We start from the raw sequence: 56,114 nt of genomic DNA, 5'->3' as shown, positions 1-56,114 counted from the left end.
CTGACGGACGTGCCGCAGGCCGGGCTCGGTTCCACCGTGGAACTGTGGGGTAAAAACATCCTTGCCAGCGATGTCGCGGTCGCCGCCGAGACCATTCCCTACCAACTGTTCTGCAACCTGCGCCGCGTGCCAAGGCTCTATTGCGGCGCTTGATCGCCCGGTACGAACACAACCGCCCGGGATTTAGGCCCAAGTGTTGTAAATACTGAACGCTGTCGCCATGATAACGCTCAATTACAACAAAGCCTGAATCCTAGGAGGCTCCTGCATTGGACGTCGGCGAACGACTGCAATCCATCCGTAAACTGAAGGGTCTTTCCCAGCGCGAGCTCGCCAAGCGCGCGGGTGTCACCAACAGCACCATTTCGATGATCGAAAAAAACAGCGTCAGCCCCTCGATCAGCTCCTTGCGCAAGGTGCTGGGCGGCATCCCCATGTCCATGGTCGAGTTCTTTTCCGAGGAGATCCTCCAGGAAATACCGACGCAGATCGTCTATAAAGCCAATGAGCTGATCGACATCTCTGACGGCGCCGTCACCATGAAACTGGTAGGCCGGGCTCACCCCAGCCGGGCGATCGCATTTCTCAACGAAATCTACCCACCGGGTGCCGACACGGGCGAGGAAATGCTCACCCACGAAGGCGAAGAAACCGGGATTCTGGTGGAAGGTCGCCTGGAGTTGGTGGTCGGTCTTGAAACTTTTGTGCTCGAAGCCGGCGATAGCTACTACTTTGAAAGCACCAAGCCTCATCGTTTTCGCAATCCGTTCGACGTGCCGGCGCGACTAATCAGCGCAGCCACACCCGCGAACTTTTAAGAAAAGAGGCGTCCTGCCAGCGTTGCAGAGACTCCCGTAGCTGTATCCGTGAAGCCGAATCTCCCTTTATTTAATAGGGTTGTTTCGGCAAGGCGGGCTAACCGTTATACTTTCGCCGCCTGCGAAACCGTGGCCGCAGGCGTGAATAGCCACCATTGAGGGTGAACGCGTGAACCTAATTATGAAAATGCTGGCTGCACCAGCAACCGTACTGGCCCTATGGGCTGTCAGCGCTCAAGCTGCGACCAATGATGACATTGCCAAGCGCCTGGAGCCGGTCGGCCAGGTGTGCGTCCAGGGCCAGGAATGCAAAGGCATGGAAGTGGCGGTGGCCGCAGGCGGCGGCGCTGCAAAGACGCCGAATGAGATCATCGCCAAGCACTGCAACGCTTGCCACGGCACCGGCCTGTTGGGCGCGCCGAAAATCGGCGACACCGCGGCCTGGAAAGAACGCGCCGATCATCAAGGCGGCCTGGATGGCATCCTGGCCAAGGCGATCACTGGCATCAACGCCATGCCACCTAAAGGCACCTGCTCCGATTGCTCGGATGATGACCTCAAAGGTGCGATCGAGAAGATGTCCGGCTTGAAATAAACCGATCTTCGCCAAAAAGCCGCTTACGAGCGGCTTTTTTGTACCCGCGATTTGTGTTTCAGCCCTGTTATTTGCAGCAAAGACCCGGCAAGCTCGGTCCAACCCCTAATCATGGAATGTTCAGGAGGGTCGGATGGTGCAGTTGTGTTCAATCGAGCAAGCAGTTGACGACGTATTGGCGCGCTTGCCGGCGCATATCCACATGGGCATGCCGCTTGGCCTGGGCAAGCCGAATCTGTTCGTCAACGCGCTGTACCGGCGTGTCGCCAAATTGCCCGAGCGCTCACTGACGATCTACACCGCGCTGGCCCTGGGGCGACCGCCCTTCGGTGATGGGTTGCAAAAGCGCTTTCTGGAACCCTTTATCGAGCGGGTGTTTGGCGATTATCCCGAGCTGGATTTTTTGGCCGATCTGCACAAAGACGGCCTTCCGAAAAATATCCACGTGCAGCAGTTCTTCATGCAGCCCGGCAGCTTGCTGCACAGTGAGTCGGCGCAGCAGGACTACGTGAGCAGCAACTACAGCCACGCGGCCCGCGACATCAACGCCGCGGGCCTGAACCTGGTCGCGCAACTGGTTGCCAGCAGCAGCGAACACCCGGATCGCCTGAGCCTGAGCTGCAACCCGGATATCACCCTCGACCTGTTGCCGATGATCGCCAAGCGCCGCGATGCCGGTGAAACCGTGCTGATCGTCGGGCAGGTCCACAGCGATTTGCCCTATATGCCCGGCGATGCCGAGTTGGGCATGGACGCCTTCGATTACCTGATCGATGAAAAAGACAGCACCACGCTGTTCTCCACGCCGAACATGCCGGTGGGTTTCCAGGACCACTTTATCGGCCTGCATGCCAGTACCTTGGTGCGCGACGGCGGCACCTTGCAGATCGGCATCGGCTCCATGGGCGATGCGCTGACCGCCGCGCTGCTGGCGCGCCAGGCGGATAACGAAGCCTACCGGTTGTTGCTGACGGACCTGGACGTTTATCAATGGGCGCCGTTGATCAGCCATGAAGGCGGCGTCGATCCGTTCGCCCGTGGCCTCTACGGTTGCAGCGAAATGTTCGTCAACGGCCTGCTGGTGCTGGCGGACGCGGGGATTATCCGCCGCAAGGTTTACCCCGACGTGGCGACGCAGGAACAGGCCAACGCCGGTTTGCTGGATGACGCCGCACAGCCGGATGGCATCTCGATCCACGGCGGTTTCTTCCTCGGCCCGCGAAGTTTCTACCAGCGCCTGCAGGAAATGACCCACGCCAAACGCCTTGAATTCAACATGACCCGCATCAGCTACATCAATGAGCTGTACGGCCAGGAAGAACTCAAGCGCCTGCAACGCCTGGATGCGCGGTTTATCAATAGCGCGATCATGGTGACGTTGCTCGGCGCGGGCGTGGCCGATCAGTTGGAGGATGGCCGCGTGCTCAGCGGCGTGGGCGGGCAGTACAACTTCGTTGCCCAAGGGCATGCGCTGGAGGGTGCGCGTTCGATCCTGATTTTGCGCAGCTGGCGTGAGTCGGCGGGGGAGGTCAGTTCCAATATCGTCTGGGATTACGGCCACTGCACGATTCCCCGACACCTGCGGGATATCGTCATCACCGAGTACGGAATCGCCGATTTGCGCGGTCAGACGGATGCCAAAGTGATCGAGGCGTTGCTCAACGTTACCGACTCACGCTTCCAGGACGATTTGATCGAACAGGCGCAGAAGGCCGGCAAGTTGCCGAAGGATTTCCGCTTGGATCCGCGTTTTGCCGATAACACGCCGGAGCGGCTCAAAGGTATTCAGGCACGTCATCATCGGCTGTTCCCGGAGTACCCGCTGGGCAGCGACTTTACAGATGAAGAGCGGGATTTGTTGCGTGCATTGAACTGGCTCAAGAGCAAATTCAAGCTGACGGAGATTCTGGAACTGGGCAAGGCGGCGCTGGATGCGCCGGAGCCGGAGGCGTTTCCAGAGCACTTGAAGCGGATGCGGTTGGATAAACCGGAAGGGCTAAAGGAAGATTTGTATCAGCGGCTGTTGCTCGCTGGCCTGCAGGCGACTGCACATTAGCCAGCAGCGCCGGGTTTTTGAGGTGAGCGGGCTTGCCCCGCGCGAGGCAAGCTCGCTCACTACAAAAATCCTGTCGGGCGTGATTATTCGATGAAGGTCACTACGCCGCCTTCCAACGACTTGACCCGCGCCAGCGACTCAACGCGATAACCCTGCGCATCCAACTCCGCGCGACCACCCTGGAACGACTTCTCGATCACGATCCCCAAACCGGCAACAGTCGCGCCAGCCTGCTTGATGATCGAGATCAGCGCCTGGGACGCCTTGCCGTTGGCCAAAAAGTCATCGATCACCAGCACACGATCGCTGCTGGTCAGGTGGCGCGGGGAGATCGCCACGGTGCTCTCGACCTTCTTGGTGAAGGAGTACACCGTCGCCGACAGCAGGTTTTCCGTGAGGGTCAGGGATTGCTGCTTGCGTGCGAAGATCACCGGTACGCCCAGGTTCAGGCCGGTCATGATCGCCGGGGCGATGCCGGAGGCTTCGATGGTGACGATCTTGGTGATGCCCGAATCCTTGAACAGTGCGGCGAATTCGTCGCCGATCAGTTTCATCAGTGCCGGGTCGATCTGGTGGTTCAGAAAGGCGTCGACCTTGAGTACCTGATCGGAAAGCACGATGCCTTCTTCGCGAATTTTCTTGTGCAGTGCTTCCACGGAAAGCTTCCTCTAATGGCGCGGTGTGCGCCGAAAGTAGATTAAAAAGTAGTCGATTCTAGCGCTTTAACATCGCGCGTATATCCGCCAAGGCGGTGTTGCCGCGAACGGCCTTCACCTCGGTCGGGGTGTCGTCATTGCCTTCCCAGGCCAGGTCGTCCGGCGGCAGTTCATCCAGGAACCGGCTGGGGGCACAATCGATGATTTCGCCGTATTGCTTGCGCTTGGCGGCAAAGGTGAAGGCCAGCGTCTGACGCGCGCGGGTAATGCCCACGTAGGCCAAGCGGCGTTCTTCTTCGATGGTGTCGGCTTCGATACTGGAGCGGTGCGGGAGGATTTCCTCTTCCATGCCCATGATGAACACGTAGGGGAATTCCAGGCCCTTGGACGCATGCAAGGTCATCATCTGCACGCCTTCAGCGCCGTCTTCCTCTTCCTGCTGGCGCTCAAGCATGTCGCGCAGCACCAGCTTGCCGATGGCGTCTTCGACGGTCATTTCGCCGTCTTCGTCTTTTTCCAGGGTGTTCTTCAGCGCTTCGATCAGGAACCAGACGTTGCTCATGCGGTAATCCGCCGCCTTGTCGCTGGAACTGTTGGTGCGCAGCCAGTTCTCGTAGTCGATGTCCATGACCATGCTGCGCAGGGCGCTGATCGGATCTTCGCCGGCGCACTGCTCGCGCACCTTGTCCATGAAGCGCTTGAAGCGTGACAGGCGATCGGTGAAGCGTGAGTCCAGGTGTTCGCCCAGGCCGATTTCATCGGTGGCTGCGTACATCGAGATCTTGCGTTCGGTGGCGTAGTTGCCGAGCTTTTCCAGGGTGGTGGAACCGATTTCGCGGCGCGGCACGTTGATCACACGCAAAAAGGCGTTGTCGTCGTCCGGGTTCACGATCAGGCGGAAGTACGCCATCAGGTCTTTCACTTCCTGGCGTCCGAAAAAGCTGTTGCCACCCGACAGGCGATACGGCACCTGGTGGTGCTGCAATTTCAGTTCGATCAGCTTGGCCTGGTAGTTGCCGCGATAGAGGATCGCGAAATCGCTGTAGGGCCGGTCGGTGCGCAAGTGCAGGCTGAGGATTTCCACGGCCACGCGCTCGGCTTCGGCGTCTTCGTTGCGGCAGCGGATCACGCGGATCTCGTCGCCGTGGCCCATTTCACTCCACAGCTGTTTTTCAAACTCGTGGGGGTTGTTCGAGATCAACACGTTGGCGCAGCGCAGGATGCGGCTGGTGGAGCGGTAGTTCTGCTCCAGCATCACCACTTTCAGGGACGGGTAATCGTCCTTGAGCAGCATCAGGTTTTCCGGACGGGCGCCGCGCCAGGCGTAGATCGACTGGTCGTCGTCGCCTACCACAGTGAACTGGTTGCGCTTGCCGATCAGCATTTTCACCAGCAGGTACTGGCTGGCGTTGGTGTCCTGGTATTCGTCCACCAGCAGGTAGCGCACCTTGTTCTGCCATTTTTCGAGGATGTCGGCGTGTTCTTCGAACAGCTTCACCGGCAGCAGGATCAGGTCGTCGAAGTCCACCGCGTTGAACGCCTTGAGCGTGCGTTGGTAGTGGGTGTAGACGATGGCGGCGGTCTGTTCCTTGGGGTTGCGTGCGTTTTCAAGGGCTTGGGCGGGCAGGATCAGGTCGTTTTTCCAGGCGCCGATCATGTTCTTGATCTCGTCCACGCCGTCGTCGCCTGCGTATTCCTTTTGCATGATGTCGGTCATCAGCGACTTCACGTCGGTTTCGTCGAAGATCGAGAAGCCGGGCTTGTAGCCAAGGCGTACATGCTCCTTGCGGATGATGTTCAGACCCAGGTTGTGGAAGGTGCACACGGTGAGGCCGCGGCCTTCGCCACCCTTGAGCAGGGTGCCGACGCGCTCTTTCATTTCCCGCGCCGCCTTGTTGGTAAACGTCATGGCGACGATGTACTGGGCGCGGATGCCGCACTGCTGGATCAGGTGCGCGATCTTGCGGGTGATCACGCTGGTCTTGCCGGAGCCTGCACCGGCGAGCACCAATAGAGGGCCGCCGACGTAGTTCACGGCTTCTTGCTGCCGGGGATTGAGTCGGGACATACAGAGTTCAGGGAGTCGTTGTTCAAAAGGGCGGGCATTTTAACAGGCTCGCAGGATTCTGCTCTGTCAGAACGACAATGTGACGTACCACTCGATCTAAATTTGCCGGTTTTGATACTTTGCCGCAGGATGTCGGGGCAGTTTGGGACTATTGTTTACAGTTCGCGTGTTTGATAACCCCTATCATTGGTGATTATCGGGCCTCGGGTCATAATGCCTGCCGCCAACGAAATCTTGCAGAGTCTAGGGAGCTAGCTTGTCTACGCCTGTCGAACCCTTGCGTTTGCTGCTGCTGGCCGATGAGCCCGCGTGGGCAGCGTTGTTGCGCGAGTGCCTGGCGCCGATGGGCGATGGGGCTGTGCTGATCAGCGCGCCAAACTGGGAGTCCGTGAGCCGTCTGTTCGATGACGATCACAGTGCCGTGCTGTTGACCACGCCCAGCCTGCAACCCGGCCCTGGCCGTTGCAGCTTGCCGTGCGTATTGCTGCTGGAGCAGGAACCGTTGGTGTCGCCACTTGGCGTCAGCGATTGGCTGGTGCGTGATGTATTGGACGCCGATACAGTGCGCCGCTGCCTGCGCCATGTCCGCGAACGCGGTGTGCTGGAAAACACCCTGCAACGCCTGGCTGAACAGGACCCGCTCACCGGCATCGCCAACCGCCAGGGTTTTCAGACCCTGTTGGCCGCGCGACTGGCCGAGAACGAAGGCCGTGGCCTGGCCCTTGGTCATCTGGACCTCGACAACTTTCGCCACGCCAACGACGCCCTCGGCCACCAGGCCGGCGACCGGTTGATCCTGCAAGTGGTCTCGCGGCTCAAAAGCCAGCTTGAGGTCGGGGACCAGTTGGCGCGCCTGGGCAGTGACGAATTCGCCTTGTTGATCGACACCCGCCGTGCGCCGCAGCGTGCCGAATGGATGGCCGAGCGCATCACCGAAGTCATGGCCGAACCCTATTGGGTGGATGGCGAAAGCCTGCTGATCGGCTGCAGCCTGGGCGTGGCCCATGCTCGCGCCCGTGCCGGGGCCGACCCACTGATGTGGCACGCGCATATCGCCATGCAACAGGCCAAGAGCACCCAAGGCTGCACCTTTCATATCTTCAACGAGCGTATCAACCGCAACGCGCGCAGCCTGGCCGACCTGGAAAGCGAGCTGCGCCGCGCCTTGCGGCGTGACGAACTGGAGCTGCATTACCAACCGCGCCTTGACCTGGACGACGGGCATATCGTCGGCCTTGAAGCCCTGGTGCGCTGGCGACATGGCGAGCGCGGCCTGTTGCCGCCGAGTGAGTTTGTGCCCCTGGCCGAGCAAAGCGGCCTGATCGTGCCGTTAGGCTACTGGGTCATCTCCCGTGCCCTGCGCGACATGCAGGAGCTGCGTGAACGCGGCCTGCCGCCGCTGCACATGGCGGTCAACCTGTCGTTCCGCCAGTTCCAGGACAGCCAGTTGCTTTCCACCCTCAGCCGGCTGATTGCCGAGCGGGGCGTTGAGGCGCAGTGGCTGGAGTTCGAACTCACCGAAACCGCCGTGATGCGCCGCAGCGACCTGGTCAAGCAGACCATGGACGCCCTCGGCCGCCTCGGCGTGCGGTTTTCCCTGGATGATTTTGGCACCGGCTTTTCGTCGTTCGTGCACCTCAACAGCCTGCCGATTGCCTTGTTGAAGATCGACAAGAGCTTTGTTGGCGGCATGGAAGAGCGTGAAGAGAACCGCAAGTTGGTGCACGCCATGATCAATCTGGCGCACAACCTCAACCTCGAAGTGGTGGCTGAAGGTGTGGAAACGCCGGAGCAGCTGGCGTTGTTGAGGTTGTTTGGCTGCGACCAGGCCCAGGGATACCTGATCAGCAAGCCGCTGCCGTTACCGGAGTTGGTGGAGTACCTGACCTTCGGCAACGGCCAGCAAGCCCGCGTGGGCGAAGGGCTTTAATCGGGCTGTGCAGCCTGGAACCCACCACGGGTTTCGGGCTCGGCGCCTTCCTGCCGAATCATCCGCTTCATCTTCGCTTCGAACGCCCAGGTCAGGCTGACCGCCGCACACGCCAGGCCCAGTGCCAAGCCCCACCACACGCCGGTCGGTCCCCAGCCCAGGGTGAAGGCCATCAACCACGCCGACGGTGCGCCAATCAACCAATAGCAGCCCGCGCCGATCAGGAAGGTGGTCTTGGCGTCCTTGAGCCCACGAATGCAGCCCATGGCGATGGTTTGCACGCCGTCGAACAGCTCGAACCAGGCGGCCACTGCCAGCAGGCTGACGGCCAGGACGATCACGTCGTGGAACGCGGGGTCGTTGTGGTCGATAAGCAGTCCGATCAATGGGTCGGAATAAAGCCACAGCACGGCGGCAAATCCCAACATCACCGTTGCGCCAAATCCTATGCCGACACGCCCGGCCAGGCGTGCCTGCAGCAACTGCCCTGCACCGTAATGCTGGCCGATGCGCATGGTCACCGCGTAGGACATCCCCGCCGGCACCATGAACGCCACCGACACAATCTGCAGCGCAATCTGGTGCGCCGCCAACTGCGTGCTGCCCATGGTGCCCATGCACAGCGCTGCAAAGGCAAACAACCCGACCTCCACCGCGTAGGTGCCCCCAATCGGCAGGCCCAGGCGCCACAACTCGCGCAGGTACTGGGTGTTCAGGCGCAGCAGGCCATTGCTCAATGGGTAGGCCGCATAGGTGCGGTTGCTGCGGATGTACCACATCAGCGTCAGCGCCATCCCGTTGGCGACGATGGCGGTGACCAGGCCAATGCCCATCAGGCCCAGCTTGGGCAGGCCGAACATGCCTTCGATCAGCGCGTGGTTGAGCAGGTAATTCAGTACTGTGCCGCCGACGCTGATGACCATCACCGGAGTGGCTTTGCCGATGGCGCTGGTAAAGCCGCGCAGGGCCATGAAGCTCAAGTAGCCGGGCAGGGCGAACGGCAGGATCGTCAGGAATTGCCCGGCCGACTGCACGTTGGTTTCAGTCTGGCCGAACATCAGCAGCAGTGGCTTGAGGTTCCACAGCAGCAAGCCGGCCGCCAAGGCCATCAGCCAGGCCAGCCACAGCCCTGCCTGGGTCAGCCGGGTGGCGCCTTCGATATCGCCGGCGCCATGACGGATGGCGACAAGCGTGCCTACAGCGGCAATCACGCCAATGCAGAAAATCGACACGAACGAATAGCTTGCCGCGCCCAGGCCGCCGCCAGCCAGGGCTTCGGGGCTCAGGCGCGCCATCATCAAGGTGTCGGTCAACACCATCAGCATGTGCGCCAACTGTGAGGCAATCAACGGCCCTGACAGCCGCAGAATGGCCCAGAGTTCGGTACGTGCCGGATGCTGCATGATCATCACACTCGAATAGTCGGAGGGTTGGGGAAGGGTTGATTCTCGGCGCTCTCCATTCATTACACAAAAGGATTAAAGCGATGATGTGCATGACTTAAACTCATGCCAGACGATCTGGTAGGGTGCGGTACTGCTCTGTAGGAATTTACTGATGACTCGTCGCCTTCCTCCGCTGTATGCCTTGCGAGCATTTGAAGCCGCCTCTCGACACAACTCGTTTACCCGCGCGGCGGAGGAGTTGTCGATTACGCAAAGTGCGGTGAGCCGACATATCCGCACGCTTGAAGAACACTTCGCCTGCCGGCTGTTCCAGCGCAGTGGCCGCACCTTGCAACTCACCGAAGCGGCGCGCCTGTTATTACCCGGTGTGCGCGAAGGTTTCGCCGCGCTGGAGCGTGCGTGCCATACCTTGAATGCCGAAGACGACATCCTGCGCATGAAGGCGCCGTCGACCCTGACTATGCGTTGGCTGTTGGCGCGACTCAGCCGCTTCCGCGCGTTGCAGCCGGGCAATGAGGTGCAACTGACCAGCGCCTGGATGAGCGTGGACGAGGTGGACTTCAACCAGGAGCCGTTCGACTGCGCGGTGCTACTGAGCTACGGGCATTTTCCGGCGGATTGGGAAGCCAGTTATCTGTTCCCGGAATTGCTGATCCCGGTCGGCGCGCCAAATCTGCTGGAAGATGGGCCCTGGGATGCCGAGCGGCTGGCCACCGCCGAATTGCTGCACCCCACGCCCGACCGTCGTGATTGGCGCAATTGGCTGGAGCGCATGGGCTTGTCATCCCAGGTGTCGCTCAAGGGCGGCCAGGTGTTCGACACACTCGAACTGGGCATGATCGCCGCCGCGCGAGGTTACGGCGTCTCCATGGGCGACTTGCTGATGGTGGCCGAAGACGTGGCCCAGGGGCGGCTCAGCCTACCCTGGCCAACGGCCGTAGCCAGTCGTGAAAATTACTATTTGGTGTGGCCGAAAACCCGCCCCGGTGGCGAGCGGTTGCGGCGCCTGGCGGAGTTTCTGCAGGCAGAGGTCAAGGCCATGGAGTTGCCCCAGGTCGAACGCCTTGATTGAGCGGCGATAGACCGTTCGTGCAATCGTTTGCGTGATACCCCTGTGATTCGCTCAAGTATTGCCTCGGCCCGCCGAAGTAGGTGTGTTGGAACCATCGTGCACCAACGCTACCCACTAGATAATTTGCCGAGCAGCGCTATGAGATCAGGATGATCCTGGCCTCGGCCAGGAGCTGTCATGTCTCAACCTCGCGCCCGCATCGCCTCCCAGTTAGGCCTCGCGTTAGCCCTGATTTTGGCTGTCGTCATCAGCGGCAGTACAGTGTTTGCCTTGCGTTCTCTCGACTCCGCCAACCTCGCCACCCGTGAGGAACACTTGGCCAGTGAGGCGCGCTTGCTCGCCGACCAACTCAATACCTTCCACAGCACCTTGCGCGAAAGTACCCAGCGTTTGAGCGGGCTGTTTGAAAAGCGCTTCGGCGCGGGCTTGAGTGTGCATGCCGACCAGCCAGTGACCGTGGCCGGGGTACAGACCCCAAGCCTGTCCCTGGGCAATGAAGTGCTGAACAACAACTTCGATGAAGTGGATGAGTTCAAGCAGATGTCCGGCGGCGTGGCCACGGTGTTTGTGCGCAGCGGCGAAGACTTCATCCGTATCAGCACCTCCTTGACCAAGCAGGACGGCAACCGTGCCATCGGTACGGTGCTGGATCGTCAGGGGCCAGCCTATCAGCGCGTGCTCAGCGGCCAGACCTACATCGGCCGGGCGGTGTTGTTCGACCGCTCCTACATGACTCAGTACAGCCCGGTGCGTGACAGCAGCGGCCAGGTCATCGCCGTGCTGTTCATCGGTTTTGACTACACCGACGCCCAGAACGCCCAGTTCGAGAACCTCAAGCGCTTCCGCATCGGCCAGACCGGCTCCCTGGCCTTGCTCGATGAACAGAAGCGTTGGCTGGTGCCGCCGGCTGGCGTGCAGGCACTGGACCAGGCGATCCCAGTGATGCTGGACCTGGCCAAGACGCCAGGTGCGGGCCGCTTCTGGGCGGACAAGAACGAAGATTTCTACAGCGTCTCGGTGCCCTTCGAAGGCGGGCCGTGGGCAGTAGTCGCGAGCATGCCCAAGGCTGAGATTCGCTCGGTGACCTGGGACGTCGGCATCCGCCTGGTAATCGGCAGCGTGCTGGCCATGTTGCTGGCAGTCGGTGCAACCGTGTGGCTGCTGCGCAGCAAGTTGGCGCCGTTGGGCGACCTGGTGCGCCAGGCCGAGGCCTTGGGCGCGGGCGACTTGAGCGCACGCCTGAATGTGTCCAGCCATGACGAAATCGGCCAGTTGGCGCGCAGTTTCAACCAGATGGGTGAAGCGCTGTCGACCATGGTCTCGCATATCCGCAAGGCGGCCGAAGAGGTCAACAGCCGCGCCCAGGCGTTGTCCGGGTTGTCCGGTGGTGCGTATGAAGGCATGGAGCAGCAGTCCGGCGAGATCACCAGCATGGCCGGCGCCGTGGAAGAGTTCAGCGCCACCTCGCTGAACATCGCCGACAACATGGGCAGCACCGAACGTCTCGCCCAGGAAAACGCCCAGCAAACCCGTATCGGGCGCAACTCGATGCAAGAGGCGTCGTCGTCCCTGGAACACATCGCCACTGCCCTGAACAGCACGGCCACGGTGATCAACACCCTCGGCCAGCGCTCCCAGGAAATCGGCGGGATCGTCGGCGTGATCACTTCGATTGCCGAACAGACCAACCTGCTGGCGCTCAATGCTGCCATCGAAGCTGCGCGCGCGGGTGAGCAAGGCCGTGGCTTTGCCGTGGTCGCCGACGAGGTGCGCAACCTGGCGTCGCGTACCCGAGAGGCTACTGACGAAATCTCCGGGATGATCCAAAGCATCCAGCAGGAAACCGGCAACGCCATCAGCACCATGGAGCGCGGCAACGTGTTGATGCAGGAAGGCCTGTCGCGCAACGCCGACGTGGCGTCGGCCCTGGCGCGTATCGATGAGCAAAGCCGCTCGGCCGGCCAGCAGTTCGCGGCGATTACCACTGCCACCCAGGAGCAGAGCAGCACCGCGACCTTGCTCAGCAGCAACCTGCAGAGTATTGCGCTGGCCAACAGCGAGCAGCGTGAAGTGGTGTCGAACCTGGCGATTACTGCCAAGGAGTTGGAGACGCTGGCGGCGGGCTTGCGGCATGAGGTGGATCGCTTCCGCTGAGGCTCAGGTGATGGAGGCCGGGCGATATTGCAGGGCCTCCTTCAGATGCTCACGGGTGATGTCAGGCACCTGCTCCAGGTCCGCCAAGGTGCGCGCTACCTTGAGCAGGCGATGGGCGGCGCGCAGGGACAGGGTCAGTCGCTCGCAGGCGGTTTCCAGCCAGCCCTCATCGACCTTCGCCAGCTTGCAGTGCTTGCGCAGCCCAGGCAGGTCCAGGAAGGCATTCGCACAACCCTGACGCCGTAACTGGCGCTCGCGGGCCTCGGCAACCTCAGCCGAGGCCGTCGCTGTGTTATCGCCGACCTGTTGGGTTGGGTTCAGCGCCGTGGTTTCCCGCGCGACCGTCAGGTGCAGGTCGATCCGGTCCATCAAGGGTCCGGAGAGTTTGTTGCGATAGCGCTGGATCTGCTCCGGTGTACAGCGACAGCGCCCGCTGGGTTCGCCCAAATAACCACACGGGCAGGGGTTCATGGCGGCCACCAGTTGAAAGCGGGCCGGGAAACTCACCCGGTCACGGGCGCGGGAAATCACGATATGTCCTGACTCCAGTGGTTCGCGCAGCACCTCCAGTACCTTGCGGTCGAACTCCGGCAATTCATCCAGGAACAATACTCCGTGATGGGCGAGGGTGATTTCGCCGGGCTGTGGTTTCGAGCCGCCGCCCACCAACGCAGGACCTGATGCCGAATGATGCGGCTGGCGAAACGGTCGGTGCGGCCAATGGCTCAGTGGCGCCAGGCTGACCACCGACTGAATCGCCGCCACTTCCAGTGCTTCCTGCTCACTCAACGGTGGCAACAACCCCGGCAGGCGGCTGGCGAGCAATGTCTTGCCGGTGCCGGGCGGGCCGCTGAACAGCAGGTTATGCGCCCCCGCCGCCGCGATCAGCAATGCGCGCTTGGCGGCGAGCTGGCCCTGTACTTCGCTCAAATCCGGATAAGGCTTGTTCAGGTACAGCAAACCGTCTGACTTGTAAGGCTCGATTGGCTGATGCCCGTTCAGGTGCGCCACCACCTGGAGCAGATGGTCCACGGCGATCACTTTCAACCCCGACGCCAGGCAGGCTTCCTCGGCATTCGCCCGCGGCACTATCACGGTGCGTCCGGCCTTGCGCGCCGCCAAGGCCGCCGGCAACACACCCTTCACTGCCCGTACTTCACCGGACAGTGCCAATTCTCCCAGGCATTCCACGTCGTCGAGCATCAACGCCGGCACCTGCACGCTGGCCGCCAGGATTCCCAGGGCTATCGCCAGGTCAAAACGCCCGCCGTCCTTGGGCAGGTCGGCGGGCGCGAGGTTCAGGGTGATACGGCGGGCAGGGTATTGCAGGGCGGAATTGAGGATGGCGCTGCGCACCCGGTCCTTGCTTTCCTTGACCGCCGTTTCCGGCAAACCCACCAGCGTCAGGGACGGCAGACCATTGGCCATATGCACTTCGACGGTGACGGCAGGGGCTTCAACGCCAATTTGGGCGCGGCTGTGGACGATGGCGAGGGACATGCTCGTTCCTTGAAAAGAGGGCCGCTTCCTGCGGTTTTTTCAAGGGTAGACGAGGGGTGACGCTATCGAAGGTGGGAGGTTTTACAGAACGTATCCAGCTCCCACATTGACCGCGTTTATTCAGCAGGCGGCGTGAGCTTGGCTTCCAGTTCGGCGACTTTCGCTTCCAGGCTCTCAAGCCGCGCACGCGTGCGGGCCAATACGACCATCTGGCTATCAAACTCTTCACGGCTCACCAGGTCGAGCTTGCTGAAACCGCTTTGCAGCAATGCCTTGAATTGGCTTTCGATTTCATTGCGGGGCAATGGGGTATCGCCGCTGAACAGGCGAGAGGCGTGGCCGCTCAGGGCGTCGAGGAGGTCTTTGGGCGCGAGCATGGGAAATATTCCGGAAAACTGTTGGCCGGCAGTGTATCACGCAGCGTCTATAGTCTTTTTCACGGAGGCAAGCGCACGCTTTTCGCGCAGAGGGTCGGGCGGCGACGCACTGTTTTTGTGCGCATTGCCGTCATCAAAAAGCCCCGTAGGTGGGCGTAAGTGGGCAAAGGACTGATTTCAGTGATTTTTACGGAGCTGGCAAGGTTTCTGCTTAGACGATCATGACCCATGCACTGATGCAGTCGCTGTGACGAATGCAGTGCGCCGACGGATCAGGGGTACAGGTTTCGTCACCAGTGGTTCGCTGGCGTCGCAAAGGCAAATGCCGAGGCGACGACGCGTTACAAAGCCAGGCACTGCGCTTAGACTTGAGACGGGTTTGTTTTCCTGGGGCAAGTCCACCAATTCGGGAGAGAGTTTTCATGAAGCTAGTCACTGCCATCATCAAGCCGTTCAAGTTGGACGATGTACGCGAGTCGTTGTCCGAGATCGGCGTGCAGGGCATTACCGTTACTGAGGTCAAAGGCTTCGGTAGGCAGAAGGGTCACACCGAGCTGTATCGTGGCGCGGAATACGTGGTCGATTTCCTGCCGAAGGTGAAGATTGATGTCGCCATTGACGACAAGGATCTTGACCGGGTTATCGAGGCGATAACCAAGGCCGCCAACACCGGCAAGATCGGTGACGGCAAGATCTTCGTGGTCAATCTGGAACAGGCTATTCGCATCCGTACCGGCGAAACCGATACCGACGCAATCTAAGCCGCCAAACCCCAACGCCCCAGGAGAAAACAATATGACTCTGCGTAAATTCGCAGGGCTCGGAGCCCTGTTGTCCATCGTAATGCCAAGCCTGGCCATGGCGGCAGACGAAGTGGCTGCTCCAGTCCTCAATTCCGGCGACACCGCCTGGATGCTGACCGCCACCGCTTTGGTGCTGTTCATGACCATCCCTGGTCTGGCGCTGTTCTACGGCGGCATGGTCCGCTCCAAGAATATTCTGTCGGTGATGATGCAGTGCTTCGCGATCACCGGCCTGATCAGCATCCTCTGGGTCGTCTACGGCTACAGCATCGCGTTCGATACCACCGGTATGGAACAGGGTGTGGTCAACTTCAATTCCTTCTTCGGCGGCATGGGCAAGGCGTTCCTGGCGGGCGTGACCCCGGCCAGCATCACCGGCCCGGCGGCGCTGTTCCCGGAAGCCGTGTTCATCACCTTCCAGATGACGTTCGCCATCATCACCCCGGCGCTGATCGTCGGTGCCTTCGCTGAGCGTATGAAGTTCTCCGCGATGCTGATCTTCATGGCGATCTGGTTCACCCTGGTCTACGCGCCGATCGCGCACATGGTCTGGAGCGGCAACGGTGGCCTGATGTGGGACTGGGGCGTGCTGGACTTCGCCGGCGGCACCGTGGTGCACATCAACGCCGGTGTGGCTGGCCTGGTGGCGTGCATCGTGCTCGGCAAGCGTAAAGGCTTCCCGACTACCCCGATGGCCCCGCACAACCTGGGTTACACCCTGATCGGCGCGGCGATGCTGTGGATCGGTTGGTTCGGCTTCAACGCCGGCTCCGCTGCTGCGGCCAACGGCACCGCCGGTATGGCGATGCTGGTTACACAGATCGCTACCGCTGCGGCGGCGCTGGGCTGGATGTTCGCCGAGTGGATCACCCACGGTAAGCCAAGCGCACTGGGCATTGCCTCCGGCGTGGTCGCCGGCCTGGTTGCAATCACCCCAGCCGCAGGCACCGTGGGCCCGATGGGCGCCCTGGTGATCGGCCTGGTTGCCGGTGTGATCTGCTTCTTCTGCGCCACCAGCCTAAAACGCAAACTGGGCTACGACGACTCCCTGGACGCCTTCGGCGTGCACGGTATCGGCGGTATCGTCGGTGCGATCCTCACCGGTGTGTTCGCAGCCCCTGCCTTGGGCGGCTTCGGCACAGTGACTGACATCGCTGCGCAAGTCTGGATCCAGTGCAAAGGCGTTGGCTTCACGGTGATCTACACCGCGATCGTGACCTACATCATCCTCAAGGTGCTGGATATGGTCATGGGCCTGCGGGTGACCGAAGAGGAAGAGGCCGTCGGCCTCGACCTGGCGCAACACAACGAACGCGGCTACAACTTGTAAATACGCGAAAAAAAGATGCCCGGCTTGCCGGGCATTTTTTTGCCTGGTGTTTGTCAGTCATACCAATGTGTAGCGGTTTTTACGCCGTGTTTGTGATGGGATGCACACGGCACTTTTCAGCGTGCGAATGTCTTACAGGCATGTAGGCGTATTCGACACTTTGTTTTTTCCCAGAGCGCGCTAGAATGCGCGCCGATGGGCGCAAAACTGTATTTATCTGGGCGAGCACCGTGATCATGGCGGTGCTCGTAAAGTCCTCGCCACCTTGTACGGTGATGGGGCATAAGCCACTGGTTATCCGGTGGATGTTGATTTTTCCTCGGCAGCCTCGACAGAGGATGAAGCTGGGCTATAACTAATCTGCTTTTCGCAAGTCATGAGGTAGAACATGAGCGACGATGATCTGGAAAACGACGAACTCGAAGTAGGTGACGAAGACGACACCGAAGAAGGTCTTGAAGCGGCGGCGGAAGACGTTGCTGACGACGACGGTGGTGATGATGCGCCTGCCCCGGCTGCCAAAGGCAAAGCCAAGGCTGCTGTGTCGGTAGATGAGTTGCCGAGCGTTGAAGCCAAGAATAAAGAGCGCGATGCCCTGGCCCGTGCGATGGAAGAGTTCCTCGCTAAAGGCGGCAAAGTGCAGGAAGTCGAGGCCAACGTGGTGGCAGATCCACCGAAGAAGCCGGATAACAAGTACGGCAGCCGACCTATCTGAGGTCAGCACCCGCTTGTAAGAAAAAGCCCGCCGTCGCTGCGGGCTTTTTCATGGGTGTTATTTCCAGCCAGCCAGCAAGGGCGCTAATTCGGCCAGGCTGCGAATCTCCGCATCCGGGCGCTTGTCGGCTTCCCACACCTTACCCGTCGGGTTGAACCACACCGCCCGAAGCCCCGCCTGCTGTGCTCCGGCAATGTCATCCCCCGGATGATCGCCAATATGCACCGCCGCACTGGCGTCCACGCCACCGCGTTGCAACGCTTCTTGAAACAATCGCGCATCCGGTTTGGCGATGCCGATGTCTTCAGCGCGCAAGGCAAAGTGGAAGTAGTCCGCCAGGCCCACGCGTTGCACGTCGGCGTTACCGTTGGTAATCACGCCCAGCAGGAAGTGCTGGCGCAACGCCCGGAGCATGGGCTCCGCTTCAGGGAAGGGCGTGAGTTGGTGCCGCGCGTGAATGAACGCTTCGAAGCACACATCCGCCATTTCCGTAGCCTCGGGCTGTGGATAACCGGCCTCTTCAAACGCATGCATCAACACCCGGTGGCGCAAAATGCTGATCCGATGTTTCAGCTCCGGATGGCGCTCCAGCACCAGCTGGCGAAGATTGGCGAAGTGCTCCAGCGGCAAGTCGCCGACTTTGGCGGCGTTAAGTGCCAGCCATTCGCGCATCGACGCTTCGGCGCTGATGATGACGGGTACGTTGTCCCAGAGTGTGTCGTCCAGGTCGAAGGTGATCAGCTTGATACTCATGAGTCGCCGCCCTTGATGCGTTTGGCCCGTGGATGGGCGCTGTCGTACACCGTTGCCAGGTGTTGGAAATCCAGATGGGTGTAGATCTGCGTGGTCTTGATGTCGGAGTGGCCGAGCAGCTCTTGAACCGCGCGCAGGTCCTGGGACGATTCCAGCAGGTGGCTGGCAAAAGAGTGTCGCAGCATGTGTGGGTGCAGGTTCTGCCCCAGCTCGCGCTCGCCGGCGGCCTTGACCCGCACTTGAATCGCCCGTGGCCCCAGGCGCCGGCCTTGTTGGCTGACAAACACTGCGTCGTCCGCCGGGTTGGTCAAAAGGCGCAGCGGCAGCCACAACAGCAGGGCTTCCCGGGCTTTGCGGCCCACTGGCAACACGCGGGTCTTACTGCCTTTGCCGAGCACTTGCACCAGGCCGTCCGCCAGGTCCAACTGGTCGAGGTTCAAGCCAGTCAGCTCCGACAGGCGCAGGCCTGATGAATAGAACAGCTCAAGAATGGCCTGGTCGCGATGGGCCAGGAAGTCATCCTCGACGGCGCCATCCAGCAATTGCAACGCGCGGTCGGTGTCCAGGGTCTTGGGCAGGCGCCGTTCGCCTTTGGGCGGCGACAGGCCATTGGCCGGGTCGTGATCGCACAGGCCTTCGCGGTTCAAATAGTGATAGAGCCCGCGCACCGCCGAGAGCAGGCGCGACAGGCTGCGTGAGGATTGGCCCGCCTGGTGCAGGCGCGCGATCAGGCTGCGCAGGCTCTGGATATCCAGGGCCTTCCAGTTGCTGATCTGTTGTTTCTCGCAGTAGGCCAGGACCTTGTTCAGGTCCCGCCGGTAGGCTTCCAGGGTATGGGGCGACACCTGGCGCTCGTTGCGCAGGTGAGCGCAGTAAGCGTCCAGTTGCCGTTCCATGGCTAGCGCACCGCGCGCAGGGCGGTGGTGAAGCGCGGCAGGACGCGGCCCAGGACTTCGGCGATGTAGGTCAGGAACAAGGTGCCCACTGAACTCTTGTAGTGCTGGGGATCGCGGCTGGCGATGGCCAGCACACCGTGCAGGCCTTGATGGCTGAGCGCGACCACTGCCGTGGAGCCGATCTGCTTGCGCTGTTCGGCACCAAACAGGAAGTCCAGCTCATGCTCGCGCAAGGTGCCGCTGATGGTCTTGCCTTCGGACAACAGGCCGCCGATGGCTGTGTGTGCGTCGCTGCCGCTGACCCAACGACCCACCGGCATCGGGTTGTCGCTGAACAGGATCAGGCTCACGAACGGCACCTGGAAGTCCTGGCGCAGGCTGTCTTCCACGGCAATCACCGTTTCTTCCAGGCTGGTGGCGTCCATCAGGGTCAGGATCAGGCGACGGGTCTTCTCGAACAGGCGGTCGTTGTCGCGGGCGACGTCCATCAGGTGCGAGAGCTTGTGGCGCATCTCGATATTGCGCTCGCGCAGGATCTTCATCTGCCGCTCCACCAGCGACACGGTATCGCCGCGCTGGTGGGGGATGCGCAGGGCCGGCAGCAGTTCTTCGTGCTCGACGAAGAAATCCGGATTAGCCTCAAGGTACGCCGCGACGGCAGCGGCCTCCAGACTTTCGCTCGGGGATGCTTGTGCGGGTACTTGAGGCTTATCGGTCATTGGATTGGCTCACTCATAGACGGACCTGTCCTTCGTATACGCGCGAGGCCGGCCCGGTCATCATCACCGGGTGGCCAGGGCCTGCCCACTCGATGGACAAGCGTCCGCCGGGCAGGTCGATCAGCAGCGGCGAATCCATCCACCCCTGGCTGATCGCGGCCACGGCAGCGGCGCAAGCACCGGTGCCGCAGGCCTGGGTTTCGCCGGCACCGCGTTCCCAGACGCGCAATTGCGCACGGGTACGGTCGATCACCTGCAGGAAGCCCACGTTGACCCGTGCCGGAAAGCGCGGGTGGTGTTCGATCTTCGGCCCCAGTTCATGCACGGGTGCGTTGTTGATGTCGTTGACCCGCAGCACGGCGTGGGGGTTGCCCATGGACACTGCAGCGATGTCGACGGTCTTGCCGTCAACGTCCAGCGCATAGCTGACGGCCTGCTCGGTGGCCTGGAACGGAATATCCGCCGGCACCAGGTGTGGCGCGCCCATGTTGACGCTGATCTGGCCGTCACTGCGGATATCCAGCTCGATCACGCCGCTCTTGGTCTCGACGCGGATCTGGCGCTTGGCGGTCAGGCGCTTGTCCAGCACAAAGCGGGCGAAGCAGCGTGCACCGTTGCCGCACTGTTCCACTTCGGAACCGTCGGAGTTGAAGATCCGGTAACGGAAATCCACCTCCGGGTTGCTGGGCGCCTCGACGATCAGCAACTGGTCGAAACCAATGCCGGTGTGACGGTCGCCCCACTGTTTGGCGTGCTTGGGCAGGATATGCGCGTGCTGGCTGACCAGGTCGAGGACCATGAAATCATTGCCCAGCCCGTGCATCTTGGTAAAACGCAGCAGCATGGCTTACTCCGGCAGCAGGCTTTCGCCAGCATACAACTCGGCTACCGTCTCGCGGCGACGCACTTCAAACGCTTGATCACCGTCCACCAGCACCTCGGCGGTACGGCCGCGGGTGTTGTAGTTGGAACTCATGACAAACCCGTAGGCACCGGCCGAATGCACGGCCAGCAGATCGCCTTCTTCCAGGGCCAGCTGACGATCCTTGGCCAGGAAGTCGCCGGTCTCGCAGATTGGGCCGACGATGTCGTAGGCGCGCGCTTCGCTGTCGCGAGGCGTCACGGCGGTGACATTCATCCAGGCCTGGTACAGCGCCGGGCGGATCAGGTCGTTCATCGCTGCATCGACGATGGCGAAATCCTTGTGCTCGGTGTGCTTGAGGTACTCGACCTGGGTCAGCAGCACGCCGGCGTTGGCGACGATGTAGCGGCCCGGCTCGAACATCAGCGTCAGGTCACGGCCTTCGATGCGCTCGCGCACCGCCTGGATATAGTCGGCAATCAGCGGCGGCTCTTCATCGCGATAACGCACGCCCACGCCACCACCGAGGTCGATGTGGTGCAGGTAGATGCCGCATTCACCCAGACGGTCGATCAACGCCAGCAGGCGGTCGAGCGCATCCAGGAACGGCGGCAGCGTGGTCAGTTGCGAGCCGATATGGCAGTCGACACCCAGCACTTCCAGGTTCGGCAGTTGCGCGGCGCGGATGTACACGTCCTCGGCGTCGGCAATGGCGATGCCGAACTTGTTCTCTTTGAGACCGGTGGAAATGTACGGGTGGGTGCCGGCATCGACGTCCGGGTTGACGCGCAGGGAGATCGGCGCGCGAACGCCCATCTCGGCGGCCACGACCTGCAGGCGCTCCAGCTCGTCGGTGGATTCGATGTTGAAGCAATGCACGCCAACTTCCAGGGCGCGACGCATGTCTTCGCGGGTCTTGCCGACGCCTGAGAACACGATCTTGTCAGCCTTGCCGCCAGCGGCCAGTACACGTTCCAGCTCGCCACGCGACACGATGTCGAAACCAGCGCCGAGACGGGCCAGGACATTCAGTACGCCGAGGTTGGAGTTGGCCTTGACCGCGTAGCACACCAGGTGCGGCACGCCATCGAGGGCGTCGGTGAACGAGCGGTACTGGGCTTCGATATGCGCACGGGAATACACATAGGTCGGGGTGCCAAAGCGCTGGGCAATCGCGGACAACGCCACGCCTTCCGCGAACAGCTCGCCGTCCCGGTAGTTAAAAGCGTCCATGGGATTCCCTTATTCGTAGGTGTCGTGCTTATGCGCTTTGGAAGGCTTTTGCGACGATTGCGCCTGTTCATTCGGGTCTTTGCTGTCATCGGGCAGGTACAGCGGGCCTTTTTGACCACAGGCACTAACGAGGCAAGCGACCGCGACGAGCGCAGCAAGGGAAGAGATCAGGCGCTTCATGGCGAAATCCTTGAATATGCATTAATTGCGCCCGAGTATACCGACCACCCGCCAGCTTGCCTATGCGCTGGAATACCCGTCCGGCGGGGGTTTGCCGACACAGCCGAGAAGCGGACTACGCTGCTTGAGGATTTTTCACACCGTCAATCGTGTTGAAATCGGTATCCTTTGCAATCGGCGAGGCTCGCCCGTATCGTGCGGCGCTTGAGCAAAACCAGACACTTTTGAGGTTGCCACAATGAGTTTGACCGAAGCCCGTTTTCACGACCTGGTGGATTCGACCCAGCAGGCGCTGGAAGATATTTTCGACGACAGCGGCCTGGACGTGGACCTGGAAAACTCGGCCGGCGTGCTGACCGTCAAGTTCGACAGTGGCCAACAACTGATCTTCAGCCGCCAGGAGCCGCTGCGTCAGCTGTGGCTGGCGGCGCGCTCCGGTGGTGTGCACTTCGACTACGACGAAGAAAGCGGCAAATGGCAGTGCGACAAGAGTGAAGAACTGCTGAGTGAAATGCTTGCGCGCCTGGTCAGTGAATACACTGGCGCCGACCTGGATTTCGACGAGATCTGATGGTGACCCAGCCTGCACCTGTCCGCCCGCCGAAGCCGCTGTTCAGTAATGTCAGCCCGGCGGTGCCGTCACCTTGTATCAGTTTGTGTCGCCTGGACGAGCAAAAAGTCTGCCTCGGCTGCTTTCGCCACGTGGAAGATATCCGTGAATGGCGCTCTGCCGACGATGCGCGGCGCCGCGTGATCTGCGCCGAGGCCGAGCAGCGCAGGGCGCGCGCCTGAGGTCGTCTTGTTTATTTGTGACGCTGTGGTAGTGTCCGGATACGCCTCAACTCATCGAGGCCCGTGAGAACCCCGCCTTTTCCTGGCGGGGTTTTGCTTTTTTGTGCAGAAAAAAGGAGTCTGCCTGAATCATGACCACCGCACCGTCCATCATCCTCACCCGTCTTGACGTGCAGCGTCTGGAGCAACTGATCGACCGCCTGGGCGACGAATCTCCCGGCGTCGAAGCGTTGCAAGCCGAACTCGACCGCGCCGAAGACGTGGTTGGCCACGATGAAGTGCCTGCGGGTGTCGTGACCATGAACTCCAGCGTGCATTGCCGTGAGCAAAGCAGTGGCAAGGACTACCACCTGACGCTGGTCTACCCGAAAGACGCCAATGCGGACGAAGGCAAGATCTCGATCCTGGCGCCCGTGGGCAGCGCCTTGCTCGGTTTGCAGGTTGGCCAGCACATCGATTGGCCCGCACCGGGCGGCAAGACCCTCAAGCTGGAGTTGCTCAGTGTTGAAGGCCAGCCTAAAGACGGCGGCGCCTTCCCCCTTTAAATTTCGCTCAATGCCATATTGAGCGACAGCTCCAGCTCGGCCTTGTAACGCAGGTACAGGTTGCTCGGGCTTTGCACATCGCCGAGCAGGCCGGACAAGTCCAGATCGGTGATGTAGCAGCGGTAACGCTCGGTCTCCTGGCGTTGCCCGACGATTTCCTGGGCGACCACTGCAAACAGTTGGTCGCCGAACTCCAGTTCGGAAAACTCCCGCTGATTGCAGTACAAGGTAATGCCCACCTGGCCCGGTGCGGCCTTGCCGATAATCGCCTGCACGTCGTAAAACGGTTTGTTCGCCGGGTTCAGCGGTGCGGGTCGAGGTTCGATGCCGCGCGCGCGACCGCTGCCTGACGGCAATAGCTGGTAATACAGGACCTGCACCGCGCCCAGCGGTTCTTGCGGGTCCAGCGGCGACAGCGCGTCCCGGCGATAAATGATCGACTGCAAGAAACGCTGCAACGGCGCCAACAGACTCTGTTCATCGTGAAACGGCAGGCGCTGCTGCCAGAGCGCGTTGAATTCATCCAGCACATACAACTCGGCGAAGCCTTCGTTGACCCGGTAGAACACCTGCACGCAATCGGCCATGCCCATCGGCAGCAGCAACGCCAGGTCGTGGTCTTCCAGGGCCATGGCGTCCAGGTGCAACGGGCTGTAGCTGGCCAATTCTTCGCTGAGATAGGCGATCAGCGCCTCTTGGGTCGGCAGGGATACGTGGTTGGCCTGGCCCGGCATCAACTCCATGACGTGATAGTGCTGCTGCACCTGGAGCAAATAGCGGTGATTGCCCTGGCCGAGCAGCAGGTTCTGCGCGGTGTCGAAGATTTCTTCCACGCGCTGGGCAATGAATTGCGCACGGTTGTGACAGAAACAGCGCACCCGCAGGCGTGGCAGGTGGTCCGACGGCAACTGGTTGAGGTAATCGCGCAGGCAGTCGAGCAGCGCGTGGGGGCCGTCGTAGCGGCTGACCATCACCTCGTTCCAGCTATTGAGCGTGACCTGGTCCAGGGTCAGCACCAGGTTGTCGCGTACACCGGCGTAACTCAGGGAGTCGGTGCGCTCGGTGGTCATCAGGATATTCAGGTCGCGGTGATGCTTGAGCGGGTCGACGCCAACGTTGATCAGCAGCAACACTTCCTCCGGCACGGCCGAGCGCAGCAGGCGCTCTTCATCCACGCTGGCCAGGGGCAGGGCGATGGTTTGTTGCAGGCTGCCCAGCAAGTTGAACAGCTCGAATTCGGTCATGTCGCTGGTGCCGGGATGCAGCGCCAGGCGCGTGCTGCTGTCGATCACGCCGTTGCGATGGCACCAGGTCAGCATCTCCAGCAAGTCGCGGCTGCGTTTGATCGGCGCGAAGTGTTCCCATTCCAGCGCTGTAAGGTTGCCGTTGTACAGGCCCCAGTGGTGCTGGCCCGGCTCCTTGCGATTGGGCGATTGCACCAGGGTCAGGGTGTCTTCGGCCAGGTCCGGGGCGATGCCAGGGTTGATGAACTCGACTTTGCCGGCTTTGCGTTCAAAGGCGGCGTACAGGCGCCGGCCCAGCACATTGAGGTCGCGTTTGTTGATCAGGCTGACGGTCTGTTCGGTGCGGGCGAATTGGGTCAGGAAGCGGTAACTGTAGTTGAGCTCGCTCACCAAGGCCCGGCGCTCGGAAGCGACCTGGCGCACTTTCCATTGGCTACGGCTGTCGAGCAATGCCAATTGGCGCTGGTCCCAGCCCCATTCATGGGCCAGGCGCTCCAGCAGTAGGCGCTGCCAGCTGGTGGTACGCTGGCCGGCGCTGAGCTTGCGGTTGACCTTCAGGTACAGCGCGCGCCGTACCAGTTCCAGGCGCTCGGGCTCGTTGCGGGCCTTGAGGTATTCCTCGATGCGGCGGTACACCACGATGTACGGGTCCAGCTCATCCAGATCCATCTGGTTGGCGAACACCGCGCGCTTGAAGCGCAGGCTCAAGCAATGCACGTTCGGGTGTTCGCTGGCGTAGACCTCGGTCAGCAGCAGCTTGAGCACGGATTTGTAGGGCGACTCGATGCCCTTGAACAGTTGCCACAGCCCGGCGCCAATGAATTCGCCGGGGGGAATGCGCGCCAGGTGGCCCAGGTCGAGGGTTTCGTCGGCGCGGATAAACCGCTTGGAAATCAGTGTATGGGTGAACTCGGCATAACGGGTTTCTTCATACACCGGCACCAGCCACCAGATCGGCGTGCGCCCGGCCAGCCAGATGGCGGTGCGGTAGAACTCATCCAGCAACAGGTAATGCTGGGTGGTGCCGCAGTCATCGGAGCTCAGTTGCGTATCGCGCTCTCCGAGCACAAAGCGTGTCGGCTCGATCAGAAAGAAGTGCGCCTCGGCGCCCATGGTCAGAGCCCAGGCTTCCAGCAACTGGCACTTTTTGCGCAGCTCGGCCAGCTCGGTCTCACTCAGGTCTGGGGCGTGACACACCCACACATCCATATCGCTCTGGTCGGCCTGGGCCAGGGTGCCCAGGCTGCCCATCAGGAACAGCCCGTGAATCGGTCGCGGCGGGTTGCCGTGGCGCGCTTTGTAGGAGAACGAGCGCGTCAGGCGTTGGGCTTCGGTGAGGGCTTGGGCGTCCGGTTCGTAATTCGACAGGCCTGCTGGCGTACTGCCCGACACATAGCCCGGCAGCAATGGATGGTTGACGTGAAAAAACAGCGGCAACAGGTTCAGCACACTTTGCTGGCGCGGCGTCAGTCCCTCGATGGCCCGGGCCATGCGGCCTTCATTGAGGGCCATGAACCGCGCGCGCAACTGGGCCAGCACCTTGCGGTCGATGCCTTCGTCCAGGTCGGGGCGGATTTCATGGGTGCGGGTCATGTCGAACTCGGTGGCTCGCAGGGCCCGACGTGGGCGGCCGTGTAGGAGTTTACAGCCAGTAGCGTAGGAGGTTTAGAGGGAAATGGTTTTTGACGTCAGAATTTTTGCACTTGAACAGCAATGCCCTCGGAGTCCGCGAAGGGCGGACTCCATGGGCGGTATCCGGTATCAGGCGGCTTCTTTGGTCGTGGCAGTGGTCAAGATAGTCAGCAGGGTCTGGGCCTGCTCTGCGGCGTCCCGGCCAAGGCTGGTCAGGTAGCCCCCGTCCGGCTGGTCGATAAGCCCTTTCGCGTGGAGGCGTTTGGCGGCGGCGATGGCAGTAGGCGCGGCGGTCTGGTGGACTTTCAGACCTTCTTTGGTGCTGTCCAAGGGGAAGAGTACAAGGATTTCCAGTTCGGCAACCAACTCAGGGGTATACGACATAAGGACTCCAGACTTTCTAAGAATTTATTAGAGGCTAGCAGGCCATAAGGTGAACGCACTTTGCCGAACTGTCCAGTGTGTTGCCGCGTGTTGGATTTATTGCTTTTCGGGCGGCAATTCCGGCAGGGCGCGCAGTGCAGTTTCATACCATTCGGTATTGAAGGCGCGGTCCTCTTCCAGCAGCGCGTCGATCTCGACTGCGAGCACGTGGGCCATCAGTTGCAGGATCTCTTCACGCTCGTAGCCGACCAGGGTCAGCTTGTTGAACGTGGCCTTGGCGGCCGGTGGGTTTTCGCTCTCGATCTGGTTCTCGATCGCTTCGATCAGGGTGGTTTCGGCGAATTCTTCTTCGTCGTTGTCGATATCGGTCGGCTCGCTCATGGCAGGCTCCTCAAGGAAAGGGCGCCAGTCTACCCCCATTCAGGCAGGTGATGCTGCTGGTCAGGGCGGGCGTCGGGATCTATAACAGTTGCAGCCAACCCCATTCCCGGCCTGGAGGCACCTGCAATGCTCAAGCTCTACGGATTTTCGGTCAGCAACTACTACAACATGGTCAAGCTGGCGCTGCTGGAGAAAGGGCTGCCTTTCGAAGAGGTGCCTTTTTACGCGGGCCAAACCCCGGAGGCCCTGGCGGTGAGCCCGCGAGGCAAGGTGCCGGTGCTGGGCGTGAAACAGGGTTTCATCAACGAAACCAGCGTGATCCTTGAATACATCGAACACACCCAGGAAGGGCCCGCGCTGCTTCCGGCCGAGCCTTTCCAGCGTGCGCAGGTGCTGGCGCTGTGCCGGGAAATCGAGCTGTACATCGAGTTGCCTGCCCGCGCGTGTTTTGCCGAGGCGTTTTTTGGCATGCCGGTGCCGGAGGCGATCAAGGAGAAGTCCAAGGCCGAATTGTTGTTGGGTTTTGGTTCATTGGGCAGGCACGGCAAGTTTGCGCCTTATGTCGCTGGGGAGAGCTTCACAATTGCCGATTTGTATTTCATGTACAGCGTGAACCTCGCCTGCGCGGTGGGCGAGAAGCTGTTTGGGCTGGATTGGCTGGCTGAGATGCCAAAGGCCAAGGCGTTGCTGGACAAGCTGCATGCCATGCCCAATGCCCAGAAGGTGGCAGCGGACAGGGAGGCGGCGATGCCAGCGTTTATGGCGATGATTGCAGCAAAAAAATAATCACGACGAGCGCAGCTCAAAATGTGGGAGCGGGCTTGCTCGCGAAAGCGGTGGATCAGTCAGTACATTAGGTGACTGACACTCCGCTTTCGCGAGCAAGCCCGCTCCCACAGGGTTGACCGCGTTGCAGCAGAAAACGCGGTCTAGCGGCTGGCGAGGAGGTCCTGGCCACGTACGACGGCGGCCTTCACCTGCGCCGGCGCAGTCCCGCCCACGTGGTTACGGGCATTCACCGAGCCTTCCAGGGTCAGCACGGCAAACACGTCCTGCTCGATCTGGTCGCTGAACTGACGCAGTTCTTCCAGGCTCATTTCCGCCAGGTCCTTGCCGGTGTCCACGCCGTACTTCACGGCATGGCCGACGATTTCGTGGCAGTCACGGAACGGCAGGCCACGGCGCACCAGGTAGTCCGCCAGATCAGTCGCGGTAGAGAACCCACGCAGCGCCGCTTCACGCATGATCGCGTGCTTGGGTTTGATCGCCGGGATCATGTCGGCAAACGCGCGCAAGGAGTCGCGCAGGGTGTCGGCGGCGTCGAACAACGGCTCTTTGTCTTCCTGGTTGTCCTTGTTGTAGGCCAGGGGTTGGCCTTTCATCAGGGTCAGCAGGCCCATCAAGGCGCCGAACACGCGGCCGCTCTTGCCGCGCACCAGTTCGGGCACGTCGGGGTTTTTCTTTTGCGGCATGATCGAGCTGCCGGTGCAGAAACGGTCCGGCAGGTCGATGAACTGGAATTGCGCGCTGGTCCACAGCACCAGCTCCTCGGAGAAGCGCGACAGGTGCATCATCGCGATGCTCGCGGCCGCGCAGAATTCGATGGCGAAATCACGGTCCGACACGCCATCCAGGGAGTTGCCGCCCACGGCGTCGAAGCCCAGCAATTGCGCGGTGTACTCGCGGTCGATCGGGTAGGTGGTGCCGGCCAGCGCTGCGCTGCCCAGAGGCATGCGGTTGGCGCGCTTGCGGCAGTCCACCAGGCGCTCGTAGTCGCGGCTGAGCATTTCGAACCAGGCCAGCAGGTGGTGGCCGAAGGTCACAGGCTGTGCGGTCTGCAGGTGAGTGAAGCCCGGCATGATGGTGTCCGACTCGCGTTCGGCTTGCTCAAGCAGGCCTTTTTGCAGGCGGGTGATCTCGGACAGGATCAGGTCGATTTCGTCACGCAGCCACAGGCGGATATCAGTGGCCACCTGGTCGTTACGGCTACGGCCGGTGTGCAGCTTCTTGCCGGTCACACCGATGCGGTCGGTGAGGCGGGCCTCGATGTTCATGTGCACGTCTTCCAGATCGACGCGCCAGTCGAACGTGCCGGCTTCGATCTCGCCACGGATGGTGGTCAGGCCGTCGATGATGCTGTCGCGCTCGGCGTCGGTCAGCACGCCGACCTTGGCCAGCATCGTCGCGTGGGCGATGGAGCCCATGATGTCGTGGCGGTACAGGCGCTGGTCGAAGGTGACGGAGGCGGTGAAGCGGGCGACGAAGGCGTCGACGGGTTCACTGAAGCGGCCGCCCCAGGACTGGTTGGTCTTGTCGGTGCTCATGGATTCGCTCGTGATCTGCTTAATAAAGAGGCATGGAAGTGTGCCGGCGATAATAACAGGGTTGCCCGTGGACGCGGTGCTGCGGGTCGTCGGCATTTTTATTTGTGCAAACGATGGCTAAGTGCCTTGCCGCCGGACGCGTCCAGGACGAGACTGGGTACAGGGGTTTATTGAAACGATATTTGACGATTGAGCAATGTCGTCTCAGTGAGCGTCTACAGTTGGACTGATAGTGTGTGAATGCACCAAAGTCGGGTGATGCGGTCAGAGCCCAGACTATCCATTTAAAAAGGGGGGTATTCGGATTGTGTATCAGCAAACCCTACGACGATGCCCGAAGGCAGCAGGTCTTGGGCGCTATAGAACAGGTCCGGGTAAATATGGGTGCCACTCTCAGGGCACTTTTTGCCGCTCGCGCTAGTCTTAGCGTGGATCGCTGTGACGCAAGTCACCGCACCTGTCTACGCTATCCTTGTGCGAGACTCACGCAGGAATCCAGCGCAATATGAATGTCCTGATCGTTGATGACGAACCCCAAGCCCGCGAGCGACTGAGCCGTTTGGTCAGTGATCTCGAGGGTTACGCAGTACTCGAACCGAGCGCCACCACGGGCGAAGAGGCCTTGACGCTGATCGACAGCCTCAAGCCGGATGTGGTGTTGCTCGATATCCGTATGCCAGGCCTCGATGGCCTGCAAGTTGCCGCCCGACTGAGCGAGCGAGAGTCGCCACCCGCCGTGGTGTTTTGCGCAACAGACGATGAGTTTTCCGCGCAGACGCTGGAAGCCAGCGGTGTCAGCTTCCTCACCAAGCCGGTGGCTGGCGAAGCATTGCTCAAGGCCCTGAAAAAGGCCGAGCGCCCAACCCGCGTCCAACTCGCCGCCCTGACTCAGCCAGCAGCCCAGAGTGGCAACGGGCCGCGCAGTCATATCAGCGCACGCACCCGCAAAGGTATCGAGCTGATCCCCTTGGGCGAGGTGGTCTATTTTATCGCTGATCACAAGTACGTGACCCTGCGCCACCAAGGCGGCGAGGTGCTGCTCGATGAGCCCCTCAAGGCGCTTGAGGATGAGTTCGGCGACCGCTTTGTGCGTATCCACCGCAATGCGCTGGTGGCCCGCGAGCGGATTGAACGCCTGCAACGCACACCCCTTGGGCACTTTCAGCTGTTTTTGAAAGGCCTTAATGGCGACGCGTTGATCGTCAGCCGACGGCATGTGGCCGGTGTGCGCAAGATGATGCAGCAGCTTTAGCCCGAGGGCTGTGGCGAGGCCTGCAATTCATATCCCGGTGCGACGCGGCCAGGGAGGCCCCGCACTTGCTGATTCAAATCAAAGCGTATTTGCCTGAGCTGTTATTATCTGCCGTATCTATTCAGTACGGATTGATCCATGTCCTCTCGCGAAATCCGCATCGCCACCCGTAAAAGCGCCCTGGCCTTGTGGCAGGCCGAATACGTCAAAGCACGCCTGGAACAGGCCCACCCTGGCCTGACCGTGTCCCTGGTGCCCATGGTCAGTCGCGGCGACAAGCTGCTCGACTCGCCACTGTCGAAGATCGGCGGCAAGGGTTTGTTCGTCAAGGAACTGGAAACCGCGCTGCTGGAAAACGAAGCCGACATCGCCGTGCATTCGATGAAAGACGTGCCCATGGACTTCCCCGAAGGCCTGGGTCTGTTTTGCATCTGCGAGCGCGAAGACCCGCGTGATGCCTTTGTTTCCAACACCTACGCGTCCCTGGACGAATTGCCTTTGGGCAGCATTGTCGGCACGTCCAGCCTGCGTCGCCAGGCGCAACTGCTGACCCGTCGTCCGGACTTGCAGATCCGCTTCCTGCGCGGCAACGTCAACACTCGCCTGGCCAAGCTGGATGCCGGTGAATATGACGCGATCATCCTCGCCGCGGCCGGCCTGATTCGCCTGGGCTTCGAAGACCGCATCACCTCGGCCATCAGCGTCGAGGACAGCCTGCCAGCCGGCGGCCAGGGCGCGGTTGGCATTGAATGCCGCACCGCCGACAGTGAAATCCACGCCCTGCTCAAACCTCTTGATCACCACGATACTGAAGTCCGCGTCACGGCCGAGCGTGCCCTGAACAAGCACCTCAACGGTGGTTGCCAGGTGCCGATCGCCTGCTACGCCGTGCTCGAAGGTGAAAACCTGTGGCTGCGTGGCCTGGTGGGCGACCCGGAAGGCGGCACGCTGCTGACCGCCGAGGTGCGAGGCCCGCAGCGTGACGCCACGGCCCTGGGTATCCAGGTAGCCGAAGAGCTGCTGGACAAAGGCGCTGGTGCCATCCTGCAAAAAGTCTACGGCGAGGCCGGTCCGCAGTGACCGAATGGCGCGTGCTGCTGACGCGGCCTGCCGAGGAGTCGATGGCCCTGGCGGCCGCGTTGTCCGGCGCGGGCATTTTCAGCAGCAGCCTGCCTTTGCTGGACATTGAGCCGCTCCCCGTAACACCTGAACAGCAAGCCGTCTTCCATGACCTGGGGCGTTACTGTGCGGTGATCGTCGTCAGCAAGCCTGCGGCACGCCTTGCCGTGGCGCAGCTGGATCGCGCATGGCCGCAGCTGACGTGGTTCAGTGTCGGCGCCGCCACGGCGCAGGTATTGGCCGATCAGGGCCTGAATGTTAAGTATCCGCCTACTGGCGACGACAGCGAGGCTTTGCTTCAATTGCCCGCGTTGCGCGAGGCTATCGCCCGCCCGGATGCCCAGGTGTTGATCCTGCGCGGTGAGGGCGGTCGCGAGCTGCTGGCGGAGCGTTTGCGTGAACAAGGTGCTAGTGTCGACTACTTGGAGTTGTATCGCCGTTTCCTGCCGGCCTATGAGGCCGGTGCACTGATGCAACGCATCCAGTTGGAACGCTTGAACGGCCTGGTGGTCAGCAGTGGGCAGGGTTTTTTACACCTGCAAGCCCTGGCCGGAGCCGATTGGCCCCAGGTGGCACAGCTGCCGTTGTTCGTGCCAAGCCCGCGAGTCCTTGAGATGGCGCGGGCCGCTGGCGCAGAAAAAGTTGTGGATTGTCGCGGTGCGAGTGCCGCGGCTTTGTTAGTGGCGATACGGAGCTATCCCGTTCCCACTCTCTGAAACGCAAAGGACGGATACGTGAGCGAAACAGCCTTGCCTAAAGATGAAACCCAACCCGCACTTGATGCGCCGGTTGAGTCACCGGTCACCGCGCCGCGCCGTGGCAATGGCCTGGCAATTGTCGCCCTGCTGCTCGGCGCTGCGGGTGTTGCCGCCGGCGGTTGGGGGATCTGGCAGGTCCGCGCGTTGCAAGCCAGCAGCCAGCAGCAGTTGGGCCAGGTGCAGACTCTCGATGATCAATCCCAGTCCCTCAAGCAAAGCCAGCAACAACTGGCGGCGCGGCTGGCGCAGTTGCCGGCTGCGGATGAGCTGGAGGAGCGCCGTCGCCTGGTAACCCAATTGCAGGGTGATCAGCAGCGCTTGAGCCAACGCCTGGAAACCGTGTTGGGATCCAGCCGCAAAGACTGGCGCCTGGCCGAGGCGGAGCACTTGATTCGGCTGGCGAGCCTGCGCCTTTCTGCCCTGCAGGATATCAACAGCGCCCAGGCATTGGTCCAGGGTGCCGATGAGATTCTTCGCGAGCAAAGTGATCCGGGTTCCTACGCCGCGCGTGAACAATTGGCCAAGAGCCTTGCCGCGCTGCGCAGCACCGAGCAGCCCGACCGCACCGGGTTGTACCTGCAATTGGCGGCCTTGCGTGATCAGGTCGTGCAGCTGGCGGCTATCGCCCCCGAGTATCAGCTCACCGAGCCGGCTTCCGGCGGGCGTCCGACCACCGATACGGAAAGCCGTTGGAGCCAATGGTGGGAGCAGATTTCCCGCTACTTCCGCATCGACTTCAACCCGGATGACAACATCCGTCCATTACTGGCCGGCCAAGGTTTGAACCAAGTGCGCCTGGCCCTGAGCCTGGCGCTGGAGCAGGCACAATGGGCAGCGCTCAACGGTGAGTCGGCGGTCTACAGCCGCTCGTTGGGCGAGGCGCGCAGCGTGTTGCAGGACAACTTCAACCAGGACAACCCGCAGAGCAAGGCCATGCTGGCGCGTATCGCCGAGCTTGAGCCCAAGGCGGTGTCGGTGGTGACGCCGGACCTGGCCGCCAGCCTCGCTGCCGTGCAGGCGTACCTTGAGCGTCGTCACTTGTCTGCCGACGAAGCCAAGGCGGCGGCCACGCCGGCGAAGCAGGAGTAGAGCCGATGAAACGCTTCTATGTGATCCTGGTGCTGGCGATTGCAATCGCGCTGGCACTGGCTGTGGGCATTTCGAAACACACCGGCTACGTGCTGGTTACCTACCCTCACGTGCTGCATTACGAGTCGAGCCTGTGGGCGACTCTGGTGGCGGTGTTTGCCATCGGCCTGGCGATCTACTTGATCCGCGTGCTGCTGAGCCTGGTCACCACCTCTGGTGGCGTGGTCAACCCGTGGTCGCGGCGTAACCGCAGCCGGCGTGTGCAAGTTGCAATTGAGCAAGGTCAGATGGACCTCGCCGAGGGCCGCTGGGCCAGTGCCGAGCGTCACCTGCATCGTGCCGCCGAAGCCGAGCGTCAGCCACTGCTGTATTACCTCGGTGCAGCCCGTGCGGCAAATGAGCAGGGGCGTTACGAAGAGTCCGATGGGTTGCTGGAGCGCGCCCTGGAGCGTCAGCCCCAGGCTGAGCTGGCGGTTGCCCTGAGTCATGCGCAACTGCAACTGGACCGTGGCGATACCGACGGCGCACTGACCACCTTGCAGGCCATGCACGAACGTCACCCCCACAACGCCCAGGTCTTGCGTCAATTACAGCGCCTGCATCAGCAGCGGGGTGATTGGTCGTCGGTGATCCGCCTGCTGCCGGAACTGCGTAAGGATAAAGTCTTGCCCCCCAGTGAATTGGCCGAGCTTGAGCGTCGCGCGTGGGGTGAGAACCTGAGCCTCGCAGCCCAGCGTGAAGAGCAGGGCGAGGCCGGCTTGCAGTCCCTTGAGCGAGCCTGGCAGCAACTCACTTCCGCCCAGCGCCAAGAGCCGCAACTGGTCCTGGCTTATGCCGAGCAACTGCGCCAGTTGGGTGCCGACACCAAGGCTGAAGAAGTGCTGCGCGGCGCGATCAAGCGCGGCTACGATAGCCATCTGATCCGGCTCTACGGCTTGCTGCGGGGCGGTGACCCGGCCAAGCAATTGAAGTTTGCCGAAGGTTGGCTCAAGGATCATCCAGGTGATGCCAGTCTGCTACTGACGCTGGGCCGTCTGTGTCTGCAAAACAGCCTATGGGGCAAGGCAAGGGATTACCTGGAGAGCAGTCTTCAGGTACAGCGCAACCCTGAGGCGTGTGCCGAGCTGGCGCGCTTGTTGGCCCAACTGGGTGACACCGAGCGCAGTAACCAGCTGTTCCAGGAGGGGTTGGGGTTGCTGGATAACCGTTTGCTGGCGTCACCGTTGCCTGTCCCGGCCCGGGTTTGACGCAGGGGGTTGGCCCAGGCGTCACTGACGGCCAACCCTTGATGACCCATGACTGGAGAAGGGTTAGCGCGTTTGTGGGCAAAGTCCGACGCTCTGCGGAGCAATGTCTTCCATATTCTGGCGGGAAGTCCTTACCCTCTCGCGGAATCGTCTGCTCCGGCACGTATTGAAAGGGGTCAGGCCTTTACTCTACCGTAGCGACCTATCTTTCGCGATGCGGATAAAGCATGTCTTTGGCCCCTTCACGCTCCCTGTTTTTCCTCGCGTTCCTGGCAGGTGCGCTGACATTGGGCGCGTCCTTTTACCTCGAGTTCGGCGTCTCGTTGCGCCCTTGCTTCCTATGCCAGGTGCAACGAATATTTCTGGCTGCTTTCGCATTGATCAATCTGGTCGCCACCCTCCATAACCCCAAGCGCTCTGGGAGCTACCTCTACGGGCTCGCAAGCATGGGCTTTGCGCTGCTCGGCGCCATTGCTGCCGTGCGTCAAGTCCTGCTACAAAACGCCGCACCGGACCAGGCGGCCACTTGTTGGCCCAGCCTGCACTACATGATCGAAACCCTGTCGTTCTGGCAGGCCTTGCAATTGATCTTCAAAGGCACTGTCGACTGTGTGGAGATCAACTGGACGCTATTCGATTTGAGTCTTCCCGAGTGGAGCCTGTTGTTCTTCGTCGGGATGTTGAGCCTGGGGGTCATCCAATTTTCACGGCTGTTTTTAAGCCATGGTCTGCGCCCGACGAGGCACTGAACGCCAGTCACAGTTTGTAGGGCGGGATTAAACACTTGTATGAACTTTCTCTCCTGCGTACCTTGAAGCCACAGTCATGCGGGCATAATCTGGCCCGCACGTGTCATTGAAACCGTTTGTCAGATGCGGCCTTGTCCGGCTGCCGCTTTATCCTTGAAGTGTTGCGCGGGCACCAGGCAGCAGCGCCCCTATAGGGAAGAGAGATCATCATGCTGGAAAGTTGTCAGAATGCTCAGGAACGCTGGGGTGGTGTGCACAAGCTGATCGACAGCTGGCTGAAGGCACGTCACGAACTGGTTCGGGCCTTTGATGCGCTCGGCGCCAAGCCCGAGGCACTGGCGCAGAACCGTGAACCGTTGCAGGACTTCTGCGGTGTGTTGGTGGACTACGTGTCAGCCGGCCATTTCGGCGTCTACGAGCAACTGACCAAGGAGGCGGAAGCCTTCGACGATCAGCGTGGCCTGGATTTGGCTGAGACCCTTTACCCGCGCATCGATGTCATCACCGAAAAGCTGCTTGAGTTCACCGACCTGTGTGATGCCGGTAATTGCGTGGCAGATAAATTCAAAGAATTGGGCGCATTGCTGCACGAACGATTCGAGCTGGAAGACTGCTTGATCGAAGTGCTACACAACGCTCACAAGGAAGAGTCTGCTACCCAGGCTTGATCCTCGATAGCGATATACAAAAAACGGTGCGCATGACGCACCGTTTTTTATTGTCTCAAGGGCGTGTGCCGAGCAATTCGATCTCGAACACCAGTGGCGTATAAGGCGCAATCAATTCGCCGGCGCCATCGGCGCCATAGGCCTGGGCCGATGGAATCACCAGGCGCCATTTTGCTCCCACCGGCATCTGTTGCAAGGCGCTGCTCCAGCCGCTGATCACACTGTTCAGACGAAACCATTGTGGTTGTGTGCTCTGGTCGAACACCGTCCCATCGGGTAGCCGCCCCACGTATTTCACTTGGACCTGGTCGCTGGCTTTGGGTTTTTCACCGGTGCCGGGAGTGAGTTCGGTGAGCAGGATTCCATCCGCCAATTCGCGCACGCCTTTTACCGCTTTTTCCTTGCTCAGGAATTGTTGTTCGGCCGCGAGGGCTTTTTCGCTTTGAGGGGCCTGCGCGTCGACGTCGTTTTGTGCTTCGTGCAGGGCGAGAATCTGTTCGATGCGGGCGTTGTCCAGCGCCAAGGGTTTGCCTTGATACGCTTGCTTGAGACCATCGATCAGCGCCTGGATCTGCAGGTCGGGAACCTCCTGGCGCAGGCGTTCGCCGAGGCTGGCGCCCAGGCTGTAGGCGAGGTCATGCTGATTCTGGTCAACGGTTTTCGCCGACGATTGATCGCTCGCATTGGCCACCGAAATTGCCAAGCCCAGCACAAGAAAAAGGTAACGCGACATGGGCATTCTCCCGCCGAAAGTGCGACGGATTATGCCAGTGTGAAAGGGTAAAAAGTGCCGCGTATTTTCGTTATATCGATAAGAATTTTCACACGGTGCAACGCAAGGCAAACGATACTGTCAACATGCCCTAGCGGCGGTAAGAGCAGAGGGCTAGTATGAGCCGCACCCACGTCAGCCAGGAGGTAAACCATGTCGGCCAAACAGAAGCCTGTTAATACCCCGTTGCATTTACTCCAACAACTTTCGGGCAGCTTGCTCGAACATCTGGAAAGCGCTTGTTCCCAAGCTCTGGCCGATGCAGAAAAACTGCTCGCCAAGCTGGAAAAACAACGCGGTAAAGCGCAAGAGAAGCTGCACAAATCTCGCACCAAACTGCAAGACGCCGCCACTGCCGGCAAGGCCAAGGCACAAGCCAAAGCCAAAGACGCTGTCAAAGAACTTGAGGACCTGCTGGACGCCCTCAAGGATCGCCAAGCTGAAACCCGCGCCTACATTTCCCAACTGAAAAAAGATGCCCAGGAAAGCCTGAAGCTGGCCCAGGGCGTTGGTCGTGTGAAAGAAGCTGTGGCTAAAGTGCTGGGTGCTCGTACACCTGCTAAAGCGGTTGCCAAGCCAGCTGCCAAAACTGCTGCTGCGAAACCAGCTGCCAAGCCAGCTGCTAAAACCGCTGCTGCAAAACCAGCTGCCAAGCCAGCTGCCAAAACTGCTGCTGCAAAACCAGCCGCCAAGCCAGCTGCCAAAACTGCTGCTGCAAAACCAGCCGCTAAGCCAGCTGCCAAAACTGCTGCTGCGAAACCGGCCGCCAAGCCAGCTGCTAAACCTGCTGCTGCTAAACCTGCTGCTGCAAAACCAGCCGCCAAGCCAGTTGCTAAAACGGCTGCTGCTAAGCCAGCCGCGAAGCCAGCAGCCAAACCTGCTGCTGCTAAGCCAGCCGCGAAGCCAGCAGCCAAACCTGCTGCTGCGAAACCAGCTGCCAAGCCAATTGCTAAAACTGCCGCTGCGAAACCAGCCGCGAAGCCAGCTGCCAAACCCGCCGCTGCAAAACCAGCTGCCGCAAAACCAGCACCGGCCAAGCCAGCAACGCCTGCTGCTACCCTGGTAGCGTCCACTGCTCCAACTGCACCGGCCAGCAGCACGTCTGCCCCGGTAGCGCCAAGCACCACTCCAACCAGCGCTTCCTAAGTGTTGGTGACCACGACGCGCAGCTGTTGCAGCGCGTCGTGGTCAAGGTTGGCGGCATCCTCAGCCGCCAGTCCTTCCAGCCATCGTTGCTGACCCATCGCATCACCCATCTGCCACAGTTGCGCCAACGCTTCCAGGCGCGCCAGCAACTGCTGTTCGGCGTCCAGCTCCAGGGCTTTGACTCGCTCGCGTAACTCTGCCAAATCCTCATCCTGCTGCGCCATGGCGCGCCATTGAGTGCGCAGGTGTCTTAGCGGCTCGATCACGGCTGTCTGCCAAGGCCTGGCGACCTGTTTCAGCGCCCGTATGCGCTCGACGGTCACTGTCACGGCACGCTGCTCCAACCACGCGCCACACAACAACAGGCACACGTCTGCACCTTGCGCCTGCAAACGCAGGCAAGCGGCTTCGCACCCTGGGCGGGCGTAAGTCGAGAGGGCAAAGCTCCACAGGTCAGCGCACATATTCACACCCAAGCCAGCGGCGAACGAAGCTGGTAGACTCCGCCGCCATTATGATCCGACTTCAAAGCCTAACATTACAGCGTGGCCCGCAACGTCTTCTCGAAGACGCCGAGCTGACCCTGCACGCCGGTCACAAAGCCGGCCTGATCGGTGCCAACGGCGCCGGCAAATCCACGTTGTTCGCCCTGTTGCTGGGTGAGCTGACCCCGGATTCCGGGGACTGCTTGCTGCCGGCCGACTGGCGCATCGCCCATATGCGCCAGGAGATCGACACCCTGGACCGCATCGCGATCGACTACGTGCTCGATGGCGACCTGCGCCTGCGCCAGGTGCAACACGACCTGGCCGAGGCCGAGAAAGCCCAGGACGGCGCCGCCCAGGCTCGCCTGCATGCGGAACTCGACAGTGCCGACGGCTACACCGCCGATGCCCGCGCCCGCAAGATGCTCGCCGGCCTTGGCTTTACCAACGAGCAGATGGACCGCCCGGTTGCCGACTTCTCCGGCGGCTGGCGCATGCGCCTGAACCTGGCCCAGGCGCTGATGTGCCCGTCCGACCTGCTGCTGCTCGATGAGCCCACCAACCACTTGGACCTCGATGCGATCCTGTGGCTGGAAGACTTCCTCAAGAGTTACCAGGGCACCTTGCTGCTGATTTCCCACGACCGGGATTTCCTCGACGCCGTGGTCGACAACATCGCCCACGTCGAACAGAAGAAAATCACGCTGTACCGTGGCGGCTACACCGCGTTCGAACGTGCTCGTGCCGAACGCCTGGCCCAGCAGCAACAGGCGTTCGAGAAGCAACAGGCGCAACGTGCGCACATGGAAAGCTACATCGCCCGCTTCAAGGCCCAGGCCACCAAGGCCCGCCAGGCCCAAAGCCGGATCAAGGCCCTGGAGCGCATGGAGGAGCTGTCGGCGGCCCACGTCGATTCGCCGTTCGACTTCGTGTTTCGCGAGTCGGTGAAGATCTCCAGCCCGTTGCTGGATCTCTCCGATGCGCGCCTGGGTTATGGCGACAAAACCATCCTGGAAAAAGTGAAGCTGCAACTCACACCGGGTGCGCGCATTGGTTTGCTCGGCCCTAACGGTGCGGGCAAGTCGACGCTGATCAAGAACCTGTCGGGTGAGCTGTCGCCATTGGCCGGCCGCTTGACCCGTGGCGAGAACACGGTGGTGGGCTACTTCGCCCAGCATCAGCTGGACTCTCTCGATTCCAAGGCCAGCCCGTTGCTGCACCTGCAGCGCCTGGCGCCAACCGAGCGCGAGCAGACGCTGCGCGATTTCCTCGGCGGTTTCGACTTCCGTGGCGCGCGCATCGACGAGCCGGTGCTGAACTTCTCCGGCGGCGAAAAAGCCCGCCTGGCCCTGGCATTGATTGCCTGGGACCGTCCGAACCTGCTGCTGCTCGACGAACCGACCAACCACCTGGACCTGGAAATGCGCCTGGCACTGACCATGGCGCTGCAGGAGTTCAGCGGCGCGGTACTGGTGGTGTCTCACGATCGCCACTTACTCAAGAGCACCACGGATAACTTCCTGCTGGTGGCGGATGGCAAAGTCGAGGAATTCGACGGCGACCTGGACGACTACGCGCGCTGGCTGACGGACTACCGCCTGCGTAACGCGCCCGTCAGCAACACCCCGGTCAACCCGGACAAGACCGACAAAAAGGCCCAGCGCCAAGCTGCCGCCGCGTTGCGTCAGCAATTGGCGCCGCACAAGCGTGAGGCTGACAAGCTGGAAGCCGAGCTGGGCAAGGTGCATGAGCGCCTGGCCAAGATCGAAGCCAGCCTGGGCGACAGCGCCGTCTACGAGGCCGCCCGCAAGGACGAACTGCGCGACCTGCTGGCCGAACAGGCCAAGCTCAAGGTGCGTGAAGGGCAATTGGAGGAAACCTGGATGGAAGCCCTCGAACTGCTCGAAACCCTGCAAGCGGAGCTGGAGGCGTTGTCCTGATGGAAGCGTTGCAGCTGCCGATACCGACACAGTGGGTCGAGCCCGTCTGGGTTGGCGTGCAAATCCTGCTGATCCTGCTGGCGGGTTACCTTGCCCAGCGTTTTGTCGCCAAAGGCCTGACCCGCCTGGGCGAGCGCTACCCGTTCCCGCCGCAGTTGCTGATGCCGCTGCGCGGTGGCTTGCGCTGGCTGATCATGGGCAGTGCGCTGATCTTCGTGCTGGGCCGCCTGGGTGTGTCCGCCACGGTGCTGTGGACGGCGTTGTCCGGGTTTGTCGCGGTTGCAGCCGTGGCGTTCTTCGCCATGTGGTCGGTGTTGTCCAACCTGCTGTGCGCCATCCTGATCTTCACCGTCGGGCCGTTTCGCCTGGGCGATATCGTCGAATTGGTGGATACGGTCGACAAACCAGGGGTGAAGGGCCGGGTCGTGGCGATCAATCTGCTCTACACCACGTTGATCGAAGTGGCAGAAGCGGGGACTGACAGCGCGATGGTGCAAGTGCCCAACAGCCTGTTTTTCCAGCGTTCGGTGCGGCGTTGGCCAGGCACCCATGTGTTTCCGGGCGACCGCTAGCATTCACATCTTGTAAAAATCTATAGCCAGCCTTTGGTCGGCGGAGTTAGCTTAAGGCACAACCGCAAACTCCCTCCTGAGGTGTGCAATGGCACTCGATACGTGGCTGGCCTTTTTCCTGGCCAGTTGGATCATCTCCCTTTCCCCCGGCGCTGGCGCCATCGCCTCGATGTCCAGCGGCCTGCAATATGGTTTCCTGCGCGGTTACTGGAACGCGATTGGCCTGCAATTGGGCCTGGCGATGCAGATTGCCGTCGTTGCTTGCGGCCTGGGTGCCATCCTGGCGACATCCTCCACCGCGTTCTATGCAATCAAATGGTTTGGCGTGGCGTACCTGGTGTATCTGGCCATCAAGCAATGGCGCGCGTTGCCCATGGACATGACCGATGACGCGGCCGTGCGCCCGATCGGCAAGCCGATGGCGATGATGTTCCGTGGTTTCCTGGTGAATGCCAGCAACCCCAAGGCCCTGGTGTTCATGCTGGCGGTGTTGCCGCAGTTCGTGAACCCGCAGGCGCCGCTGCTGATCCAGTACCTGATCCTGGGTGCGACGATGATCTGCGTCGATATGGTGGTGATGGCGGGGTATACGGGGCTGGCGTCGAAGGTATTGCGCCTGTTGCGTACGCCTAAACAACAGAAGCGTATGAACCGTACGTTTGCCGGGTTGTTTGTTGGGGCGGCTGGCTTCCTTGCCAGCCTGCACCGTGCGACAGCGTAACTGACGCAATCGGATCAAAATGTGGGAGCGGGCTTGCTCGCGAATGCGGTGGACCAGTCGATGAATATGTTGACTGACACTTCGCATTCGCGAGCAAGCCCGCTCCCACTTTGATTTGTGTAAGTCGAACCGCCGAATTTCAGCGCAGAATCTTCGGCGCTTCATCCCTCGGTAGGTTGTTGCGCAACGGCGGTTGGCCCTGGTCTTGATACCCGCCCCCCAACTGCTCCGCCAGCTGGCGCGCCACATCCTCACCCAGTGCTTTCGACACGTCCTTCACCACGCGCGGCCGGTTCAGGCTCACGCGTACATCGCGGCTGTTCACCAGCTTGGTGTCCTGGCCTTCGCCCATCGCGGTGAACGCCGAGGTGATTTCGTAGGTACGCGTGTTGATCAGGCTGAAATCCGCCACCAGCGTCAGGCCCAGCACAGCCGAGTAGCTGTTGGTGTGGTCCAGGGCGTTGATGTCCTGGGTGAAGTCGATGTCCGACAGGGTGCCGAACAACACGTAGTCGGCGCCCTTGAAGTGACCGGCCTTGATGCGCTTGATCACGTCGTAGACGTCACCCTTGGCATCGGCGGTGTAGGGTGTGCCCTGTGCCAGCTGGAACTGGCGCGACTTGAGGATCTCGCCCTTGATATCGCCGCTGAATTTACGCAGCTCGGTCTGTTCGATGTAGCGGGTACGGCTTTCGTACTCGCTGTAGTTCGACGCACCGCTGGCGTGGTAGGCGCTTGCCTGGAAGTTGTTGCTGGCCGACACCTGGTGGATGTATTCCTCGACCCGCGCCTCATAGGCCAGGTCGGTCACCGCGATCTTCGGGGCGGCCGAGGCGCCAAAGGCGCACAGCAGGCCGATCATGCCGATCCATGCACGCATTGCTTAGCGCTCCGTGGTCTTGCGGATTTCTTTTTCGTCCATCCATTCGGCCAGGCCGCTCTCGACGTCGACCAGTTGCAGGCTGAATTTGTAGAACACGTCCTTGTAGTCCGAGCTGCGCTTGACGATGGAGCTGATGGAGCCTTCCAGGCGGTACTTGGCGGCGACCATGTTGCCGGTCTTGCTGACAGTGGACTTCTTGTACAGGCCGCTCTGGTTTTGCAGCTTGAGCTGGTCGACCTGGCTCTGCATGTCGGTGTTGTCGCTGGCGAAGCGGGCGGTGCCGGTCTTCATAAGCTGGGTCTTGATCGACGTGGTGATCTCGCGGGTATCGATGTACTCGCTGGTCTTGTTCTTCACGTCATACACCTGCACCACCGGGCGGCCCTGCAGGATGCCGGACTGGGCGAGGGAGCGGGTCATGCTTTCGGCGATCATCTGCAGGTCGGTGGAGCCGAACTCGTTGGTGATCGTTTCCACGGCCTTGGTGTCGCCGTAGTTGATGTTCTTGCTGCCCAGTACAGGCGAGGTGTTGGAGCAACCGCTGGCCAGCAGGGCAACCACGGCGAGGATCGAGAAGCGTGCAAACATGGGGAATTCTCTCTGAAACGTAGAAGGGGAACGGCTCAAGGCGTCTTCACTTCAAGGCGGAAGTCCGCCGCCTGGGGCAGGTTGGCAATGGCCGGCAGGAAGGTCGCCTGGTTGGCGTACAGGTTCAGCACTTTCCAGGTTTCTTCGTCGCCTACCGGGAAGCCGTCCGCTCCCAACCAGGCGAAGCGGTAATACATTGTCTGGTTACTGCTGGTGATGTTGCTCAACTGCACCTTGGCAGTCAGGAAGCCGTTTTCGCGCGCAACGCGGATGGCACCGACGGCGATGCCCTTGAACTTGCCCATCACCACGATTTTGCTGGCGGCGCTGCCAGGCTCCGGTGGTGGCGGGGTGGCGCAGCCGGCCAGCAGGACCAGCGCCAGGGCGCCGAGGATGAAATGACGCATAGCGTGCTCCTTAAGGTTGTTTGAGGGCGATGGCCTGGGTGGCGGTGCTCGGCACCACATGGGCGGCCAGGCCACCGGCGAATACCTGGTTGCCCACCACGCGCAGGGTGATCACCTGATAACGCTGGTCAGCCTTGACCGTCACCAGCGTGCCGCCCAGGGCGTTGGGCAGGCTGACCTGGTGCTCGCCGTGCTTGAGGCGCAGGCGCGTCACCTGGGTCATGTCCGGCAGGGTGCGCCAGGTGCGGGTGTCTGCACCTTCAGTGACTGCCGAGGCGATACCCAGCACCAGGCCCGCCATGGGGTTGGTCTTGTTCAGGTTGTTTTGCGCCACGCCACGGGTGACTGCACGCACCGTGGTGCGCAGGATGATCCCTGGCATGTCATCGCGCAGGGCACGGCGGGACATGGCCGTGGTGCTGTTGAGTGCGGTGAGGTTCTGTTGCTGGCCGTCGACGCCGATCTGGGCGAAGGTCGCGGTGGACGTATCGGCCTTGATCACCGGGAACGACAGCGGGGTGATCACCAGATTGCCGTTGATCGGGATCGGAATCGGCAGGCGAATCGAGTCGCGGGCCGGCGCCAGGCCACTTTGCACCACGATCAGCACATCGGTTTCATCGGCGCCGACCTTGGATTTGTCCAGGTCCAGCAAGGCCTGTTCAAGTAACGGTGTATTGGGGCGCAACTCGGCCGCCTTGCGGTAACCGGGGGCCGCCAGGTCCTTCTCGTCCAGGGCTTCGTAGACGAAACCGGCCAGGTAATGGCTGAACGCGCTCTGGTAGCTGTTCTTCAGGCCGACCACTTCCGGCGCGTCGAGGGCTGCCACCGGGTAGCCGTGCAGGTCTTTCATCTGGGTGGTCACGCCTTCACGCTCGGCTTCGTCCTCGCGCTTGAGGTATTCCTTATCGCGCAGGTCCGCGATCACCGCTTCGCGTTCGTGGGTCTTCTTGATCTCGGTGCGTGCGCCATCGAAGTCGTTCAAGGCCAGCAGGTTCAAGGCCATCTGCGTGGTCAGCATGACCTTCTCGTAGTCATAACCTTCGTAGCGCCGCACCTTGTCGTTGGCGAGGAAACTGCCGAACTGGGCCAGGTACTTGGCACTGTCGAACTTGACCGCCTCTTCCCATTTGTAGACTTGCAGGTCAGCACTGCGCCAGGCGGTCTGACTCCCCGTCAAATCACCCTTGGCCCGCAGCAACTCACCCTTCTCGAAGAAATAGAGCAAGTCCTTGTCTTCACCCGTGTTGTTCTTCTCCAGCAGCGTCAACGCCGCGTCGACATTCCCGGTGACCAACTGCTGATTGGTCGCCTGCAACTCGGTGTCATAGCTGCGAAACATCGAACAGCCCGACAACAACGTCACCGCCAAGAGCGCAAGCAAAGGTAAAGCGCGAAATGCCATGCAAACTTCTTCCCTGAAAGTGTCAACCGATGTGGTTATTCCTCATAAAAACAAGGAACGAAATTCCCTTTCGCACTAACAGGGCGCGGCATTATAAGCACCATTACTGGCAAAACAATGGCTATTTGCCCCCCAAAAACGCCACCACCCGCTCCTAAATGCCCCGCCTCTAAGAACACCAAATCACTTTCGCCTTGAGTCAAACCCTTTAAGCCTTAACAATGTGTTACTTCGTATTTCCATTTGAGATTCGTTCATGACTGCCCCCTTCCGTTTTCTCGCCTGGCTGATGCTGCCGGCGTTGATGTCGTGCAGCGTCAACCTGTTGGCCGCAACTGCCGAGGGCGCCCCACAAGCCCTGCATTTGCTCGACTACATTGGCGCTGACTACCCACCGACGGTGGAGGCGGGCAAGGTTATCGATGAATCCGAATACCGCGAACAGGTGGAGTTTCTCGGGGTGTTGCAAGGGTTGGTGGCAGAGTTGCCTCAGCGCCCGGAGCGCGCGGCGTTGGTCAAAGGTGTCGATGAACTGTTAGCGGCGGTAACTGCCCATCAGGACGGCGCAACGGTTGCTCGGCAAGCCCGGCAATTAGGTGCCCAACTGGCAGTGGCCTATGAAGTCAGCCAGGCTCCGGCAATCACCCCTGATCCAACGCGAGGTGCGCCGCTTTATGCCCAGCATTGCTCGGTGTGCCACGGCACCGCGGGCGCCGGTGATGGCCCGGCCAGCGTCGGCATGACGCCACCACCGGCCAATCTGCGCGACCCTGTGCGCCTGGACCGCTTGAGCCTCTATGCGATCTACAACACCCTCGGCCTGGGCGTCGAAGGCACCGACATGCCGTCCTTCGCCGATCAACTGGACGACCGTCAGCGCTGGGACCTGGCCACCTATATCGCCGGTTTCACTGCAGACCCGGCCGCCGCGAAAAGCGAGCAACCGTTCAACCTCGCCGACCTGGCACGCCAGACGCCGAACGAAGTCCTGGCCGCCAACGGTGAAGCTGTCGCCACGACATTCCGTGCCCAGCGTGCGCAACCGCCGCAGGTCAAGCGTGGCCCGGCGCAGCTGCTCGACTACACCGCCACCACCCTGGACAAGAGCCTGGCCGCATTCCGTAACGGCGACCACGAGCAGGCTTACGACCTGTCGGTAGCCGCGTACCTGGAAGGCTTTGAGCTGGTGGAAAGCTCGCTGGATAACGTCGACGCCAACGTGCGCAAAGACACCGAGAAGGCGCTGATGGCCTATCGGCAGTCGTTGCAGGACGGTTTGCCGGTCGAGCAGGTGCAGCAGCGCCTAGACCTGGCCAAAGGCAAGCTCACCGAGTCCGCTGGCTTGCTGGGCAGCGATGGCCTGAGCTGGTCGCTGAGCTACATCTCCGGCTTGCTGATCCTGCTGCGTGAAGGCCTGGAAGCCATCCTGGTGCTGGCCGCGATCCTCGCGTTCCTGCGTAACACCGGACAGCAGTCGGCGGTGCGCAGCGTCAACGTGGGTTGGGGTCTGGCGCTGTTGGCGGGTCTGGCGACCTGGGCGCTCGCCGCGTATGTGATTGACGTGAGCGGCGCCCAGCGCGAGTTGCTGGAAGGCTGCACGGCGCTGTTCGCCAGTGTGATGGTGCTGTGGCTCGGCGTGTGGATGCACGACCGCCGCCACGCCGCCGCCTGGCAGGATTACATCAAGAGCAGCCTGGTAGGCGGGGGTGGACGGTTCGGCTTTGCGATGCTGGCGTTCTTCTCGGTGTACCGCGAGCTGTTCGAAGTGATCCTGTTCTACGAAACCCTGTGGCTGCAAGCCGGCCCGGCCGGGCACAACGCCGTGCTGGCGGGCGGGGCGACGGCGCTGGTGCTGTTGGTGGGCCTGGCATGGGTGATCCTGCGCGGTTCGGCCAAGCTGCCGCTGGCGCTGTTCTTCGGCATCAACGCGGCGTTGCTGTGCGCGCTGTCGGTGGTGTTCGCCGGGCATGGCGTGAAGGCGTTGCAGGAAGCCGGCATCTTCGGCACGCGACCGGTGGCGTTCTTTGACTTTGACTGGCTGGGCATCCACGCCGATGCGTACTCGCTGAGTGCGCAGGCTGTGGCGATCCTGGCGATTGTGGTGCTGTATGGCCGCAGCCGCCTGGCCGAGAAGCGTCGAGTGGCAGCCTGACATGCGCGTATGGATCGATGCCGACGCCTGCCCTCGGGCAGCCAAGGACCAGGTGGTCAAATTCGCTCTCAAGCGTCAGTTCGAGGTGGTGCTGGTGGCCGGGCAGAGCCAGATCAAGCCGAGCTTCGCGTGTGTCAAGCTGATCGTGGTGCCCAGCGGCCCGGATGCGGCGGACGACTACCTGGTGGAGTACGCGGTGCCGGGCGAGTTGGTGATCTGCAGCGATGTGCCGTTGGCCGACCGCCTGGTGAAAAAGGGCGTCACCGCCCTCGATCCACGGGGCAAGGAGTTCAGCCCGGCAAACATGAGCGAACGCCTGGCGGTGCGTAACCTGTTCACGGATCTGCGGGAGCAAGGCCAGATGGGCGGTGGTCCACCGCCCCATGGCGAGAAGGAAAAGCAGGCGTTTGCGAATGCCCTGGATCGTATTCTCACTCGCTTGATGCGCCAACCCTGACCTGTGGCGAGGGAGCTTGCTCCCGTTGGGCTGCGTAGCGGCCCCAAAATTTTGGGAGCGCTTCGCACTGGAGCGCCAGCCCGGTCCAGCGGGAGCAAGCTCCCTCGCCACAGAAGCTCCCTTGCCACCACAGGTGTTCAGTCGTTTTCGTGGGTCAACTCCAGCACCCGGTCCACCAACTTGTTGATCCCCGAAGCGACCTCGCTGATGTTCTTGCCGAGCATATAGGCTGGCGTGCTCACCAGCTTGCGCGCCTTATCCTCGACAATATCTTCCACCGTGCATTCCTGGTGAGTGGCGCCCATCTTGTCCAGTGCGGCGGCGGTGTCGGCGCAGTTACCGATGGTGCAGGTCACGCCCGGGCCATAGATCTTCGCCGCCAGGGCCGGCGAGATGCAGATTAGCCCCACCGGCTTGCCCGCTTCGGCAAAGGCCTCGGCCAGCTCCAGCACCTGTGGGTTGACGCTGCAGCCTGCGCCTTCCACGGCAAAGTTCGACAGATTCTTGGCCGCGCCAAACCCGCCCGGCACAATCAACGCGTCGAAGTCTTCGGCATTGGCTTCGCGGATGTCTTTGACCTCACCACGGGCAATTCGGGCCGACTCCACCAGCACATTGCGCGACTCGGGCATCTCTTCACCGTTAAGGTGGTTGATCACATGCAACTGCGCGATGTTGGGGGCAAAACATTGGACCTGAGCGCCGCGCTGGTCCAGGCGCAGCAAGGTGATCACGCTTTCGTGGATCTCTGCGCCGTCGTACACGCCGCAGCCGGAAAGGATCACTGCAATCTTTTTGCTCATGGGCATTTCTCCTGGGGTCTTGGCGTTAAATGTCTACTAATTTGTCATCTGTTGCCAATGGGATCTCGCGTCGCTGCACCTAATCTTGATGTAACAAAAATAGACCGGACCAGACCATGGACTTCGTGCCTTACGCGGTACCGTTTTTCATCGCCTTGATCGTGGTAGAGCTGCTTGCCGACCGCTGGCGCGGCGAGCGCAACTACCGGGTGGCGGATGCCATCAACAGCCTCAGCACCGGTGTGTTGTCTACCACCACGGGGCTGCTGACCAAGGGCGTGGGGCTGCTGACCTACGCGTTCGCCCTTAAACATCTTGCATTGATTGATCTGCCGGCCCAAAGCGTCTGGACCTGGGTGTTCGCCTTTGTGTTCTACGACTTCTGCTACTACTGGCTGCACCGTATGGGCCATGAACGCAATATCCTGTGGGCCGCACACTCGGTGCATCACCAGAGCGAGGACTACAACCTCAGCACGGCCCTGCGCCAGACCAGCACCGGCTTCCTGCTGAGCTGGATCTTCTACCTGCCCCTGGCGGTCCTTGGCGTGCCATTGGTGGTGTTTATCAGCGTGGCATCGCTCAATCTGCTCTATCAATTCTGGGTGCACACCCGGCACGTGCCGAAGCTTGGCTGGTATGAATGGTTTTTCGTGACGCCGTCCAATCATCGGGCCCACCATGCGCAGAACGCTCTCTACATGGATCGCAACTACGGCGGGGTGTTCATTATTTGGGACCGGCTGTTCGGCACCTTCCAAGAGGAAGATGACAACGAACCAGTAATTTTCGGCGTGACCACGCCCTTGGCCAGCTGGAATCCGCTGTGGGCCAACCTGCAGTTTTATGCGCAGTTGTGGAGTGATGCGCGGCGTACCGAGCGCTGGTGGGACAAGCTGCGCATCTGGTTCATGCGCACCGGCTGGCGCCCGGCGGACGTGAAGGCCAAGTACCCGTTGGCCAAGCATGACCTGACCCAGTTCCGTAAATTCGAAGTGCCGCTGGATGGGCGCCAGCAGGTCTACATCGCCCTGCAATTTGCGGCGTATGTGGGCTTTGGCAGCTATTTGATGAATTTCGGCGAAGGCTTGCCCACGGCGGCGCTGATCCTGGGGTGGAGTGCCATGGCGCTGGGGTTGTTTACCTTGGGAGTGGCGCTGGAAAATCGCCCGTGGGCGCTGAAGGCCGAGCTGTCGCGGCTGGTGCTGAATGTGCCGCTGGTGTGGCTGGCGCCGCTGGTTGGGCTATGGCCCGCCGGCAACCTGGGCTGGCTGGGCCTGCTGAGCTACAGCCTGCTCAGCGTGATAGGCCTCTACTGCTGCAGAAGCCGGTTTACTCGACTGGTGTCTTAGGCGTTTCGACCGGGACCGGCTCGGCGGCGAGCCGGGCCTTGGCCTCGGCACAGGCCTCGCGGGCGATACGTGCGTTCTTGATGCGGCGGCGCAGCCACAGGCCGAAGCCCAGTAGCAGCAACGCGCCCAGCACCCACAGCTCGTACTTCTTGATGCTGCCCAACATACCTTCCAGCACCGCGCCGAAGTGATAGGCCGCCGCGCCCAGGGCCAAGGCCCAGATCGCCGCGCCAATGCCGTTGAGGATCAGGTAGCGCAACGGCGGGTAGCCGGACAAACCTATCGCCACCGGCATCACTGTGCGCAAGCCGTAGACAAAGCGGAAGCTCAGTACCCAGATATCCGGGTGCTTGCGGATATGCTCCAGGGCCTTGTCGCCCATCAATTGCCAGCGCGGCTTGCGCGCCAACAGCTTGCGGCCGTGCTTGCGGCCCATGTAATACCAAAGCTGATCGCCAGCGTAGCTGCCGAAAAAGGCAACGACCACCACCAGGTTGATATCCATGTAGCCACGGAACGCCAGGAAGCCTGCGAGGACCAGAATAGTCTCGCCTTCAAAGAAGGTGCCCAGGAAGAGCGCAAAGTAGCCGAAGTCATGCAGAAATTGTTGAAGCATGGTCTGGGGTGCTGGCGAAATGAACGCGCAGCCTACGCCTTCACGAAGATTCATGAAAGTATCGAGATGTGTCACGAAGTGAACAATTCCTACGTAAATGACGAATGCGGCTACAGGTCGCATGCTTAAGCACAACTGTCATACCTTCGTCATAATGGCCGCTTATAACTGCAACGCTCGCCCGTGAACCCGGGCTCAGGAGTCTGTCGTGAGCTTTACCCCTGCCAATCGTCTGTTCCCTGCCACCCGTCTGCGTCGCAATCGCCGTGATGATTTTTCTCGCCGCCTGGTGCGTGAAAACGTACTGACGACCAACGATCTGATCCTGCCGGTCTTTGTGCTGGACGGGGAGAATCGTCGGGAAGCGGTGGCTTCGATGCCCGGTGTAGAGCGTTTGACCATTGACCTGCTGCTTGAAGAAGCCGCCGGTTGGGTTGAGCTGGGGATTCCGGCGCTGGCGCTGTTCCCGGTCACGCCGTCTGAACTCAAGAGCTTGGATGCTGCCGAAGCCTGGAACCCGCAAGGGATCGCCCAGCGCGCCACCCGTGCCCTGCGCGAGCGTTTCCCGGAGCTTGGGGTGATCACCGACGTGGCGCTGGACCCGTTCACCACCCACGGCCAGGATGGCATTCTGGACGAAGACGGCTATGTTCAAAACGACATCACCGTCGATGCGCTGGTCAAGCAAGCCTTGTCCCACGCCGCCGCTGGCGCCCAAGTGGTTGCACCGTCGGACATGATGGACGGGCGCATCCAGGCGATTCGTGAGGCCCTGGAGCTGGCCGGTCACGTCAATGTGCGGATCATGGCCTATTCGGCCAAGTACGCCAGCGCCTACTACGGCCCGTTCCGCGATGCGGTGGGCTCGGCGTTGAACCTGGGCAAGGCCAACAAGGCTTCGTACCAGATGGACCCGGCCAACAGCCATGAAGCCCTGCACGAAGTGGCGGCCGACCTGGCCGAAGGGGCTGACATGGTGATGGTCAAGCCCGGGATGCCGTACCTGGACATCCTTTACCGGGTCAAAGAAGAATTCAAAGTGCCGACGTTTGTCTATCAGGTCAGCGGCGAGTACGCGATGCACATGGCTGCAATACAGAATGGATGGCTGAGTGAAGGGGTGATCCTAGAATCCCTGACAGCCTTTAAACGCGCCGGGGCTGATGGCATTCTGACCTACTTCGCCGCCCGCGCCGCCCAATTGCTTAGAGAGCAACAATAGCCCTCACAGGAACGTTCAATGAATACCGAAGGACTCTCAGAAGTTGCCGTAAAAGACGCTCACCCGGTGGTTGAACAAGTCACCGAGACCCCGCCGGAGCATGAGCCCGCCGCGCCTGCCGTGGTGGCCGAGCCGCCCGTGCCGGCCCCGGTGGCTGCGGTGACCAACCTGGATGACAGCAGCCTGTACATCCACCGCGAGCTGTCACAACTGCAATTCAACATCCGCGTGCTGGAACAGGCGCTGGATGAGTCCTACCCGCTGCTGGAGCGGCTGAAGTTCCTGCTGATCTTCTCCAGCAACCTGGACGAGTTCTTCGAGATCCGCGTCGCTGGCCTCAAGAAACAAATCACCTTCGCCCGTGAACAAGCTGGCGCCGACGGCCTGCAGCCGCACCAGGCCCTGGCGCGCATCAGCGAGCTGGTGCACGGCCATGTGGACCGCCAATACGCGATCCTCAACGACATCCTGTTACCGGAACTGGAGAAACACCAGGTCCGCTTTATCCGTCGCCGTCACTGGACCACCAAGATCAAGACGTGGGTGCGCCGTTACTTCCGTGACGAGATCTCGCCGATCATCACCCCGATCGGCCTCGACCCGACGCACCCGTTCCCGTTGCTGGTGAACAAGAGCCTCAACTTCATTGTCGAGCTGGAAGGTATCGACGCCTTCGGTCGCGATTCTGGCCTTGCCATCATCCCGGCCCCGCGCCTGTTGCCACGCATCATCAAGGTACCGGAAGAGGTGGGGGGCGCTGGCGATAACTATGTATTCCTTTCGTCGATGATCCACGCCCACGCCGATGACCTGTTCCAGGGCATGAAGGTAAAAGGCTGCTATCAGTTCCGCCTGACCCGAAACGCCGACCTGGCGCTGGACTCCGAAGACGTCGAAGACTTGGCCCGCGCCCTGCGCGGCGAGTTGTTCTCGCGACGCTACGGCGATGCGGTGCGTCTTGAAGTGGCCGACACCTGCCCGAAACACCTGTCGGACTACCTGCTCAAGCAGTTCAACCTGGCCGAATCCGAGTTGTACCAGGTCAACGGCCCGGTCAACCTGACGCGCCTGTTCAGCATCACCGGCCTGGACAGCCATCCGGAGCTGCAATACACGCCGTTCACGCCGCAGATCCCGAAACTGCTGCAAAACAGCGAGAACATTTTCAGCGTGGTGAGCAAGCAGGACATCCTGCTGCTGCACCCCTTCGAGTCCTTCACCCCGGTGGTCGACCTGCTGCGCCAGGCTGCCAAGGACCCGCACGTCTTGGCGGTACGCCAGACGTTGTACCGTTCCGGCGCCAACTCGGAAATCGTCGATGCACTGGTCGACGCTGCGCGTAACGGCAAGGAAGTCACGGCGGTGATCGAACTGCGTGCGCGCTTTGACGAAGAATCCAACCTGCAACTGGCCAGCCGTCTGCAAGCGGCGGGCGCGGTGGTGATCTACGGCGTGGTCGGCTTCAAGACCCACGCCAAGATGATGCTGATCCTGCGCCGCGAAGCCGGTGAGATCGTGCGTTACGCGCACTTGGGTACCGGCAACTACCACGCCGGCAACGCCAAGCTCTACACCGACTACAGCCTGCTGACCTCCGACGATGCCTTGTGCGAAGACGTCGGCAAGTTGTTCAGCCAGTTGATCGGCATGGGCAAGACCCTGCGCATGAAAAAGCTGCTGCACGCGCCGTTCACGCTCAAGAAGGGCATGCTCGACATGATTGCCCGCGAGACCCAGTTCGCCCTCGACGGCAAGCCGGCGCACATCATTGCCAAGTTCAACTCGCTGACCGATCCGAAGATCATCCGCGCGCTGTACAAGGCCAGCCAGTCCGGCGTGCGCATCGACCTGGTGGTGCGCGGCATGTGCTGCCTGCGTCCGGGTATTGTCGGCGTTTCGCACAACATCCATGTGCGCTCGATCATCGGTCGCTTCCTGGAACACACGCGGGTGTTCTACTTCCTCAACGGCGGCGAAGAGCAGATGTTCCTCTCCAGTGCCGACTGGATGGAGCGCAACCTCGATAAGCGTGTCGAGACGTGCTTCCCGGTGGAAGGCAAGAAGCTGATCATGCGGGTCAAGAAGGAGCTGGAAAGCTACCTCACCGACAACACCCACAGCTGGAGCCTGCAGTCGGACGGCCGCTATGTACGCAACACACCGACTGGCAACCAGAACCCGCGCAGCGCGCAGGCGACGTTGTTGGAGAAGTTGGGTAGCCCGATTCTGACGGTGAACTAACTCAATGTGGGGAGCGGGCTCTTGTGGCGAGGGAGCTTGCTCCCGCTGGGGTGCGAAGCAGCCCTAAAACCAAACGCCGCATTCTGTCAGACAGAATGCGGCGTTTTTATTGGGGCGGCTTCGCCACCNNGCTCACCACAGCAAGCCCGCCGTTCGTTAGATCGCGTTAGCGCAGGTTCAGGCTGAACCCCACCCGCGTCAACCACTCCGCTTCCTGGGCAAAGTCCGCCTGGGTCAGTTGGTTTTCATCCAGCCAGCCCTTCGGGAACACCACATCCAGGCTGTCGCCATTGGCGCGCAGGGTCACCTGGGGCATTTCCTGGGTGCCACGAATGTGGTGGAACAGGATCGCAAAGCGCAGCAGTACGCACAGGCGGATCAGCTTGATGCCTTCGTCACCGAACTCCGCGAACTTGTCCTTGGGGATGTTACGGCGATGGCCACGCACCAGCAGGGCGAGCATTTGCTGGTCTTCGCGGGAGAAACCGGCCAGGTCCGAGTGCTCGATCAGGTAGGCGCCGTGCTTGTGGTAATGATAGTGGGCGATGTCCAGGCCTACTTCATGCACCTTGGCGGCCCAGCCCAGCAGCTCGCGCCAGACGCCGTCCTCCAGGTCCCAGTCCTCGGCCACCTGGTCGAAGGCGTGCAGGGCTTTACGCTCGACGCGGGCGGCTTGTTCCAGGTCGACGTGATAACGCTCCATCAACGAGGTGAGCGTGCGCTCACGCACGTCTTCGTGGTGGTGGCGACCCAGCAGGTCATAAAGCACGCCTTCGCGCAGGGCGCCGTCACAGTGGTCCATGCGTTGCAGCTCAAGGGCGTCAAAGATCGCCTCGAGAATCGCCAGGCCGGCTGGGAAAATGGTGCGGCGATCGGGCTTGATGCCATCGAAGTCGATTTTCTCGGCGTCCCCCAGCTTGAACAGCTTGCGCTTGAGCCATGCCAGGCCTTCGGCGTTGACTTCGCCGGTGCCATGGCCGCCGGCTTTCAGGGCCAGACCGATGGCGCGAATGGTGCCGGACGAGCCGATGGCTTCATCCCAGGTCAGGCGGTGCAGGGCGTGTTCGATGCTCATGATCTCCAGCCGCGCCGCCGTGTAGGCCTGGGCGTAGCGCGCCGGGGTGATCTTGCCGTCCTTGAAGTAGCGTTGGGTGTAGCTGACGCAGCCCATCTGCAGGCTTTCGCGCAACAATGGCTCGAATCGTTGCCCAATGATGAATTCGGTACTGCCGCCGCCGATGTCGGCGACCAGGCGTTTGCCGGGGGTGTCGGCCAGGGTGTGGGACACGCCTAGATAAATAAGACGGGCTTCTTCACGACCGGAGATGACTTCGACGGGATGCCCAAGAATCTCCTCGGCGCGGCGGATGAATTCGCCACGGTTGCGCGCTTCGCGCAACGCGTTGGTACCGACGATTCGCACGGCGCCCAGGGGCATGCCGTTGATCAGCTGGGCAAATCGCTTGAGACAATCGAGCCCGCGCTGCATGGATTCTTCATTGAGCTGGCGCTCATCGTCGATGCCGGCAGCCAGTTGCACTTTCTCGCCGAGCCGCTCAAGGATGCGGATTTCGCCGTTCTGGGCCTTGGCCACGACCATGTGAAAGCTGTTGGAGCCCAGGTCGATGGCGGCGATCAGGGACAGATTCTTGGCTTGGGATTGCGGCATGGTAAGGGGGTCTCGGTCGATAACCCAGCCATCGTGCCACGATCGACCTTTGGTGCCAACGCGTACGGCTTCGGTAATTTTTCTGCGGGTGTCTGTGAGGGGATCTTGTGGGAAATGTAGGGCGGCTTTCTAAGTTTAAAGAGAATGATGCTTTATCTTTGTAGGAGTTATTAACGACTTGCGGAAGTTGTGATATTTATGACTTTGCCTACACGGTGGAGGTTATTGGCTTATCGGATTTTAGTTTAAACCTACTCGGTACTTAGGCTTGGCCCACTTTTTATTTTTACGCCTCCCACATTTATTGGCGTGTTCTCTGATTCATTAATGAGGTGTCAAAGCCACAGACTGTCATTCGGCAATTTCGCCGTGGTGT

The 56,114-nt window shown here is 61.2% G+C and carries 54 protein-coding genes and 1 pseudogene (1 of these 55 only partly in view); 31 read left to right on the top strand and 24 right to left on the bottom strand.

What is annotated here, in order from left to right:
- The 4 genes from alr to HX823_RS11335 all read left to right on the top strand — a co-directional run.
- A protein-coding gene (gene alr / locus HX823_RS11350) for an alanine racemase (RefSeq protein ID WP_177074901.1) crosses the window boundary here: on the top strand, positions 1–153 show its 3' portion. Its footprint begins 921 nt before the window's first position; 153 of the gene's 1,074 nt are visible here — the last part of the coding sequence; its start codon lies off the left edge, out of view; its stop codon occupies positions 151–153.
- 116 nt (positions 154–269) lie between these two features.
- Positions 270–818, top strand: a complete 549-nt coding sequence (locus HX823_RS11345) for a cupin domain-containing protein (RefSeq protein WP_003176893.1) — start codon at positions 270–272, stop codon at positions 816–818.
- 181 nt (positions 819–999) lie between these two features.
- Complete coding sequence (locus tag HX823_RS11340; protein ID WP_177074930.1) at positions 1,000–1,413, top strand: cytochrome c5 family protein; 414 nt, start codon at positions 1,000–1,002, stop codon at positions 1,411–1,413.
- 133 nt (positions 1,414–1,546) lie between these two features.
- Positions 1,547–3,469, top strand: coding sequence for an acetyl-CoA hydrolase/transferase family protein (locus HX823_RS11335; RefSeq protein ID WP_177074900.1), 1,923 nt, complete (start codon positions 1,547–1,549; stop codon positions 3,467–3,469).
- 83 nt (positions 3,470–3,552) lie between these two features.
- Here the strand turns inward: HX823_RS11335 and HX823_RS11330 are convergent, their stop codons facing one another.
- The gene (locus HX823_RS11330; protein ID WP_025856334.1) at positions 3,553–4,125 is read right to left on the bottom strand and encodes a xanthine phosphoribosyltransferase; all 573 of its coding nucleotides are present in this window, start codon (positions 4,123–4,125) and stop codon (positions 3,553–3,555) included.
- Positions 4,126–4,183: 58 nt separating this feature from the next.
- Positions 4,184–6,193 carry a DNA helicase Rep gene (gene rep, locus HX823_RS11325; RefSeq protein WP_016975907.1) on the bottom strand — a complete coding sequence of 670 codons (2,010 nt, stop codon included), beginning with the start codon at positions 6,191–6,193 and terminating at the stop codon, positions 4,184–4,186.
- Positions 6,194–6,449: 256 nt separating this feature from the next.
- On the opposite strand from rep, the gene HX823_RS11320 reads away from it, so the two are divergent.
- A complete protein-coding gene (locus HX823_RS11320; protein WP_177074899.1) occupies positions 6,450–8,123 on the top strand; it encodes a bifunctional diguanylate cyclase/phosphodiesterase in 1,674 nt (557 codons plus the stop codon).
- Here HX823_RS11320 and HX823_RS11315 read toward each other — a convergent pair.
- Positions 8,120–9,532 carry a NorM family multidrug efflux MATE transporter gene (locus tag HX823_RS11315; protein ID WP_177074898.1) on the bottom strand — a complete coding sequence of 471 codons (1,413 nt, stop codon included), beginning with the start codon at positions 9,530–9,532 and terminating at the stop codon, positions 8,120–8,122. The genes HX823_RS11320 and HX823_RS11315 overlap by 4 nt on opposite strands.
- Positions 9,533–9,680: 148 nt before the next feature.
- Between HX823_RS11315 and HX823_RS11310 the strand changes: the two genes are divergently transcribed.
- Positions 9,681–10,601, top strand: coding sequence for a LysR substrate-binding domain-containing protein (locus HX823_RS11310; protein WP_033901962.1), 921 nt, complete (start codon positions 9,681–9,683; stop codon positions 10,599–10,601).
- 177 nt (positions 10,602–10,778) lie between these two features.
- Positions 10,779–12,755 (top strand): methyl-accepting chemotaxis protein, encoded by a 1,977-nt coding sequence (locus HX823_RS11305; RefSeq protein WP_038843542.1) that lies wholly within the window; start codon positions 10,779–10,781, stop codon positions 12,753–12,755.
- 3 nt (positions 12,756–12,758) lie between these two features.
- Here the strand turns inward: HX823_RS11305 and HX823_RS11300 are convergent, their stop codons facing one another.
- Both HX823_RS11300 and HX823_RS11295 read right to left on the bottom strand, forming a co-directional pair.
- Entirely contained in the window at positions 12,759–14,255 is a 1,497-nt protein-coding gene (locus tag HX823_RS11300) for a YifB family Mg chelatase-like AAA ATPase (protein WP_177074897.1), read from the bottom strand.
- 116 nt (positions 14,256–14,371) lie between these two features.
- Positions 14,372–14,632, bottom strand: coding sequence for an accessory factor UbiK family protein (locus HX823_RS11295; RefSeq protein ID WP_038843546.1), 261 nt, complete (start codon positions 14,630–14,632; stop codon positions 14,372–14,374).
- Positions 14,633–15,054: 422 nt separating this feature from the next.
- Between HX823_RS11295 and glnK the strand changes: the two genes are divergently transcribed.
- The 4 genes and pseudogenes from glnK (at position 15,055) to sutA (ending at position 17,480) form a co-directional block, all read left to right on the top strand.
- Positions 15,055–15,393: a P-II family nitrogen regulator gene (glnK, locus tag HX823_RS11290; RefSeq protein ID WP_002555808.1), complete on the top strand. Its 339-nt coding sequence runs from the start codon at positions 15,055–15,057 to the stop codon at positions 15,391–15,393.
- Positions 15,394–15,427: 34 nt separating this feature from the next.
- Positions 15,428–16,765, top strand: coding sequence for an ammonium transporter (locus tag HX823_RS11285; RefSeq protein ID WP_016975881.1), 1,338 nt, complete (start codon positions 15,428–15,430; stop codon positions 16,763–16,765).
- A gap of 211 nt (positions 16,766–16,976) precedes the next feature.
- Positions 16,977–17,051: pseudogene (locus tag HX823_RS11280) on the top strand (YjbQ family protein); the annotation flags it as partial.
- A gap of 102 nt (positions 17,052–17,153) precedes the next feature.
- Complete coding sequence (gene sutA / locus HX823_RS11275) at positions 17,154–17,480, top strand: transcriptional regulator SutA (protein ID WP_016975879.1); 327 nt, start codon at positions 17,154–17,156, stop codon at positions 17,478–17,480.
- Positions 17,481–17,537: 57 nt separating this feature from the next.
- On the opposite strand, the gene HX823_RS11270 is transcribed toward sutA, so the two are convergent.
- Genes HX823_RS11270 through HX823_RS11245 form a run of 6 tightly spaced genes read right to left on the bottom strand, consistent with a single transcriptional unit; the run spans position 17,538 to position 22,123 of the window.
- Complete coding sequence (locus HX823_RS11270) at positions 17,538–18,233, bottom strand: HAD family hydrolase (RefSeq protein ID WP_038843548.1); 696 nt, start codon at positions 18,231–18,233, stop codon at positions 17,538–17,540.
- Positions 18,230–19,129 carry a tyrosine recombinase XerC gene (xerC, locus tag HX823_RS11265; RefSeq protein WP_038843549.1) on the bottom strand — a complete coding sequence of 300 codons (900 nt, stop codon included), beginning with the start codon at positions 19,127–19,129 and terminating at the stop codon, positions 18,230–18,232. Before xerC ends, HX823_RS11270 begins: the two co-directional genes overlap by 4 nt.
- A gap of 2 nt (positions 19,130–19,131) precedes the next feature.
- Positions 19,132–19,848, bottom strand: a complete 717-nt coding sequence (locus HX823_RS11260; protein WP_033897498.1) for a DUF484 family protein — start codon at positions 19,846–19,848, stop codon at positions 19,132–19,134.
- A 13-nt stretch (positions 19,849–19,861) separates the two neighbouring features.
- Positions 19,862–20,692 carry a diaminopimelate epimerase gene (gene dapF, locus HX823_RS11255; RefSeq protein WP_177074896.1) on the bottom strand — a complete coding sequence of 277 codons (831 nt, stop codon included), beginning with the start codon at positions 20,690–20,692 and terminating at the stop codon, positions 19,862–19,864.
- 3 nt (positions 20,693–20,695) lie between these two features.
- Entirely contained in the window at positions 20,696–21,943 is a 1,248-nt protein-coding gene (gene lysA / locus HX823_RS11250; protein ID WP_033897500.1) for a diaminopimelate decarboxylase, read from the bottom strand.
- A gap of 9 nt (positions 21,944–21,952) precedes the next feature.
- Positions 21,953–22,123: a lipoprotein gene (locus tag HX823_RS11245; RefSeq protein WP_010207449.1), complete on the bottom strand. Its 171-nt coding sequence runs from the start codon at positions 22,121–22,123 to the stop codon at positions 21,953–21,955.
- A gap of 238 nt (positions 22,124–22,361) precedes the next feature.
- Between HX823_RS11245 and cyaY the strand changes: the two genes are divergently transcribed.
- The 3 genes from cyaY (at position 22,362) to rnk (ending at position 23,460) form a co-directional block, all read left to right on the top strand.
- A complete protein-coding gene (gene cyaY / locus HX823_RS11240) occupies positions 22,362–22,694 on the top strand; it encodes an iron donor protein CyaY (RefSeq protein WP_033897501.1) in 333 nt (110 codons plus the stop codon).
- A 2-nt stretch (positions 22,695–22,696) separates the two neighbouring features.
- Complete coding sequence (locus HX823_RS11235) at positions 22,697–22,915, top strand: DUF1289 domain-containing protein (RefSeq protein ID WP_016975872.1); 219 nt, start codon at positions 22,697–22,699, stop codon at positions 22,913–22,915.
- A 131-nt stretch (positions 22,916–23,046) separates the two neighbouring features.
- Positions 23,047–23,460 (top strand): nucleoside diphosphate kinase regulator, encoded by a 414-nt coding sequence (gene rnk / locus HX823_RS11230; RefSeq protein ID WP_033897502.1) that lies wholly within the window; start codon positions 23,047–23,049, stop codon positions 23,458–23,460.
- Here the strand turns inward: rnk and HX823_RS11225 are convergent.
- From HX823_RS11225 to HX823_RS11215, 3 genes are all read right to left on the bottom strand, one after another.
- Positions 23,457–26,297, bottom strand: a complete 2,841-nt coding sequence (locus HX823_RS11225; RefSeq protein ID WP_177074895.1) for a class I adenylate cyclase — start codon at positions 26,295–26,297, stop codon at positions 23,457–23,459. The genes rnk and HX823_RS11225 overlap by 4 nt on opposite strands.
- Before the next feature lie 168 nt (positions 26,298–26,465).
- Complete coding sequence (locus HX823_RS11220) at positions 26,466–26,720, bottom strand: TIGR02647 family protein (RefSeq protein WP_010207442.1); 255 nt, start codon at positions 26,718–26,720, stop codon at positions 26,466–26,468.
- A gap of 96 nt (positions 26,721–26,816) precedes the next feature.
- Positions 26,817–27,101, bottom strand: a complete 285-nt coding sequence (locus tag HX823_RS11215; protein ID WP_010207441.1) for a hypothetical protein — start codon at positions 27,099–27,101, stop codon at positions 26,817–26,819.
- A 126-nt stretch (positions 27,102–27,227) separates the two neighbouring features.
- Between HX823_RS11215 and HX823_RS11210 the strand changes: the two genes are divergently transcribed.
- On the top strand, positions 27,228–27,887 hold the full coding sequence (locus tag HX823_RS11210) for a glutathione S-transferase family protein (RefSeq protein ID WP_038843555.1): 660 nt from the start codon (positions 27,228–27,230) through the stop codon (positions 27,885–27,887).
- 143 nt (positions 27,888–28,030) lie between these two features.
- Here the strand turns inward: HX823_RS11210 and argH are convergent, their stop codons facing one another.
- Entirely contained in the window at positions 28,031–29,425 is a 1,395-nt protein-coding gene (gene argH, locus HX823_RS11205) for an argininosuccinate lyase (RefSeq protein ID WP_177074894.1), read from the bottom strand.
- 505 nt (positions 29,426–29,930) lie between these two features.
- Between argH and HX823_RS11200 the strand changes: the two genes are divergently transcribed.
- The 7 genes from HX823_RS11200 to HX823_RS11175 all read left to right on the top strand — a co-directional run bounded on the left by HX823_RS11200 (position 29,931) and on the right by HX823_RS11175 (position 36,307).
- Positions 29,931–30,677 carry a LytTR family DNA-binding domain-containing protein gene (locus HX823_RS11200; RefSeq protein ID WP_177074893.1) on the top strand — a complete coding sequence of 249 codons (747 nt, stop codon included), beginning with the start codon at positions 29,931–29,933 and terminating at the stop codon, positions 30,675–30,677.
- A gap of 138 nt (positions 30,678–30,815) precedes the next feature.
- Positions 30,816–31,757, top strand: a complete 942-nt coding sequence (gene hemC, locus HX823_RS11195) for a hydroxymethylbilane synthase (protein ID WP_177074892.1) — start codon at positions 30,816–30,818, stop codon at positions 31,755–31,757.
- The gene (locus HX823_RS31955; protein ID WP_371317955.1) at positions 31,754–32,512 is read left to right on the top strand and encodes a uroporphyrinogen-III synthase; all 759 of its coding nucleotides are present in this window, start codon (positions 31,754–31,756) and stop codon (positions 32,510–32,512) included. The genes hemC and HX823_RS31955 overlap by 4 nt, the downstream gene beginning before the upstream one ends.
- Positions 32,513–32,530: 18 nt before the next feature.
- The gene (locus HX823_RS31950; protein WP_371317954.1) at positions 32,531–33,643 is read left to right on the top strand and encodes a uroporphyrinogen-III C-methyltransferase; all 1,113 of its coding nucleotides are present in this window, start codon (positions 32,531–32,533) and stop codon (positions 33,641–33,643) included.
- 5 nt (positions 33,644–33,648) lie between these two features.
- Complete coding sequence (locus HX823_RS11185; RefSeq protein ID WP_038843563.1) at positions 33,649–34,890, top strand: heme biosynthesis protein HemY; 1,242 nt, start codon at positions 33,649–33,651, stop codon at positions 34,888–34,890.
- Between the two features lie 227 nt (positions 34,891–35,117).
- Entirely contained in the window at positions 35,118–35,639 is a 522-nt protein-coding gene (locus HX823_RS11180; RefSeq protein ID WP_177074891.1) for a disulfide bond formation protein B, read from the top strand.
- A 209-nt stretch (positions 35,640–35,848) separates the two neighbouring features.
- Entirely contained in the window at positions 35,849–36,307 is a 459-nt protein-coding gene (locus HX823_RS11175; RefSeq protein ID WP_016975860.1) for an Rsd/AlgQ family anti-sigma factor, read from the top strand.
- Between the two features lie 55 nt (positions 36,308–36,362).
- On the opposite strand, the gene HX823_RS11170 is transcribed toward HX823_RS11175, so the two are convergent.
- Positions 36,363–37,040 carry an FKBP-type peptidyl-prolyl cis-trans isomerase gene (locus tag HX823_RS11170; protein WP_038843568.1) on the bottom strand — a complete coding sequence of 226 codons (678 nt, stop codon included), beginning with the start codon at positions 37,038–37,040 and terminating at the stop codon, positions 36,363–36,365.
- Between the two features lie 192 nt (positions 37,041–37,232).
- On the opposite strand from HX823_RS11170, the gene HX823_RS11165 reads away from it, so the two are divergent.
- Positions 37,233–38,225 carry an AlgP family protein gene (locus HX823_RS11165; protein WP_177074890.1) on the top strand — a complete coding sequence of 331 codons (993 nt, stop codon included), beginning with the start codon at positions 37,233–37,235 and terminating at the stop codon, positions 38,223–38,225.
- On the opposite strand, the gene HX823_RS11160 is transcribed toward HX823_RS11165, so the two are convergent.
- On the bottom strand, positions 38,222–38,689 hold the full coding sequence (locus HX823_RS11160; RefSeq protein ID WP_177074889.1) for a TIGR02444 family protein: 468 nt from the start codon (positions 38,687–38,689) through the stop codon (positions 38,222–38,224). The two genes, HX823_RS11165 and HX823_RS11160, sit on opposite strands and share 4 nt — an antisense overlap.
- 50 nt (positions 38,690–38,739) lie before the next feature.
- On the opposite strand from HX823_RS11160, the gene HX823_RS11155 reads away from it, so the two are divergent.
- From HX823_RS11155 to HX823_RS11145, 3 genes are all read left to right on the top strand, one after another.
- Positions 38,740–40,650, top strand: a complete 1,911-nt coding sequence (locus tag HX823_RS11155; RefSeq protein ID WP_038848635.1) for an ATP-binding cassette domain-containing protein — start codon at positions 38,740–38,742, stop codon at positions 40,648–40,650.
- Positions 40,650–41,222 (top strand): mechanosensitive ion channel family protein, encoded by a 573-nt coding sequence (locus tag HX823_RS11150; RefSeq protein ID WP_010207425.1) that lies wholly within the window; start codon positions 40,650–40,652, stop codon positions 41,220–41,222. Before HX823_RS11155 ends, HX823_RS11150 begins: the two co-directional genes overlap by 1 nt.
- Before the next feature lie 88 nt (positions 41,223–41,310).
- The gene (locus tag HX823_RS11145; protein WP_028618426.1) at positions 41,311–41,943 is read left to right on the top strand and encodes a LysE family transporter; all 633 of its coding nucleotides are present in this window, start codon (positions 41,311–41,313) and stop codon (positions 41,941–41,943) included.
- Between the two features lie 139 nt (positions 41,944–42,082).
- Here the strand turns inward: HX823_RS11145 and HX823_RS11140 are convergent, their stop codons facing one another.
- The 4 genes from HX823_RS11140 to HX823_RS11125 are packed head-to-tail and all read right to left on the bottom strand — an operon-like array spanning position 42,083 to position 45,226.
- Entirely contained in the window at positions 42,083–42,823 is a 741-nt protein-coding gene (locus HX823_RS11140; protein ID WP_177074888.1) for a penicillin-binding protein activator LpoB, read from the bottom strand.
- 3 nt (positions 42,824–42,826) lie between these two features.
- Complete coding sequence (gene lpoB, locus HX823_RS11135; RefSeq protein WP_033897516.1) at positions 42,827–43,414, bottom strand: penicillin-binding protein activator LpoB; 588 nt, start codon at positions 43,412–43,414, stop codon at positions 42,827–42,829.
- A gap of 35 nt (positions 43,415–43,449) precedes the next feature.
- The gene (locus tag HX823_RS11130) at positions 43,450–43,821 is read right to left on the bottom strand and encodes a YcfL family protein (RefSeq protein ID WP_038844227.1); all 372 of its coding nucleotides are present in this window, start codon (positions 43,819–43,821) and stop codon (positions 43,450–43,452) included.
- A 10-nt stretch (positions 43,822–43,831) separates the two neighbouring features.
- Positions 43,832–45,226 carry a COG3014 family protein gene (locus HX823_RS11125; RefSeq protein ID WP_177074887.1) on the bottom strand — a complete coding sequence of 465 codons (1,395 nt, stop codon included), beginning with the start codon at positions 45,224–45,226 and terminating at the stop codon, positions 43,832–43,834.
- Positions 45,227–45,482: 256 nt separating this feature from the next.
- Between HX823_RS11125 and HX823_RS11120 the strand changes: the two genes are divergently transcribed.
- On the top strand, positions 45,483–47,378 hold the full coding sequence (locus HX823_RS11120; RefSeq protein ID WP_177074886.1) for an FTR1 family protein: 1,896 nt from the start codon (positions 45,483–45,485) through the stop codon (positions 47,376–47,378).
- A 1-nt stretch (position 47,379) separates the two neighbouring features.
- Positions 47,380–47,835: a YaiI/YqxD family protein gene (locus HX823_RS11115; protein WP_038844233.1), complete on the top strand. Its 456-nt coding sequence runs from the start codon at positions 47,380–47,382 to the stop codon at positions 47,833–47,835.
- 137 nt (positions 47,836–47,972) lie between these two features.
- On the opposite strand, the gene elbB is transcribed toward HX823_RS11115, so the two are convergent.
- Positions 47,973–48,638, bottom strand: a complete 666-nt coding sequence (elbB, locus tag HX823_RS11110) for an isoprenoid biosynthesis glyoxalase ElbB (RefSeq protein WP_177074885.1) — start codon at positions 48,636–48,638, stop codon at positions 47,973–47,975.
- Positions 48,639–48,754: 116 nt separating this feature from the next.
- On the opposite strand from elbB, the gene HX823_RS11105 reads away from it, so the two are divergent.
- Positions 48,755–49,990, top strand: coding sequence for a sterol desaturase family protein (locus HX823_RS11105; protein WP_177074884.1), 1,236 nt, complete (start codon positions 48,755–48,757; stop codon positions 49,988–49,990).
- Here HX823_RS11105 and HX823_RS11100 read toward each other — a convergent pair.
- Entirely contained in the window at positions 49,971–50,606 is a 636-nt protein-coding gene (locus tag HX823_RS11100; RefSeq protein WP_033897595.1) for a DedA family protein, read from the bottom strand. The two genes, HX823_RS11105 and HX823_RS11100, sit on opposite strands and share 20 nt — an antisense overlap.
- A 208-nt stretch (positions 50,607–50,814) precedes the next feature.
- Between HX823_RS11100 and hemB the strand changes: the two genes are divergently transcribed.
- Positions 50,815–51,828 (top strand): porphobilinogen synthase, encoded by a 1,014-nt coding sequence (hemB, locus tag HX823_RS11095; protein ID WP_068935457.1) that lies wholly within the window; start codon positions 50,815–50,817, stop codon positions 51,826–51,828.
- 18 nt (positions 51,829–51,846) lie between these two features.
- The gene (gene ppk1 / locus HX823_RS11090) at positions 51,847–54,069 is read left to right on the top strand and encodes a polyphosphate kinase 1 (RefSeq protein WP_028618415.1); all 2,223 of its coding nucleotides are present in this window, start codon (positions 51,847–51,849) and stop codon (positions 54,067–54,069) included.
- Positions 54,070–54,235: 166 nt separating this feature from the next.
- Here the strand turns inward: ppk1 and ppx are convergent, their stop codons facing one another.
- Positions 54,236–55,738: an exopolyphosphatase gene (gene ppx, locus HX823_RS11085; protein ID WP_033897523.1), complete on the bottom strand. Its 1,503-nt coding sequence runs from the start codon at positions 55,736–55,738 to the stop codon at positions 54,236–54,238.
- Positions 55,739–56,114: the final 376 nt, after the last annotated feature.

Source organism: Pseudomonas sp. P7759 (assembly GCF_013386445.1).
GTDB lineage: Bacteria > Pseudomonadota > Gammaproteobacteria > Pseudomonadales > Pseudomonadaceae > Aquipseudomonas > Aquipseudomonas azotoformans_A.
This window is presented reverse-complemented; position numbering and strand designations above follow the sequence as displayed.

Coding starts and splice junctions, on each gene's coding strand:
- HX823_RS11340 (WP_177074930.1), top strand. CDS start 1,000: ATGAAAATGCTGGCTGCACCAGCAACCGTACTGGCCCTATGGGCTGTC.
- HX823_RS11335 (WP_177074900.1), top strand. CDS start 1,547: ATGGTGCAGTTGTGTTCAATCGAGCAAGCAGTTGACGACGTATTGGCG.
- rep (WP_016975907.1), bottom strand. CDS start 6,193: ATGTCCCGACTCAATCCCCGGCAGCAAGAAGCCGTGAACTACGTCGGC.
- HX823_RS11315 (WP_177074898.1), bottom strand. CDS start 9,532: ATGATCATGCAGCATCCGGCACGTACCGAACTCTGGGCCATTCTGCGG.
- HX823_RS11310 (WP_033901962.1), top strand. CDS start 9,681: ATGACTCGTCGCCTTCCTCCGCTGTATGCCTTGCGAGCATTTGAAGCC.
- HX823_RS11305 (WP_038843542.1), top strand. CDS start 10,779: ATGTCTCAACCTCGCGCCCGCATCGCCTCCCAGTTAGGCCTCGCGTTA.
- HX823_RS11300 (WP_177074897.1), bottom strand. CDS start 14,255: ATGTCCCTCGCCATCGTCCACAGCCGCGCCCAAATTGGCGTTGAAGCC.
- HX823_RS11295 (WP_038843546.1), bottom strand. CDS start 14,632: ATGCTCGCGCCCAAAGACCTCCTCGACGCCCTGAGCGGCCACGCCTCT.
- glnK (WP_002555808.1), top strand. CDS start 15,055: ATGAAGCTAGTCACTGCCATCATCAAGCCGTTCAAGTTGGACGATGTA.
- HX823_RS11285 (WP_016975881.1), top strand. CDS start 15,428: ATGACTCTGCGTAAATTCGCAGGGCTCGGAGCCCTGTTGTCCATCGTA.
- sutA (WP_016975879.1), top strand. CDS start 17,154: ATGAGCGACGATGATCTGGAAAACGACGAACTCGAAGTAGGTGACGAA.
- HX823_RS11270 (WP_038843548.1), bottom strand. CDS start 18,233: ATGAGTATCAAGCTGATCACCTTCGACCTGGACGACACACTCTGGGAC.
- xerC (WP_038843549.1), bottom strand. CDS start 19,129: ATGGAACGGCAACTGGACGCTTACTGCGCTCACCTGCGCAACGAGCGC.
- HX823_RS11260 (WP_033897498.1), bottom strand. CDS start 19,848: ATGACCGATAAGCCTCAAGTACCCGCACAAGCATCCCCGAGCGAAAGT.
- dapF (WP_177074896.1), bottom strand. CDS start 20,692: ATGCTGCTGCGTTTTACCAAGATGCACGGGCTGGGCAATGATTTCATG.
- lysA (WP_033897500.1), bottom strand. CDS start 21,943: ATGGACGCTTTTAACTACCGGGACGGCGAGCTGTTCGCGGAAGGCGTG.
- HX823_RS11245 (WP_010207449.1), bottom strand. CDS start 22,123: ATGAAGCGCCTGATCTCTTCCCTTGCTGCGCTCGTCGCGGTCGCTTGC.
- cyaY (WP_033897501.1), top strand. CDS start 22,362: ATGAGTTTGACCGAAGCCCGTTTTCACGACCTGGTGGATTCGACCCAG.
- rnk (WP_033897502.1), top strand. CDS start 23,047: ATGACCACCGCACCGTCCATCATCCTCACCCGTCTTGACGTGCAGCGT.
- HX823_RS11225 (WP_177074895.1), bottom strand. CDS start 26,297: ATGACCCGCACCCATGAAATCCGCCCCGACCTGGACGAAGGCATCGAC.
- HX823_RS11220 (WP_010207442.1), bottom strand. CDS start 26,720: ATGTCGTATACCCCTGAGTTGGTTGCCGAACTGGAAATCCTTGTACTC.
- HX823_RS11215 (WP_010207441.1), bottom strand. CDS start 27,101: ATGAGCGAGCCGACCGATATCGACAACGACGAAGAAGAATTCGCCGAA.
- HX823_RS11210 (WP_038843555.1), top strand. CDS start 27,228: ATGCTCAAGCTCTACGGATTTTCGGTCAGCAACTACTACAACATGGTC.
- argH (WP_177074894.1), bottom strand. CDS start 29,425: ATGAGCACCGACAAGACCAACCAGTCCTGGGGCGGCCGCTTCAGTGAA.
- HX823_RS11200 (WP_177074893.1), top strand. CDS start 29,931: ATGAATGTCCTGATCGTTGATGACGAACCCCAAGCCCGCGAGCGACTG.
- hemC (WP_177074892.1), top strand. CDS start 30,816: ATGTCCTCTCGCGAAATCCGCATCGCCACCCGTAAAAGCGCCCTGGCC.
- HX823_RS11185 (WP_038843563.1), top strand. CDS start 33,649: ATGAAACGCTTCTATGTGATCCTGGTGCTGGCGATTGCAATCGCGCTG.
- HX823_RS11180 (WP_177074891.1), top strand. CDS start 35,118: ATGTCTTTGGCCCCTTCACGCTCCCTGTTTTTCCTCGCGTTCCTGGCA.
- HX823_RS11175 (WP_016975860.1), top strand. CDS start 35,849: ATGCTGGAAAGTTGTCAGAATGCTCAGGAACGCTGGGGTGGTGTGCAC.
- HX823_RS11170 (WP_038843568.1), bottom strand. CDS start 37,040: ATGTCGCGTTACCTTTTTCTTGTGCTGGGCTTGGCAATTTCGGTGGCC.
- HX823_RS11165 (WP_177074890.1), top strand. CDS start 37,233: ATGTCGGCCAAACAGAAGCCTGTTAATACCCCGTTGCATTTACTCCAA.
- HX823_RS11160 (WP_177074889.1), bottom strand. CDS start 38,689: ATGTGCGCTGACCTGTGGAGCTTTGCCCTCTCGACTTACGCCCGCCCA.
- HX823_RS11155 (WP_038848635.1), top strand. CDS start 38,740: ATGATCCGACTTCAAAGCCTAACATTACAGCGTGGCCCGCAACGTCTT.
- HX823_RS11150 (WP_010207425.1), top strand. CDS start 40,650: ATGGAAGCGTTGCAGCTGCCGATACCGACACAGTGGGTCGAGCCCGTC.
- HX823_RS11145 (WP_028618426.1), top strand. CDS start 41,311: ATGGCACTCGATACGTGGCTGGCCTTTTTCCTGGCCAGTTGGATCATC.
- HX823_RS11140 (WP_177074888.1), bottom strand. CDS start 42,823: ATGCGTGCATGGATCGGCATGATCGGCCTGCTGTGCGCCTTTGGCGCC.
- lpoB (WP_033897516.1), bottom strand. CDS start 43,414: ATGTTTGCACGCTTCTCGATCCTCGCCGTGGTTGCCCTGCTGGCCAGC.
- HX823_RS11130 (WP_038844227.1), bottom strand. CDS start 43,821: ATGCGTCATTTCATCCTCGGCGCCCTGGCGCTGGTCCTGCTGGCCGGC.
- HX823_RS11125 (WP_177074887.1), bottom strand. CDS start 45,226: ATGGCATTTCGCGCTTTACCTTTGCTTGCGCTCTTGGCGGTGACGTTG.
- HX823_RS11120 (WP_177074886.1), top strand. CDS start 45,483: ATGACTGCCCCCTTCCGTTTTCTCGCCTGGCTGATGCTGCCGGCGTTG.
- HX823_RS11115 (WP_038844233.1), top strand. CDS start 47,380: ATGCGCGTATGGATCGATGCCGACGCCTGCCCTCGGGCAGCCAAGGAC.
- elbB (WP_177074885.1), bottom strand. CDS start 48,638: ATGAGCAAAAAGATTGCAGTGATCCTTTCCGGCTGCGGCGTGTACGAC.
- HX823_RS11105 (WP_177074884.1), top strand. CDS start 48,755: ATGGACTTCGTGCCTTACGCGGTACCGTTTTTCATCGCCTTGATCGTG.
- HX823_RS11100 (WP_033897595.1), bottom strand. CDS start 50,606: ATGCTTCAACAATTTCTGCATGACTTCGGCTACTTTGCGCTCTTCCTG.
- ppk1 (WP_028618415.1), top strand. CDS start 51,847: ATGAATACCGAAGGACTCTCAGAAGTTGCCGTAAAAGACGCTCACCCG.
- ppx (WP_033897523.1), bottom strand. CDS start 55,738: ATGCCGCAATCCCAAGCCAAGAATCTGTCCCTGATCGCCGCCATCGAC.